This window comes from Novosphingobium sp. Sphag1I (assembly GCF_056279125.1).
The window spans coordinates 169,671-220,171 of sequence record NZ_JBWBQS010000009.1 but is presented as its reverse complement, the minus strand read 5'-3'; the positions used below and the strand labels follow the sequence as shown (position 1 = coordinate 220,171).

General features: G+C 62.1%; 45 protein-coding genes and 1 tRNA gene (1 of these 46 only partly in view). 24 read left to right on the top strand and 22 right to left on the bottom strand.

Annotation, left to right across the window (positions count from 1 at the left end; all coding sequences use genetic code 11):
* The 3 genes from ACZ9HU_RS12735 to ACZ9HU_RS12725 form a co-directional block, all read left to right on the top strand.
* The coding region (locus ACZ9HU_RS12735; RefSeq protein ID WP_476105431.1) for an electron transfer flavoprotein subunit alpha/FixB family protein at positions 1-736 on the top strand (736 nt) is incomplete at its 5' end.
* 3 nt (positions 737-739) lie between these two features.
* Entirely contained in the window at positions 740-2,386 is a 1,647-nt protein-coding gene (locus tag ACZ9HU_RS12730; RefSeq protein ID WP_476105430.1) for an electron transfer flavoprotein-ubiquinone oxidoreductase, read from the top strand.
* A gap of 267 nt (positions 2,387-2,653) precedes the next feature.
* Entirely contained in the window at positions 2,654-3,625 is a 972-nt protein-coding gene (locus tag ACZ9HU_RS12725) for an NAD(P)H-dependent flavin oxidoreductase (protein WP_476105428.1), read from the top strand.
* A gap of 63 nt (positions 3,626-3,688) precedes the next feature.
* On the opposite strand, the gene ACZ9HU_RS12720 is transcribed toward ACZ9HU_RS12725, so the two are convergent.
* The 5 genes from ACZ9HU_RS12720 to ACZ9HU_RS12700 all read right to left on the bottom strand — a co-directional run bounded on the left by ACZ9HU_RS12720 (position 3,689) and on the right by ACZ9HU_RS12700 (position 12,899).
* A complete protein-coding gene (locus ACZ9HU_RS12720; protein ID WP_476105427.1) occupies positions 3,689-5,170 on the bottom strand; it encodes a glycoside hydrolase family 30 protein in 1,482 nt (493 codons plus the stop codon).
* On the bottom strand, positions 5,163-6,626 hold the full coding sequence (locus ACZ9HU_RS12715) for a DUF1593 domain-containing protein (protein ID WP_476105425.1): 1,464 nt from the start codon (positions 6,624-6,626) through the stop codon (positions 5,163-5,165). The genes ACZ9HU_RS12720 and ACZ9HU_RS12715 overlap by 8 nt, the downstream gene beginning before the upstream one ends.
* A 92-nt stretch (positions 6,627-6,718) precedes the next feature.
* Entirely contained in the window at positions 6,719-8,293 is a 1,575-nt protein-coding gene (locus ACZ9HU_RS12710) for an alpha-N-arabinofuranosidase (protein WP_476105424.1), read from the bottom strand.
* Between the two features lie 5 nt (positions 8,294-8,298).
* Positions 8,299-10,524 (bottom strand): beta-glucosidase, encoded by a 2,226-nt coding sequence (locus ACZ9HU_RS12705; RefSeq protein ID WP_476105422.1) that lies wholly within the window; start codon positions 10,522-10,524, stop codon positions 8,299-8,301.
* Between the two features lie 101 nt (positions 10,525-10,625).
* Positions 10,626-12,899 (bottom strand): TonB-dependent receptor, encoded by a 2,274-nt coding sequence (locus ACZ9HU_RS12700; RefSeq protein ID WP_476105421.1) that lies wholly within the window; start codon positions 12,897-12,899, stop codon positions 10,626-10,628.
* Positions 12,900-13,221: 322 nt separating this feature from the next.
* On the opposite strand from ACZ9HU_RS12700, the gene ACZ9HU_RS12695 reads away from it, so the two are divergent.
* Positions 13,222-15,357: a beta-galactosidase gene (locus tag ACZ9HU_RS12695; protein ID WP_476105420.1), complete on the top strand. Its 2,136-nt coding sequence runs from the start codon at positions 13,222-13,224 to the stop codon at positions 15,355-15,357.
* An 87-nt stretch (positions 15,358-15,444) separates the two neighbouring features.
* Positions 15,445-16,212, top strand: a complete 768-nt coding sequence (locus ACZ9HU_RS12690) for a FadR/GntR family transcriptional regulator (RefSeq protein ID WP_476105418.1) — start codon at positions 15,445-15,447, stop codon at positions 16,210-16,212.
* Here ACZ9HU_RS12690 and ACZ9HU_RS12685 read toward each other — a convergent pair.
* From ACZ9HU_RS12685 to ACZ9HU_RS12675, 3 genes are read right to left on the bottom strand one after another with little or no spacing between them, the layout of a single operon-like run.
* Positions 16,188-17,054: an SMP-30/gluconolactonase/LRE family protein gene (locus ACZ9HU_RS12685; RefSeq protein ID WP_476105417.1), complete on the bottom strand. Its 867-nt coding sequence runs from the start codon at positions 17,052-17,054 to the stop codon at positions 16,188-16,190. The genes ACZ9HU_RS12690 and ACZ9HU_RS12685 overlap by 25 nt on opposite strands.
* 11 nt (positions 17,055-17,065) lie before the next feature.
* Positions 17,066-18,856: an IlvD/Edd family dehydratase gene (locus tag ACZ9HU_RS12680; RefSeq protein WP_476105415.1), complete on the bottom strand. Its 1,791-nt coding sequence runs from the start codon at positions 18,854-18,856 to the stop codon at positions 17,066-17,068.
* A gap of 11 nt (positions 18,857-18,867) precedes the next feature.
* Positions 18,868-20,007, bottom strand: coding sequence for an aldose epimerase family protein (locus tag ACZ9HU_RS12675; RefSeq protein ID WP_476105413.1), 1,140 nt, complete (start codon positions 20,005-20,007; stop codon positions 18,868-18,870).
* Between the two features lie 127 nt (positions 20,008-20,134).
* Between ACZ9HU_RS12675 and ACZ9HU_RS12670 the strand changes: the two genes are divergently transcribed.
* From ACZ9HU_RS12670 to ACZ9HU_RS12655, 4 genes are read left to right on the top strand one after another with little or no spacing between them, the layout of a single operon-like run.
* Entirely contained in the window at positions 20,135-21,469 is a 1,335-nt protein-coding gene (locus ACZ9HU_RS12670) for a sugar MFS transporter (protein ID WP_476105412.1), read from the top strand.
* Between the two features lie 56 nt (positions 21,470-21,525).
* Entirely contained in the window at positions 21,526-23,052 is a 1,527-nt protein-coding gene (locus ACZ9HU_RS12665) for an aldehyde dehydrogenase (NADP(+)) (RefSeq protein ID WP_476105411.1), read from the top strand.
* 51 nt (positions 23,053-23,103) lie between these two features.
* A complete protein-coding gene (gene araD1 / locus ACZ9HU_RS12660; protein ID WP_476105409.1) occupies positions 23,104-24,096 on the top strand; it encodes an AraD1 family protein in 993 nt (330 codons plus the stop codon).
* 3 nt (positions 24,097-24,099) lie between these two features.
* Positions 24,100-25,020, top strand: coding sequence for a Gfo/Idh/MocA family protein (locus ACZ9HU_RS12655; RefSeq protein WP_476105407.1), 921 nt, complete (start codon positions 24,100-24,102; stop codon positions 25,018-25,020).
* Between the two features lie 99 nt (positions 25,021-25,119).
* Here the strand turns inward: ACZ9HU_RS12655 and ACZ9HU_RS12650 are convergent, their stop codons facing one another.
* Positions 25,120-26,094, bottom strand: a complete 975-nt coding sequence (locus tag ACZ9HU_RS12650; RefSeq protein ID WP_476105406.1) for an MBL fold metallo-hydrolase — start codon at positions 26,092-26,094, stop codon at positions 25,120-25,122.
* 43 nt (positions 26,095-26,137) lie between these two features.
* Positions 26,138-27,031, bottom strand: a complete 894-nt coding sequence (locus ACZ9HU_RS12645) for an MBL fold metallo-hydrolase (RefSeq protein ID WP_476105404.1) — start codon at positions 27,029-27,031, stop codon at positions 26,138-26,140.
* 136 nt (positions 27,032-27,167) lie between these two features.
* On the opposite strand from ACZ9HU_RS12645, the gene ACZ9HU_RS12640 reads away from it, so the two are divergent.
* From ACZ9HU_RS12640 to ACZ9HU_RS12630, 3 genes are all read left to right on the top strand, one after another.
* A complete protein-coding gene (locus ACZ9HU_RS12640) occupies positions 27,168-27,809 on the top strand; it encodes a TetR/AcrR family transcriptional regulator (RefSeq protein ID WP_476105403.1) in 642 nt (213 codons plus the stop codon).
* A gap of 76 nt (positions 27,810-27,885) precedes the next feature.
* Positions 27,886-28,224: a hypothetical protein gene (locus tag ACZ9HU_RS12635; protein ID WP_476105401.1), complete on the top strand. Its 339-nt coding sequence runs from the start codon at positions 27,886-27,888 to the stop codon at positions 28,222-28,224.
* Position 28,225: 1 nt separating this feature from the next.
* The gene (locus ACZ9HU_RS12630; protein WP_476105399.1) at positions 28,226-29,539 is read left to right on the top strand and encodes an Hsp70 family protein; all 1,314 of its coding nucleotides are present in this window, start codon (positions 28,226-28,228) and stop codon (positions 29,537-29,539) included.
* Between the two features lie 101 nt (positions 29,540-29,640).
* Here ACZ9HU_RS12630 and ACZ9HU_RS12625 read toward each other — a convergent pair.
* From ACZ9HU_RS12625 to ACZ9HU_RS12610, 4 genes are all read right to left on the bottom strand, one after another.
* Positions 29,641-29,716, bottom strand: a tRNA-Val gene (locus ACZ9HU_RS12625).
* A 90-nt stretch (positions 29,717-29,806) separates the two neighbouring features.
* A complete protein-coding gene (locus tag ACZ9HU_RS12620; protein WP_476105397.1) occupies positions 29,807-32,083 on the bottom strand; it encodes a putative bifunctional diguanylate cyclase/phosphodiesterase in 2,277 nt (758 codons plus the stop codon).
* A gap of 107 nt (positions 32,084-32,190) precedes the next feature.
* Positions 32,191-33,672: a methyl-accepting chemotaxis protein gene (locus ACZ9HU_RS12615; protein WP_476105396.1), complete on the bottom strand. Its 1,482-nt coding sequence runs from the start codon at positions 33,670-33,672 to the stop codon at positions 32,191-32,193.
* A gap of 129 nt (positions 33,673-33,801) precedes the next feature.
* Positions 33,802-34,386, bottom strand: coding sequence for a TlpA family protein disulfide reductase (locus tag ACZ9HU_RS12610; protein WP_476105394.1), 585 nt, complete (start codon positions 34,384-34,386; stop codon positions 33,802-33,804).
* Between the two features lie 19 nt (positions 34,387-34,405).
* On the opposite strand from ACZ9HU_RS12610, the gene argH reads away from it, so the two are divergent.
* From argH to ACZ9HU_RS12575, 7 genes are all read left to right on the top strand, one after another.
* Positions 34,406-35,779: an argininosuccinate lyase gene (gene argH, locus ACZ9HU_RS12605; protein ID WP_476105439.1), complete on the top strand. Its 1,374-nt coding sequence runs from the start codon at positions 34,406-34,408 to the stop codon at positions 35,777-35,779.
* A gap of 7 nt (positions 35,780-35,786) precedes the next feature.
* A complete protein-coding gene (locus tag ACZ9HU_RS12600; RefSeq protein ID WP_476105393.1) occupies positions 35,787-36,029 on the top strand; it encodes a hypothetical protein in 243 nt (80 codons plus the stop codon).
* Positions 36,030-36,067: 38 nt separating this feature from the next.
* The gene (gene lysA, locus ACZ9HU_RS12595; protein WP_476105391.1) at positions 36,068-37,327 is read left to right on the top strand and encodes a diaminopimelate decarboxylase; all 1,260 of its coding nucleotides are present in this window, start codon (positions 36,068-36,070) and stop codon (positions 37,325-37,327) included.
* Between the two features lie 249 nt (positions 37,328-37,576).
* Positions 37,577-38,365, top strand: a complete 789-nt coding sequence (locus ACZ9HU_RS12590; RefSeq protein WP_476105389.1) for a precorrin-2 dehydrogenase/sirohydrochlorin ferrochelatase family protein — start codon at positions 37,577-37,579, stop codon at positions 38,363-38,365.
* A 99-nt stretch (positions 38,366-38,464) separates the two neighbouring features.
* Positions 38,465-38,611 carry a hypothetical protein gene (locus tag ACZ9HU_RS12585; protein ID WP_476105388.1) on the top strand — a complete coding sequence of 49 codons (147 nt, stop codon included), beginning with the start codon at positions 38,465-38,467 and terminating at the stop codon, positions 38,609-38,611.
* Positions 38,612-38,628: 17 nt separating this feature from the next.
* Positions 38,629-39,594, top strand: a complete 966-nt coding sequence (locus ACZ9HU_RS12580; protein ID WP_476105387.1) for a hypothetical protein — start codon at positions 38,629-38,631, stop codon at positions 39,592-39,594.
* A complete protein-coding gene (locus ACZ9HU_RS12575) occupies positions 39,594-40,496 on the top strand; it encodes a transposase (RefSeq protein ID WP_476105385.1) in 903 nt (300 codons plus the stop codon). The genes ACZ9HU_RS12580 and ACZ9HU_RS12575 overlap by 1 nt, the downstream gene beginning before the upstream one ends.
* A 249-nt stretch (positions 40,497-40,745) precedes the next feature.
* Here the strand turns inward: ACZ9HU_RS12575 and ACZ9HU_RS12570 are convergent, their stop codons facing one another.
* The 8 genes from ACZ9HU_RS12570 to pyrE are packed head-to-tail and all read right to left on the bottom strand — an operon-like array spanning position 40,746 to position 46,341.
* A complete protein-coding gene (locus ACZ9HU_RS12570; protein ID WP_476105384.1) occupies positions 40,746-40,901 on the bottom strand; it encodes a hypothetical protein in 156 nt (51 codons plus the stop codon).
* Positions 40,895-41,374, bottom strand: a complete 480-nt coding sequence (gene ruvX, locus ACZ9HU_RS12565; RefSeq protein WP_476105383.1) for a Holliday junction resolvase RuvX — start codon at positions 41,372-41,374, stop codon at positions 40,895-40,897. Before ruvX ends, ACZ9HU_RS12570 begins: the two co-directional genes overlap by 7 nt.
* Entirely contained in the window at positions 41,362-42,552 is a 1,191-nt protein-coding gene (locus ACZ9HU_RS12560) for a DUF3089 domain-containing protein (protein WP_476105382.1), read from the bottom strand. The genes ruvX and ACZ9HU_RS12560 overlap by 13 nt, the downstream gene beginning before the upstream one ends.
* A gap of 7 nt (positions 42,553-42,559) precedes the next feature.
* Positions 42,560-43,687 (bottom strand): AI-2E family transporter, encoded by a 1,128-nt coding sequence (locus ACZ9HU_RS12555; RefSeq protein ID WP_476105381.1) that lies wholly within the window; start codon positions 43,685-43,687, stop codon positions 42,560-42,562.
* Positions 43,688-43,689: 2 nt separating this feature from the next.
* Positions 43,690-44,568 (bottom strand): signal peptidase I, encoded by an 879-nt coding sequence (gene lepB / locus ACZ9HU_RS12550; RefSeq protein WP_476105438.1) that lies wholly within the window; start codon positions 44,566-44,568, stop codon positions 43,690-43,692.
* 40 nt (positions 44,569-44,608) lie between these two features.
* Complete coding sequence (gene acpS, locus ACZ9HU_RS12545) at positions 44,609-45,010, bottom strand: holo-ACP synthase (protein WP_476105380.1); 402 nt, start codon at positions 45,008-45,010, stop codon at positions 44,609-44,611.
* A 3-nt stretch (positions 45,011-45,013) separates the two neighbouring features.
* Positions 45,014-45,757 (bottom strand): pyridoxine 5'-phosphate synthase, encoded by a 744-nt coding sequence (locus ACZ9HU_RS12540; protein WP_476105378.1) that lies wholly within the window; start codon positions 45,755-45,757, stop codon positions 45,014-45,016.
* The gene (gene pyrE / locus ACZ9HU_RS12535; protein ID WP_476105376.1) at positions 45,757-46,341 is read right to left on the bottom strand and encodes an orotate phosphoribosyltransferase; all 585 of its coding nucleotides are present in this window, start codon (positions 46,339-46,341) and stop codon (positions 45,757-45,759) included. Before pyrE ends, ACZ9HU_RS12540 begins: the two co-directional genes overlap by 1 nt.
* 207 nt (positions 46,342-46,548) lie before the next feature.
* On the opposite strand from pyrE, the gene coxB reads away from it, so the two are divergent.
* The 5 genes from coxB to ACZ9HU_RS12510 form a co-directional block, all read left to right on the top strand.
* A complete protein-coding gene (gene coxB / locus ACZ9HU_RS12530; RefSeq protein ID WP_476105375.1) occupies positions 46,549-47,535 on the top strand; it encodes a cytochrome c oxidase subunit II in 987 nt (328 codons plus the stop codon).
* Positions 47,536-47,559: 24 nt separating this feature from the next.
* Positions 47,560-49,254, top strand: coding sequence for a cytochrome c oxidase subunit I (ctaD, locus tag ACZ9HU_RS12525; protein WP_476105374.1), 1,695 nt, complete (start codon positions 47,560-47,562; stop codon positions 49,252-49,254).
* A 124-nt stretch (positions 49,255-49,378) separates the two neighbouring features.
* Entirely contained in the window at positions 49,379-50,320 is a 942-nt protein-coding gene (locus ACZ9HU_RS12520) for a heme o synthase (protein ID WP_476105372.1), read from the top strand.
* Positions 50,317-50,445 carry a hypothetical protein gene (locus ACZ9HU_RS12515; RefSeq protein ID WP_476105371.1) on the top strand — a complete coding sequence of 43 codons (129 nt, stop codon included), beginning with the start codon at positions 50,317-50,319 and terminating at the stop codon, positions 50,443-50,445. Before ACZ9HU_RS12520 ends, ACZ9HU_RS12515 begins: the two co-directional genes overlap by 4 nt.
* 4 nt (positions 50,446-50,449) lie before the next feature.
* On the top strand, positions 50,450-50,501 hold the beginning of the coding sequence (locus tag ACZ9HU_RS12510) for a cytochrome c oxidase assembly protein (RefSeq protein ID WP_476105370.1). 512 nt of this gene lie beyond the right edge of the window; 52 of the gene's 564 nt are visible here — the first part of the coding sequence; it begins with the start codon at positions 50,450-50,452; the stop codon falls past the right edge of the window.

The following is a 50,501-nucleotide window of genomic DNA, read 5'->3' as shown; positions in this document are numbered from 1 at the left end:
ACACGGGCTGGCCGAGAATGTTGCGCCGCTGGTGGTGGGGCTGATGGGCGGCTATGACGCCTTTGTCGCGCCCGCCACGACCACGGGCAAGAACATCGCCCCGCGGGTGGCGGCGTTGCTCGATGTGGCGCAGATCTCGGACATCCTGAGCGTCGAAGGCCCCAAGACCTTCACCCGCCCGATCTATGCGGGCAATGCGATTGCCACGGTCGAGAGCAGCGACGCCAAGCTGGTGATCACCGCGCGCGGCACGGCCTTTGCCAAGGCCGAGGCCACCGGCGGCAGCGCGGTAATCGAAACCGTCGCCACCACCGGCGATGCTGGCCTCTCCAGCTTTGTGGGCGCGGAACTGGCCAAGAGCGAACGCCCCGAACTGACCAGCGCCAAGGTGATCGTTTCGGGCGGGCGCGCCTTGAAGGACGCCGAGACTTTTGCCGCCACCATCTTCCCGCTGGCCGACAAGCTGGGCGCGGCGGTGGGCGCATCGCGCGCGGCGGTCGATGCCGGATACGTGCCCAACGATTATCAGGTGGGCCAGACCGGCAAGATCGTCGCCCCCGAAGTCTATGTCGCGGTCGGCATCAGCGGCGCGATCCAGCACTTGGCCGGCATGAAGGACAGCAAGACCATCATCGCCATCAACAAGGACGAAGACGCGCCGATCTTTCAGGTGGCCGACATCGGGCTGGTCGCGGACCTGTTCAACGCCGTGCCCGAACTGACGGAGAAGCTGTAAGCCATGGACGACATCCAGCGCGACACGATGCCCTATGATGTGGTGGTGGTGGGCGGAGGGCCTGCGGGCCTTGGCGCGGCCATCCGGATCAAGCAGTTGAATGCGGATCTGAGCGTCTGCGTGCTGGAGAAAGGGTCCGAGATCGGGGCGCATATTCTGTCGGGCGCGGTGGTTGATCCGCGCGCGATGGATGAATTGCTGCCCGATTGGCGGACCGATGGTTGCCCGCTGGCGGAAGTGCCGGTGACGGACAATTGGCATTGGGTGCTGACCAAAGGTGGCAAGTACTCAGTGCCCCACGCGCTGATGCCGCCGTTCATGAGCAACGACGGCAATTACACCGTCAGCCTTGGCAATCTGTGCCGCTGGCTGGGGGGCAAGGCCGAGGAACTGGGGGTGGAGATCTTCCCCGGCTTCCCGGCGGCGGAACTGCTCTATGACGGCGACCGGCTCATCGGCGTGCAGACCGGCGACATGGGCGTCGACCACGAGGGCCAGCCCAAGGGCGATTATCAGCCGGGCATGAACCTGACGGCGAAATATACCATTCTGGCCGAGGGTGCGCGCGGGCATCTGACCAAAAGGGTCAAGGCGAAGTTTGATCTGGAGCGCGATTGTCAGCCGCAGGTCTATGGTCTGGGCATCAAGGAATTGTGGGACATTGACCCCGCCAAACATGTGCCGGGGCGCGTGCTGCATACGCAGGGCTGGCCGCTCTCGGAGAGCGAGAGCTGGGGCGGCGGCTTCCTCTATCATCAGGCGGGCGGACAGGTCGCGCTGGGGTTTGTCACGGCGCTGGATTACAAAAACCCGCATGTGTCTCCCTATGAGGAATTCCAGCGCTGGAAACAGCACCCGGACATTCGCGCGATCCTCGAAGGGGGTAAGCGCGTCAGTTACGGCGCGCGGGTGATCAACGAGGGCGGGTGGCAATCGGTGCCGCATCTGGCCTTTCCGGGCGGTGTGCTGGCCGGGTGCAGCGCGGGCTTTGTCAACGTGCCGCGCATCAAGGGCAGCCATACCGCCATGAAGAGCGGCATGCTGGCCGCCGAGGCGATTGTCACCGCCATCGCCGGGGGCGAGGAAGGCACGCAGCTTGACAGCTATGAAGCTGCCTTGCGCGAAAGCTGGATCGCCGATGAGTTGAAACTTGTGCAGAATGCCCAGCCCTTGGTGGCCAAGTTCGGCGGGGCGCTGGGCACGGTGCTGGCGGGCGCGGAGATGTGGGCGCGATACCTGCGGGTGAACCCGTTCGGTGCCATGGCTCACCACACCGACGCTGAGGCCACGGGCCGCGCGGACCTGTACCAGCCCATCGCCTATCCCAAGGCGGACGGGGTCATCTCGTTTGACCGGCTGACCAATGTCTCCTTCTCCTTCACCAACCATGAGGAGGACCAGCCGTGCCATTTGCGCCTGGCCGACCCGACCGTGCCGGTGGCGGTCAACCTGCGCCAGTTCGCAGGACCGGAAGCGCGCTATTGCCCCGCAGGCGTGTATGAGTTCGTGGGGGATGGCGCGGACAAGCGACTCCAGATCAACGCCCAGAACTGCGTCCATTGCAAGACCTGCGACATCAAGGACCCGACGCAGAACATCACATGGGTTGCGCCCGAAGGCGGTGGCGGGCCCAATTATCCGAACATGTGAAGAAGGATAGGTGCGAGGGTCTGGACCCTCGCGCTCCCGTTACTGTCTGCGTTGTGCATTACCTCGGCCAAGGTTCACGGTACGCAGTTTTGACCATTAAAAAGCCTGCGGCGCGGCGAACTTATACCTATCCGCGCCGCAGGCCTTCAAACCATAACCATAACGCCGGCCAACCTCCCACCACCCCAAAACGGGATTGCAAAGGGCCCCCGCCCTTTGCCCGCCGGAGGCAAAACCCAAAAAACCACAACAACGAGAGGACCACCCATGCAAACCCGCATCACGCAAATGCTAGGCATCGAGCACCCCATCGTTCAGGGCGGCATGATGTGGGTGGGCACGGCCGATATGGCCAGCGCTGTGTCGAACGCGGGCGGGCTGGGGATCATCACCGCGCTGACCTGTCCCACGCCCGATGCGTTGCGGGCCGAGATCGAGCGGTGCCGCAGCCTGACCGACAGGCCGTTCGGGGTGAACCTGACGCTGCTGCCCTCGCTCAACCCGCCGCCCTATGCCGATTATCGCCGCGCGATTATCGAGAGCGGGATCAAGATCGTTGAAACCGCCGGCCACAACCCGCGTGAGCATGTCGAGGACTTCAAGAGCCACGGCATCACCGTTCTGCACAAATGCACCGCCGTGCGCCACGCGCTGTCCGCCGAACGGATGGGGGCCGACATCATCAGCATCGACGGCTTTGAATGCGCGGGGCATCCGGGCGAGGATGACATCCCCGGCCTGATCCTGATCCCGGCGGCGGCGGACAAGGTGCGTGTGCCCTTGCTGGCCAGCGGCGGCTTTGGCGACGGGCGCGGGCTGGTGGCGGCCCTTGCGCTGGGGGCCGAGGGCATCAACATGGGCACGCGTTTCTGCGCTACGGTCGAGGCGCCGATCCACCCGGACATCAAGCGCATGCTGGTCGAGGGAGATGAGCGGGCGACCCAGCTTATCTTTCGCAGTTTTCGCAACACCGCCCGCGTGGCGAAAAACGCCATCTCGCAGGCCGTGGTTGAGGCAGAAGCCCGCGGCGAACCCTTTGAAACCATCGCCCCGCTGGTCAAAGGCGCGCGTGGCCGCGAAGGGTTGAACACCGGCGACATGAACCATGGCGTTGTCACCGCTGGGCAGGTCATGGGGCTGATCCACGACATCCCGACATGCCAGCAATTGATCCAGCGTATCGTCACCGAGGCCGAGGGGATCATCAAGGGGCGGCTTGGCTCTTGCCTGTCCGTATAATGTCTGGCCATGCCTGCGCGGTTGGATCACCCGGCGCGGGCATGGCCAATATCAATCCGGTTCTCAGGCCAAAGCGCTGGCGGGCAGAACAATCGTGTTGAGCGAATCCGCCGCCAGTTCCAGCGTCAGCGCCTTTGCGCCCAGCGCATAACGCACCTTCTGCTTTTGCCCCATCGCATTGTTGGCGATCAGCACCACGCTGCCATCGGGATTACGGAAGGCGATATTGTCGTCAAAGCCAAGGAAGCTGTCGACCGGCAGGACCTTGGCCCCCGGTTTCACATAGGAGGACAGGTGACGCATCAGCCAGTAATCGGGCGTCAGGCGCCATGATTTGGTGGCCGGATCAACCACGATCAGGCTGTTCTGCGGCCAACCCCAGGGCGAGAGGCCCCCGGTCGGCAGGACCGCGTTCCAGTAATCCCACGCGCCCGCGCCAAATTCGATGTAACGGCGCAGGTTGGCCCAGCCATAACGGGCATAGTGCCAGTCATTGGTCGAGGTGCCGCATTCCCATTCGGTGCCCCAGATTTCCATATTCGGATATTGCCGTGCAATCTGGGGCAGGGCGCGTTTGCCGTCCCATTGCACGCCCACGCCCTTGATGACGGCGGCGGCTTTCGGGTCGGACATTACGGCGTCCAGCATCTCGACCTTGCTGCGCTCCAGCGTGCCGAAGAACACGCGTGTGCCCACCTTGTCCATCTCGCGGCCAAGGAAGGGCAGGAAACGCGCCAGACCCGCCGGCGTCCATGTGCAGGAGGAATAGGGCTGGGCCGAGTTGAATTCATTTTGCGGCATCACCGTGCCGATGGTGATGCCCGCCTTGGCGTAATCTTCGACATAGCGGCGGAAATAGCGCGCATAGGCGTCGAAATAGCGGTCTTCCTGAATGAAGGCGTCCTCGCCCTCCTTGCCCGTCTGATCGTCGCGGATGCCGGTTTCGGGCGTGCCGGGCCAAGGTTTGGCCATGGCGTAAAAACCATTCTTTTTCATCCAACTGGGCGGGCTCCACGGGCTGGCCCAGAGTTTGAGGTCGGGGTTAAAGCCCTGCGCCGCCTTGATATAGGGGATCAGCGTTTGTCGGTCATTGGCGGTCGAAAAGCTCTTGAGATCGAAATCACCCGGCGTTTCGTCATAGGAATACCACCGCCGCGCAAAGTCATTGGCCCCCACCGGCGTGCGGCACAGGGTAAAGGCGGCCTGATCGGGGGCAAACATTGCGGCCATGGCCGATTGGCGATCGGCAGGCGACAGATGCGACAGCGCGACCCAGCCCAGTTCGTTGAAACAGGCGCCAAAGCCCGCCACCGTCTGGCGCGGATTGGCCAGATTGACCGTGGCGTCGGTGCCGAACAGGCTGGCCCTGCTGACCTCGCTCAGTGCCGGGACGGTCTGTTTTTGCCATGGGGCGTCGGCCTGCGTCGCAAACCACAGGGCGCCGGGCAGGGCGGAGGTTTCGGCCGCGCGGGCGGCGACAGGCGCGACAGCCCCGGCCCCGATCAGACCCAGCGCGGCGCGGCGGGAAACGGAAAGATCAGTCATTATCGGACACCTCGATCAGAATGCGGCGATAGCGGGTCAGCGCGGGCGTGCCATTGTCGGTGACGGCCAGAATTACGTGGGCGGTGCGCACCGCCGGACATTTCAATTGCGGCAGGTCCAGCCAGCTTTTGGCGCAGCGTGCGGCAATTTTGACCGTGGCGCGCGCGGCGTCGCCGTGGGTGATTTCAAGGGCGGGGTTGGGGCCTTTGCCGTCAAATCCGGCCTCGTCATAGGCAAACCAGCGATAGGTCAGCTTGTTGCCATCGGGATCACGGCCGGCCGAGGCGTCCAGCGTCAGGCTTTGCCCGGTCTTCGCCTTGATGGCGATGGGGGCCAGTCCGGCCTGTCCATTGACGATGGGTTGGGGGGCATGATTGGCCTTGGCATAGGGCTGGATGGTCCAGTCCATACGGGCGGCAAAATCATTCTGGAATGCCTCACGCCAGCGCCAGATGGTCGCCTGATCGCTGGTATGGCCATCGACCGTGTCGGCGCTGGTGGTGCGCATGAAGGCGTCGCCGCCCTGCGTCCAGATCTTGCGGCTCTCGCCCACCGACTGGCGCAGCAGATAGCGCCCGCCCCAGCCGCCCCAGTCGGGCTTGTCCTGAGCATTCAGGCCATTGGGAATAAGGCCGAGGAACGAGGGCGTGTCGCCTTCCATGATGAACATGTGGTGCGGATAGGCCGCGCCCAGCGGGCCTTTCGAACGGATGTTTTTATCCAGCCATGCGTTGGAAACGGGCGTGAAATTCGCGCCCGCGCCATTGCGATAATATTGGTCGCCCGAAATGCCGGTCCATGTGGCACCGGCATATTCCGCGCCATCCTGTGACGAAGGCGTGCCGATCCAGAACAGGCCGGGATAGGTGCGGCGCATCGGCGCGCCCGCATCGTCCTGATCGCTGATCGCATAGACGCGCAGGCGGGCGATCAACGCGTCAAATTCCACCGCCGCCATGGTCTTTTTCGCATGGCCAAGCGCTTCGGCCAGAGTGTTGCCGCCGCCCCACAGACCCACCCAGAGCGGGCGCGGGTCGGGCCGCTGCGCCGCCGCGATCAAGGCCAAGGCGGCGGGCGAGGGGTGGTCCACATCAACCGCCGCCATACCATATCCGGCGCGGCCCGCATAAACTTTTGCGGCCATCGCCTCGCCCGTGGGATAGGCCGGGTCGTGCAGGCGCAGATTGCCCGCCACCTTGCCATAGGCGTCGATGACCTTGTGCATGATTTCGGGGCTGACCTTCTCGCGCTGCCACACCGATGTGGTGGCACCAAGCCCCTCGATATCGATCTCGTTGGCATAGAGCAGCAGGCGGACCAGCGACATCTGATCGTCCGGCTCGTTGCCAATGTCGGACAGGACGAAAAGGCGCTGATGGGGCGTATCCGGCGCAGCCTGAACCAGCGGGGCGGCACCCAGCAACAGGGCTGCGTAAAGCAGAGGCTTAACGGGCATCACTCTGTCCTTTGTTATGGACCCCGCTTTGGATCGTTCCACAGCGGGGCCTAGGCTCTATGGCCCATTGATAGCGTTATCAATTGCAGGGATTAGCCGTCAATTTTGACCACGACAACCGATTTTGCCGGAATATCCAGCCACAATTTGCCGCCGCTGATCCGCCCGCCATTAAAGGGTGCCGGGGCAATCTCTTCCTTCTGTCCCGGCGTATTATGCGCGTCCAGCTTGGCCGCCGTCAGCACTTGTCCCGAAACCTTCGTACCCTTCAACGTGCCAAGGTCGAGCGAGAGTTTATAGCCCTTGTCCTTGTCGGCATTGGCGACAGCGACATAGGTTTTGCCGTCCTTTGCCCGCGCCGCGCTGACGGTAAAGGCGGGGAAGGATCCGCTTTCAGCCTTTAACATGGGGGCGGGGGCGTTGACCGGGATCAAGGTCGCGTCCTGAAACGGCATATACATGGCAAAGGTGTAATAGGTCGGCGTCTTGGCCAATTTATCGCCATCGGTCAGCAGCATGGCCTGAAGCACATTCACCGCCTGGGCAATGTTGGCCATCCGCACCCGGTCGGCATGGGCGTGGAAGATGTTGAGCGTGATCCCCGCCACCAGCGCGTCGCGCAATGTGTTCTGCTGATACAGGTGCCCCGGTTCCGTGCCCGGTTCGGGGCGATACCACGTGCCCCATTCGTCAACGAACAGGCCGATCCGCTTTTTCGGGTCCACCTTGTCCATCACCGCCTCATGCCCGCGCAACACTTCGTCCATGCGCGAGGCCTGATAGAGGATCTCGTTCCAATGCGAGGTGGGGAAACCGGTGGCCATGGCGCTGTCGCGTTGCGCCCAGTCGCCATGCCACACGGTGTAGTAATGCAGCGAGATGGCGTCCATCTGCTGACCTGCATTGTTCAGGACGACTTCCATCCATTTGGTGTCGTCATTGTTCGGACCCGATGCGACCCGGAGAGCCGAATTGTCATTATGCATATGGAAAGTTGAGCCGTTCTTGTGAAAGAAGGTTGCAAATTTCCGATATTCATTTGCGAAATATTCCGGAGTCTGCGCACCGCCACAGCCCCAAGCCTCGTTGCCGATGCCGACGAAATCCACCTTGAAAGGGGCGGCATGGCCATTGGCGCGGCGTTCCTGCGCCAGCGTGTCCTCGCCCTTGGACGTCAGATAATCCATCCAGTCGCGCATGACGGCGGGCGTGGCCGTGGCCATGTTGATCGCGACATAGGTGTCGGTGCCCAACTGCTCGGCAAAGTCGAAAAACTCGTGCGTGCCAAAGGCGTTGGTTTCCAATCCGCCCCACCAGTCATTCTTGCGCACCGGACGCCGCGCCGCCGGACCAATGCCGTCGCGCCAGTTGTAGATGTCGGCAAAGCATCCGCCCGGCCAGCGCACCACCGGCACCTTGATGGCTTTCAAGGCATCGACCACATCGCGGCGGATGCCGCGCGTGTTTGGGATCGCGCTGTCCGGCCCGACCCAGATACCGTCATAAATATCGCGGCCCAGATGTTCGGCAAATTGCCCCTGAATGTGGCGCGAGATGATGGGGCCGGGCTGGTCGGCCCGGATCGCCCCATTGATCGTGTCCTGCGCGGTGGCAGGCGTTGCAAGGGCCACCGCCGCGGTGGCCATCAGCGAAGCGATCCGGCGCATTCCCCTTACTCCTTCCAGCTCTTGGCGGGCAGGCTGATGCTCACCTTCTCGCCCAGATTTTCCGCATTGCGGCCCAGCGCAAAGCCGTAGGTGCCCTTGGGGGTGGTCCACAGGCCGTCCTTCCAATCGGCCAGCAGGCGCGGGTCGATGGTCAGCGTGACGGGCTTGGATTCCCCGGCTTTCAACGAGACGCGGGCAAAGCCGACAAGGCGCTGCTTTACTTCACCATTGCGGGTGGTCAGGTAAAGCTGGGCCACTTCGTCGCCATCACGCGCGCCGGTGTTCTTGACCGTAAAGGTCGCGGTCAGGCCCTTGAGCGACAGGCCGGTGGTCTGGAACGTGGTATAGGACAGGCCATAGCCGAAGGGGAACAGGGCCTTTTGACCCTTGCGTGCGAACCAGCGATAGCCAACGTCCGAGCCTTCGATGTCATAATCGGCATGAAGCTGGTCGCTGCCCGAGGTGGGGTCACCGGCAAAGTTGGGCTCAACCCAATCGCTGCCGTCCAGCTTGGGACGGGGCAGCTGCTCGGTGCTGGCCGGGAAGGTGAGAGGCAGGCGGCCGCCGGGGTTGGTTTCGCCGAACAGCACGCTGGCGATGGCTTCGCCGCCGCGCGCGCCGGGATACCATGCCTCGATCACGGCCTTGACCTTGGACAGCCAGGGCATGACCACCGGCCCGCCGGTTTCCAGCACGACAATGGTGTTGGGGTTGGCCGCCGCCACCGCGGCGATCAGCTCATCCTGACCGTTGGGCAGGTGCAGGTCGGGCACGTCCAGACCTTCGGTCGTGTATTGCGTGGCAAAGATCACCGCGACTTCTGATTGCTTGGCTTTTTCCACCGCGTCGGTGATGTAACGGCCATCGCGGAACGTCACATTGGCCTGCGGGGCCTGCGCCTTGATCGCCTTCAACGGGCTGGACCGGTGATAGTTCTGACCAATCAGGCCAGCCCAGACGCCGTCGCCCATCAGGGGGATGGTCACGGCCGCGCCGCCTTCGCCTTGTACCTGCGACGAACCGCCGCCCGACAGCACGCCGCCGTCGGCATAGCCGCCGATGACCGCAATCGACTTGGCCGTCTTCATCAAAGGCAGCAAACCGCCTTCGTTCTTGAGCAGCACGATGCCCTGCTTGGCCGCGTCTTCGGCCACCTTGGCATTGGTGGCGAAATCGATCTTGCCGCCGGGGTTGGCGGGGAATTTGTCCACGCCCGCCGCATAGATTGCGGTCAGAACGCGCCGGTTCATGTCATCGACGCGCGCGGCCCACTTGGGATCGGCCTTGGCCTTGGCGGCCAGTTGGTCGGTGAAGAACACGCCCTTGTCGAGCTGTTCGCCCGATTGCTGGTCAAGGCCGTTGATCGCCGCTTCGACGCCCGGCACCGCGCCCCAGTCGGACATGACAAAGCCCTTCCAGCCCCAGTCCTTCTTCAGCACCTTGTTCAACAGGAAATCGTTCGAGCAGGCATTGTGCCCGCCCACGCGGTTATAGGCGCACATCACCGAGAGGGGCTGGCCCTGTTCGATGCCGATCTTGAAGGCCAGCAGGTCGGATTCCTTGGCAGCGGCTTCGCTGATCTTGATGTCGATATATTTGCGGCCGGTTTCCTGACCGTTCAGAGCAAAATGCTTGATCGTCGAAATGATGTGGTTCGACTGGATGCCGCGGATCGCCGCGCCCACCAGCACGCCCGAAAGCAGCGGATCTTCGGACAGATATTCAAACGTGCGCCCGTTGCGCGGATCGCGCATCAGATTGACGCCGCCTGCCAGCAGGACGTTGAAACCCTTGGCGCGGGCCTCGCCGCCGATCATCGCGCCGCCCTTGTACAGGATGTCCGGGTTCCACGTCGCGGCCTGAAGCACGCCCGAGGGAAGCGCCGTCGCACCATCCTTGCGCAGGCCCATCACATAGGACACGCCCAGCGAGGCGTCGGTTTCCTTGAGCGCAGGCACGCCAAGGCGTTCAATGCCCGCCACATAACCAGCACCCGGCACCGCATCGGCCGGAATCTTCGTCGTGCCAATGCCCAGATCCATCGGCATGATGCCATGGGTCAGGATGGTCTTTTCTTCCGTCTTCATCGCCTGGACGGTGGCGGCGGCGCGCGCATCAGCCTTGGCCACATCCTGCGCCGTGGGCGCTTGGGCAAAAGCGGGCTGGGCCGAAATGGCCAGAGCCATCACGCTGAGCGAAGTCCAGAGCTTGGGGGTGCTGATCACTGTCATCCTCGTTTCGTCGGTAGGCAAATTTTTTAGGGGCAGACATGACAAAGGCGGGTGTGGCCTAAAACCACACCCGCCCTCCCTCATGACTTTTGAAGTCTCACTTAGAACTTCACACCAGCGCGAACGCCATAGGTGCGCGGTTCTTCCATGGTCACGCTGGGCGTGTTGCCGGCGACGGCATTGGCCACGGTGATCACGTTTTCCAGATTCTTGGCATAGCCCTGAATGTACCAGCGATCATGCGGCGCCTTGTAGGTCAGCGTGATGTCGGTCTTGGTATAGCTGGGCATACGGAACTGATACAGCATGTTCAGGTCGGAGATGTAATATTCCGAGGACAGCTGGGTACGGACACCGGCTTCGACATGGGCGTCATTGGCCAGATCAAAGTTGCGGGTATAACCCACCGTCGCCGTCCACTTGGGGGCGTGGTCCAACTGCTTGCCGGCGAAATTCACGCTCTGGCCCGACGAGTTCGTGGGCGAGAAGCTGGAATAACGCGCGTTGGTATAGTTGCCCGCGATCGTGAACGTATCGTCCGGCGTCGGCTTCAACGTGGTTTCGGTTTCGATACCGTCGATTTTGGCGGTGCCTGCGTTCTGGATCAACGTCTGGAGCACGCGGGCGCCCGTCGTCGGATCGGTCAGAGTGGCCGCCTGCGACAGCTGCAGGTTGCTGTAATCATAGTGGAAGGCCGAAGCGTTGAAGCGGACCTTGCCGTCGGCGAACTTGAACTTCACGCCGCCTTCATAGGCGGTGAGCTGTTCAGGACGATAGTACAGCGTGCTGGCCGACAGGGCGCAACCCAGACCCGACCCGGTGACGCAGCCATCGTTGAAACCACCGGCCTTGTAACCGGTCGAAACGTTGAAATAGGCCAGACCCAGACCCGGAACGTCATAGTCCAGACCAACCTTCCACGTCACCTTTTCAAAGGTGGCCGAGGCGATGTTCTGGTTGAGCGTGCAGGTGGTGCCGACGCATTGCGAACCGAACGAAGAAGGCACCGAAGCCTGATTGGGGAAGTACAGCACCGTCGAACCGTTACGCGACTTGAAGTCATTCGTGTAACGCACGCCGCCGGTAAGGTGCAGGTTCGACTGGATGTCATAGGTCAACTGGGCAAAGCCGGCCTTCGAACGCGACACCGTGGGGCCTTGCGGGAAGGCATAGCCCGAAGCGCCGGGGTAAACCATCGAGGAAAGCGGGTTGCCCAGCGTGTAGTTCAGATAAGACTTTTCTTCAAAGTAATAGCCGCCAGCCTGACCGTGCAGCTTGTTGCCCTTGCCAAAGGCAATGCGCAGTTCCTGCGAATTCTGGTGATAGCGGCCCCAGAAAGTGGCCGGGTTTTCCAGAACGCCAAGGAACAGCAGATCCTGCGTGAAGTCCTGCTTGGATTCGCGGTACGAACCCAGATAGGTCACATCGATCGTGTCGGTCAGAGCATAGGTGAAGTCACCCATCACGCCCTTGGTCGTGTTCCACTTATAGCTCGAATACTGCTGAGCATAGCCCAGAGCGCGATAGGCATTGGCGCTCTTGCCGGCGATGAACAGGGGGTTCACGCCCACGGTGCCGGTGTTGGTGTAGAAATTGCTGAGCGGCACAACGTTGGTCATCGAACCGCGCTGGCTCGACCAGTCACCGCGCACGACGAACTTCAGGCGGCCGATATCGCCACCAAACGACAGGCGCGTCGAGAAGATCTTGCGATAGGGGTTGATCGGATAATTCGTGTTGTTGGCCGTTTCCAGAACGTTGCTGTCCTGACGGTCATAGTTGGCGGCCAGACGGATGCCCAGCGAGTCGCCGATCGGCGCGTTGATCATGCCGGTATAGTTCTGGCTGTTCAGATTGCCGACCTTGGCGTCGAACGAACCTTCCCACTTGGCCTTGGGGCGGGCCGACTGAACGTTGACAACGCCCGCGGTCGTGTTGCGGCCATAAAGCGTGCCCTGCGGACCGCGCAGCACTTCGACCTGCGCCACGTCAAAGAAGGCGCCCTTTTGATCCTGCGGACGGGCGATATAGATGCCGTCCAGCAGGAACGCAGCCGAGGGGTCACCCTTTTCGGTGCCGTCGGTGCTGGTCACGCCGCGGATGGCGATGCGCACGCCGTCACCGCTTTCGGTAATGGCAAGGTTGGGGGCGACCTGGGCCAGCGAACGCGGGTCGGTGACACCGGCCGAACGCAGGCTGTCGCCGGTCACGGCGGTCATCGCGACGGGGGTCTTGGAGAGCAGCGTGCTCTGGCGGGTTGCAGTCACGACGATGTCGCCCGAATTGGCGGCGGGGGCATCGGCGGTCTGTGCGAAGGCGGTCGTTGCGGACAGGGCAAGGGCAACGGCAGCGCCGCCCATCAGATACGACTTCATGAAATTCCTCTCTTTCAATCCGGCAAAAGATTTGTGGGGCAACGCTCGTTGGGTTGCCGTCGTCTTTGGCTGGGTGTCGGTTGGCGTGCTATGTCAGCGCTGTCAACAAGTGGGCTATAAAGTCCTACCAAACAACACGCATTTTTTGCGCATTTGCGCAGGGATGTTGCGTAAATGGCACAGGCTATCCTGTCATTCCGTTCAGAAATGGCGGATTTTGGCCGTTCATTGATCCGGCTCAACGATCGATACGAGTCTCTGGCCAAGCAGGCGTTCACACGCTAGGTTTGTATTAGTTGATCAAAATATCGGGGGAGCCGAAATGGCGCGCTTTGGAAAGTCCACTCTGGCATCGCTGTGTGTCGGAGCGATTGCGCTGATATTGCAAGGAAACGCCGTGGCGCAAACCGCGCCAAAGAGCAAGGATCATGCGGTTTTGCCCGATCGTATCCTGTTTGGTGCGGCCTATTATGATGAATATGCTCCGACTGATCGACTCGCCGAAGATGTCGCCTTGATGAAGGCGGCCAATATCAGCGTGGTGCGAATTGCCGAATCGACATGGGGCACGATGGAAACCGCGCCCGGCGTGTTCGACTTTCACCATATCGACCGCACTTTGGCCGCGATGCACAAGGCCGGGATCAAGGTGATCATCGGCACGCCCACCTATGCCGTACCGACATGGCTGGCGCGTCAGCATCCCGATGTCCTGGCCATTACGGCGCAGGGGCCTTACACCTATGGCCGCCGTCAGAACATGGACATCACCAACCCCGAATTCCGCAAGGCGGCAGAGCGCGCGATTGTCGCGCTGATCGACCATGTAAAGGATAATCCCGCCGTCATCGGTTATCAGCTCGACAATGAAACCAAGGCCTATGGCACCAGCGGCCCCAATGTGCAGGCCGCCTTTGTCGAGCATATGAAGCAGAAGTTTGGCGGCAATCTCGATGCGCTGAACAAGGCTTACGGTCTCAACTACTGGTCGAATCGCATCAACCGCTGGGAGGATTTCCCCTCGGTCAACGGCTCGATCAACGCCAGCCTCAACGCCGCCTTTGCCGAATTCCAGCGCTCGCTGGTCAATGAATATCTTGGCTGGCAGGCAGGATTGGTCCGCGCCCATGCTCGGCCCGATCAGTTCCTGACCCAGAATTTCGACTATGAATGGCGCGGCTATTCCTATGGCATCCAGCCGGACGTGAACCACTGGCAGGCGGCGCGGGCCCTCGATGTGGCGGGTGTCGACATTTATCACCCCGGACAGGACAAGCTGACCGGCACGGAAATTGCGCTGGGTGGCGATCTGGCGCGATCGATCAAGAATGGCCAGAATTACCTCGTGCTGGAAACCACCGCGCAGGGGTTTCCCGAATGGACGCCCTATCCGGGGCAATTGCGGCTTCAGGCCTTCAGCCATCTGGCATCGGGCGCCAATATGCTGGAATATTGGCATTGGGGCACGACGGCCAACGCAATCGAAACCTATTGGCGCGGACTTCTGTCTCAGGATTTCAAACCCAACGCCACCTATCGCGAGGCCGCCACGATTGGCGCGGATCTGGCGCGGCTTGGCCCCAAACTGGTCAATATGACCAAGGCGAACAAGGTGGCGATCTATGTCAGCAACCGGGCGCTGACGGGGTTTGAATCGTTCAAGCCCAAGGGTGAAAACGGCGCTGTCGGCTATAACGATGTGGTGCGCGGCTATTACGATGCGCTCTATCGCATGAATGTCGAGGTGGATTTCATCACCCCCGATTCCACCACGCCTTTGTCCAATTACAAATTCGTCGTCGTCCCCACGCTTTATTCAGCCAGCGATGCCGAGATCGACAAGCTGAATGATTACGCCAAGGCGGGCGGCCATTTGCTCTATACGTTCAAAAGCGGCTTTTCCGACGAGAACGTGACCGTGCGCTATGCCGACCAACCCGGCCGCATCGCGCAGGCCGCCGGTATCCGTTATCAGCAATTTGCCGCGCCGGTTGGCGTTACGCTGGACGGCGACCCGTTCCATGTGGGCGAGGCGGCCAACAAGGTGCGCTGGTGGATGGAATTCGTCGAACCCACAACCGCGCAGGTAGTGGCGCGTTACAAACATCCCTCATGGCCCAACTATGCCGCGATCACGCGCAACAATTGGGGCAAGGGGCAGGTGACCTATGTCGGCTTCATGCCCAGCGACGAGACGCTTTCGGCGCTGCTCAAGCAGGAAGTGGCGCAGGTCGGCGCGCAAAATCCCGAAGGGCTTGAATATCCGCTGGTCCTGCGTCAGGGCGTGCTGAACAACGGGCACAAGGTTCGCTATGTGTTGAATTATTCACCCAACAGCGTGTCCTATACCGTCCCTGTCGCATCGGGCGAATTGCTGTCCCAGCGGAAACTGGCTGCGGGTCAGAAGCTTGATCTGGGCGCATGGGGCGTGGGCATTCTGGAGGAGGATGCGCGTTGAACTTGACGGATGGGCGCGCGTACTCTCGTATGCGCGCCGGGGGGCGATTATGTTGAATGCAAAACCAGTCATGTCGGGGGTGACGCGTTGACCGAGCCGGAAGAAGGCAGCGAAAAGAAGGCCAAGCGCGGTACTGGGCGCCGGTTGCAGGGCGCCATTGCGCATCGTTTGGGCACGGATATCGTATCGGGCGTCTATCCGCCCGGCACGGTGCTGTCGAGCGAGGTCGAATTTGCCGAAGCGCTGGACGTATCACGCGGCGCCCTGCGCGAGGCGATGCAGGTTCTGGCCGCCAAGGGATTGGTGGAAAGCCGTCCCAAGGCGGGCACCAAGGTCTTGCCGCGCACGCGCTGGAATCTGCTTGATCCCGATGTTCTGGCCTGGGCCTTTTCGGGCGAACCGGACCCGGTTCTGGTGCGCGGCATCTTTGAATTGCGCGCAGTGGTCGAACCGGCGGCGGCGCGTTTCGCCGCGCAAAGGCGCGACCGTGAGGATCTGCGCGCGATGAAGGATGCGCTGGCGACCATGCGCCGCCACACGCTGGCCACGGACGCGGGCAAGGCGGCGGATCGTGATTTCCACGATGCTATCCTGCGCGCGACGCGCAACCCCGCGCTGGTGGTCCTTTCGGCCAGTATTGGTGCGGCGGTGCATTGGACGACACAGTACAAGCAGCGCTCTCGCGCCCTGCCGCGCAATCCGATTCCCGATCACGCCAAGGTTTATGAAGCGATTGCCGCAGGCGATGGTGATGCCGCCGCCGCCGCCATGGGCGTGCTGGTGGATCTGGCGATGAAGGATACGGCCAAGGAAATGGGGCTTTCCTCGCTTCAGCCCGAAATCGATCCCGCATAAGCATAGGCCGGGTTGCCGCGCAGCCCGGTCTCCACTTCAAAGATCGCGCCATCATCATCCGAAGGCGCAAGGCCGATGGCCGCCGATGTCACGAACATCCGGTCCAGCCCCTCGCCGCAAAAGGCCATATTGGTGATGCGCCGCGCGGGCAGGGCAATGGTGCGATCCAGCGAACCGTCGGGGGCAAAGCGGCTGATCCGTCCGCCATCCCAATGGGCGACCCATAAATAGCAATCGGCATCGCAATTCATGCCGTCGGGATAGCCGTCCTCTTCGGAAAAACGGACAAAGACCTCGCGTTGGGCGACGCCGTCATCGGTCCGTTCAAAACGATAGATGGTCCGCAACCCGCTGTCCGCATGATAGAGCCAGCGCCCGCAGGGTGAGAGGCCCGGCCCATTGGGCACATTGTATCCGGTGTCGATCTGTGCCCATTCTCCGCCGGGCGATAGGCGATAGAGCGATCCGCTGGCCATTTCTTCGGCCATGTCCATTGTTCCGCACCAGATGGCGCCGCTGGCGTCGGCCTTGCCGTCATTCATCCGGTTTCCCGGCAAATGGGGCTCTGGCCCATGGCGAAGGCCGACGGTGAGAGGATCCAGCGTGATGCGCGCCACCCCGCTGCGGAAACCACCGACAAATCCGCCGTCGACGTGTTCGACCACCCAACCCAGCGGTTCCGGCATGTCCCAGCGGCGGATCTCGCCCGTGTCCAGCACAAGGCGGTTAAGCGCAGGGGCAAGGATGTCCACCCAATAGAACGCCCCGTCACGCGCGCACCACAGGGCGCCTTCGCCCAGAGTGTCGCGGATCGGCCGGTCAATGCGTGTTACCTTGCCCATGCATTCTTTCCTTAGTGATTGTCGCGCGGAAGGCCCATGGTCTGGGCGATGCGCTGATATTTTTCCGCGCCTTCCAGAATGGCGCCGGTGTTCATTTGGCCCACCAAGGCGCGCTGGATTTCCTGCCACGGGGTCTGGCTGGCCGGATAGGCATAGCCGCCCGCCTCGATCAGAGCCTTGCGGCGGGTGTCGAGTTCCTCATCGGAAATCAGCACATTGACGCTGCCCTTGCGCAGATCGATCCGCACCCGGTCGCCGGTTTGCAGCAAGGCCAGCCCGCCATTGGCCGCCGCTTCGGGCGAGGCGTTGAGGATGGAAGGGCTGCCGCTGGTGCCCGACTGACGCCCATCGCCGATGCAGGGCAGGGCCGATACGCCTTCGGTGATGAGATAGGCGGGCGGACGCATGTTGACGACTTCGGCCGCGCCCGGATAGCCGATGGGGCCGGCCCCGCGCATGAACAACAGCGTTTCGGGCGTGATGCCCACGGCGGGGTCGTCGATGCGGTGGTGGTAATCTTCGGGGCCGTCAAACACGACCGCGGGGCCTTCAAAGGCTTCGGGATCATCGGGGTTGGACAGATAGCGGGCGCGGAATTCTTCCGAAATCACGCTGGTCTTCATGATCGCCGCATCAAACAGATTGCCGGTCAGGACGAGGAAGCCTGCCTCTTCCTTGATCGGTTGGTTGAACGGGCGGATGACCTTTTCATCCTCGATCGTGGCATTTCGGCAGTTTTCACCCATGGTCTTGCCATTGACGGTCATCGCGCCTTCTCGGATCAGGCCCTGACCCATCAATTGCGCGACCACGGCAGGCACGCCCCCCGCGCGATAGTAATCCTCGCCCAGATATTCGCCCGCCGGTTGCAGGTTGACCAGCAGCGGGATCTTGTGGCCGATCTCCTGCCAGTCCGACAGGGGCAATTCGACGCCGACATGACGCGCAATCGCGGCCAGATGGATCGGCGCATTGGTCGATCCGCCGATGGCCGAATTGACCGCAATGGCATTGTGGAACGCGTCCAGCGTCAGAATGTCGGAGGGCTTGAGATCCTCATGCACCATCTGCACGATGCGCTTGCCGGTGTGATAGGCGCATTCCTGACGGTCGCGATAGGGGGCGGGGATTGCCGCGCTGCCGGGCAGCATCATGCCCAAAGCCTCGGCAAGGCTGTTCATCGTCGTGGCCGTGCCCATCGTGTTGCAATAGCCGGTCGAAGGGGCCGAGGAGGCCACCAGCTTGATGAACCCTTCATCGTCGATTTCACCGGCGGCCAGCATCTGGCGGCCCTTCCACACGATGGTGCCGCTGCCCGTGCGTTCGCCCTTGTGCCAGCCATTGAGCATCGGCCCGACCGAGAGCGCAATCGCAGGGATATTGACCGTGGCCGCTGCCATCAACAGCGCTGGCGTCGTCTTGTCGCAACCCGTGGTCAGCACCACGCCGTCCAGAGGATAGCCATAGATCGCCTCGACCAGACCCAGATAGGCCAGATTGCGGTCAAGGCCAGCGGTCGGGCGCTTGCCGGTTTCCTGAATCGGGTGGACCGGAAATTCCAGCGCGATCCCGCCCATTTCGCGGATGCCTTCGCGGATGCGTTCGGCCAGCACGAGGTGATGACGGTTGCAGGGCGACAGGTCGCTGCCGGTCTGGGCAATGCCGATGATCGGGCGGCCAGAGCGTAATTCCTCAAGGCTGATCCCGAAGTTGAGATAGCGCTCAAGATAGAGCGAAGTCATGTCGATATTGTCGGGATTGTCGAACCAGGCGCGGCTGCGCAATTTGCGTGTTTCGGTCATAAAGCCTTCAATCAATGCGAAATGGTGAGGCGATAGATCATGGCATGGCGATAGGGCTTGCCGGGATCGACGCGGGCGGAAATGAAATTGCTGTGGTTGGGCGCATCGGGAAACTTCTGCGGTTCCAGCGCGATGCCGTCGCCCATGCGGTACAGGTGCCCATGTTTGCCGATCAGCGTGCCGTCGAGGAAATTGCCCGAATAGAATTGCAGGCCCGGTTCGGTGGACAGCACCTCCAGCGTGCGGCCCGAGGCCGGATCGACAAGGCGCGCGGCCAGTTGCGGCGTGGCGGTCACGCCTTTGTCCAGCGCGAAATTATGGTCATAACCGCGCCCGGCGACAATCTGATCATCACGGCCATCGCGCAGGGCATCGTTCAACCGGCGCGGGGCGCGGAAATCGAACGCGCCGCCTGCCACCTTGCGCAACTCGCCCGTGGGGATGAGGGTGGCCGACACCGGCGTATAGGCGCTGGCCGGAATGGTCAGGCGATTGTCCATCGCGCCGCCGCTGCTGCCTTCGCCTGCCATGTTGAACAGCGCGTGGTTGGTCATATTGACGATGGTGGGCTTGTCACTTTCCGCCTCGAACAGGATGCCAAGGTTGCCCTTTTCATCAAGGCTGTAGGTGACACGGGCCTTCAATGTGCCGGGATAACCGGAATCGCCATCGGGGCTGGTGTGGGTCAGAACCAGTTTCGCCACCGGGCCGGAGGTGACGGACTCGACCTTCCACAGCACCTTATCAAACCCGCGCCCGCCGCCGTGCAGCGTCTGGCCATGGTCGTTTTGCGGCAATTGATAGGTCTTGCCGTCCAGCGCAAACCGCCCATCGGCAATGCGATTGGCAAAGCGGCCAATGGTGGCCCCGAAATAGTTGGGGTGATTTACATAGGAATCGAGGTCGTCATAGCCCAATGCGACATCGGCTTTGCGCCCTTTGGCATCGGGCGCGATCAAGGATTGCAATGTCGCGCCATAGGCCAAAATGCGCGCCGAAACCCCGTTGGCGGCCTGTAATGTTACCGCCTCCACCACCGCGCCATCGGCCAGTTTTCCGGCATTTTCGCGGTTGACGGTCACGGCCATCGCGTCACCCGCCATCATTGCCGCACATAGGGCGATGGCGGATGTCAGGGCGTAAAATTTCATGCCTTCGCTCTCCCGGCAATCTTGGGCCATTGACGAGGCCTTGCGCTCTCTATAGTCCGACAAATATGATGAGCGCAAGTCGCTATGCCATATCAATGGCAAGCGCGTGGCTTTTGAGAGGATCGTGATGGCTCCCCCTGTTGGTTCAAGTGTGAATGCTCCTGTCGCGGATGTCGGGCATGGGGCGGTTCGGTATGGTCCGGCGCTGTCTTTGCTGGCCACGCTGTTTTTCATGTGGGGCTTTATCACGGTCATCAACGGCACATTGTTGCCGCACCTGCGGTCGGTCTTTGAACTGAGCTATTTTCAGGCCGCGCTGATCGAATCGGTCTGGTTCATCGCCTATTTCTTCGCCTCTATCCCTGCGGCTAAATTGATCGAGCGGATCGGCTATCAGAGGTCGCTGGTCACCGGCTTGCTGATCATGGCGGGCGGTGCGGTCGGCATGATGGTGGCGGCCTCGATCCCTTCCTATGGCATCACGCTGGCCATGCTTTTCGTGATCGCCAGCGGGATCACCCTGCTGCAGGTTGCCGCCAATCCCTATGTGGCGGTCATTGGCCCGGCTGAAACCGCATCCTCGCGCCTCAATCTGGTGCAGGCGATGAATTCGGCCGGAACGATGCTGGCGCCGATGTTTGGCGCATGGCTGATCCTTGGCCGGTCCAAGGGCGGCACGGCGGCGGCGGGCACGGTGCTGACGCCCGCGGAACGTCTGGCGGACGCGCATTCGGTGATCCTGCCCTATGGCATTGTTGCGGTGGTGCTGACGGTTCTGGCCATTGTGATCGCGCGCTTTCCTCTGCCCGCGATTGGTGCGGCATCGCGCCGGGTCAAAGCCGCCGTGGTCGAGGGTAGCGCTTGGAGCCGGTTCTGGAGCCATCCCCTGTGGCAACATCGCAATCTGGTGCTGGGGGTTCCGGCGATTTTCATCTACCTGATCGCGGAAATCGGCGTCGGCAATCTCTTCATTAATTTCATCAGCCGCCCCGACATCGGCGGCATGACCACCGAACAGGCCGGGCGTTATCTGACGCTGCTGTGGGGCGGGATGATGGTCGGGCGGTTCATCGGTTCGGCCATCATGCAGAAGGTCGATGCGGGCATCGTGCTGGCGGTGTTCTCGATCGGCGCATTTGTCGTGATGAGCATAACGGTCGTGTCCTCTGGCCCGGTGGCCATGTGGTCGCTGATCCTGGTCGGCCTGTTCCATTCGATCATGTTCCCCACGATCTTTACCCTCGGCATTCGCGGCCTTGGCCCGCTGACCGAGGAGGGTTCGGGCCTGCTGATCATGGCGATTGCGGGCGGCGCGCTGGTGGCGGTGCAGGGCTGGTTGGCCGACCATTACGGCTTGCAGACCTCCTTCATCCTGACCGCCGTCTGCGAGCTTTACACGCTGTTCTACGCGGTCTGGGGATCGCGCCCGACCCATGCTCTTCCGGATCTTGAGGTAGAGTGATTTTACTCTGACTAAACGCGCGCCCGTTTCGATGGCCGTGTTCCATGGAGTTTTCGATGACTGAATTTCGTTCGATGGATGCTGCGACCGGCCAACCGGTAGGCCCTGCCTTTGCGGTTGATGGTCTGGCACAGGTGGATACGGCATGCGCCGCCGCCGATGCGGCTTTTGACGCCTATCGCGCCACGGACCGCGAAACCCGCGCCAAATTCCTTGAAACCATCGCCGATGAAATCCTTGCCCTTGGCGACGATTTGATTGTGGCGGCTTGCCGCGAAAGCGGGCTGCCCCGCGCCCGCCTTGAGGGCGAACGTGGCCGCACCATGGGCCAGCTTCGCCTGTTCGCAGGCGTGGTGCGCGCCGGGGCATGGCAGCAATTGCGCATCGATCCGGCTCTGCCCGAACGCGCGCCTTTGCCGCGTCCCGATCTGCGTTTGCGCATGATCCCGGTGGGGCCGGTGGCGGTGTTTGGCGCGTCCAATTTCCCGCTGGCTTTCTCCACCGCTGGCGGCGACACGGCCTCGGCGCTGGCGGCGGGTTGCCCGGTGGTGGTCAAAGGCCATCCTGCGCATCCGGAAACCGGCGCGCTGGTGGCTTCGGCCATTGCGCGGGCGGTGGCGGCCTGCGGTCTGCCCAGTGGTGTGTTCGGCCACTTGGTCGGTCCTTCGAATGAACTGGGCGCGGCGCTGGTCAAGGATCCGCGCATTGCGGCGGTGGGCTTTACCGGGTCGCGCGCTGGCGGTCTGGCGCTGGCCAATCTGGCGGCATCGCGCCCTGTGCCGATCCCGGTCTATGCGGAAATGAGCAGCATCAACCCCGTCCTGCTGATGCCCGAAGCGTTGAAAGCGCGCGGCGCGGCGCTGGGCACGGCTTTCGTCGGTTCGCTGACCATGGGCGCGGGGCAATTCTGCACCAATCCCGGCCTGCTGCTGGCCATTGAGGGCGAAGGTCTCGACGCATTCATCGCCACCGCCACGGGCGCCGTGGCGCAGGCACCGGCGCAGGTCATGCTGACCAAGGGCATTGGCGCGGCCTTTCGCGATGGCACGGCCGCTCTGGCGGGCGCCGATGGTGTCGAACAACTGGCCGCGGGCGAACCGGGCGAGGGCACCGCTTGCGGCGCGATCCTGTTCCAGACCACGGCGGGGGCATTCCTTGCCAATCCGGCACTGGCGCATGAAGTGTTTGGCGCGTCTTCTATCCTCGTACGCTGCGCCGATGAGGCGGAATTGACCTCCGTGCTCAAGGGGTTGGAAGGGCAATTGACCGCGACCCTGCATATGGACGATGGCGATGCCGATCTGGCGGGCCGCGTCCTGCCGGTGCTGGAACGCAAGGTGGGGCGTATCCTCGCCAATGGATGGCCCACGGGCGTCGAGGTCTGCCACGCGATGGTGCATGGTGGCCCGTTCCCCGCGACCAGCGATCCGCGCACGACTTCGGTGGGCAGCCTTGCCATCGACCGTTTCCTGCGTCCGGTCAGCTATCAGAATATCGCGCCGGCGCTTCTGCCCGCCGAATTGCGCGATGATGCACGCGGCGATGGCGCGCCGCGTTTGATCGATGGCGTTCTGACGCTCTGATTTTTGTTGTTTATCCCGCCGGTGCGTTCGGCGGGGCAAGGAGTTTTGACCATGGCCCAGCGCCTTTTGCAGCACCGCGCCGATGATGGCGCACGTTCGGTTATCTTTGCCGATGGGGATCAGGCTTGGTTCCTGAACGGCGTGTCCTCCACCCGCGAGTTGGCGCATCGCGCGATTGCTGCCGGTCGCTCGCTGGTCGATGAAGCGGCCGTGGCGGGCATGGGCGCGGGCGTTGATATTGCCGCTGAACTGGCCGCCGGGCATTTGTTGGCTCCGATCGATCACGAAGACCCCGCGCATCTGTGGATGACGGGCACGGGCCTGACGCATCTGGGTTCGGCGGAAGGCCGCAACAAGATGCATGCAGCCGCCGCTTCGGGCGAAAAGCTGACCGATTCCATGCGCATGTTCCTTGAAGGCGTCGAAGGCGGCAAGCCCGCAGCCGGACAGGTCGGCCAGCAGCCCGAATGGTTTTACAAGGGCGATGGTTCGCAATTGGTCGGCCCCGGCGATGCTCTGCTCAGCCCCGCTTTTGCGCAGGATGGCGGCGAGGAGCCCGAACTGGCGGGCATCTATATCATCGGCCCCGATGGCACGCCTTTCCGCCTCGGCCTGGCTCTCGCCAATGAATTTTCCGATCATGTGACCGAGCGGCACAATTACCTGTGGCTGGCTCATTCCAAGCTGCGGGCGGCGGCGCTGGGCGCCGAATTGCTGATCGGTGACGTGCCCGATGACATTCGCGGCGCCAGCCGGATCTATCGTGACGGAGCGCTGCTTTGGGAAAAGCCCTTCCTGTCGGGCGAGGCCAACATGTCGCACAGCCTGAGTAATTTGGAACATCACCATTTCAAATATGGCCTGTTCCGCCGCGCGGGCGATGTGCATGTGCATTTCTTCGGCACGGCCACTTTGTCCTTCTCGGACGATGTGCGCACGGCCCCCGGCGACGAGTTCGAAATCAGCGCCGCGCCCTTTGCCCTGCCTTTGCGCAACCGCCTTGCCATCGCCGATGCGCAGGCCGTTTCGGTCAAGGTGCTCTAAGCCATGGCCATTCGCATCGCTCTTGTCGGCGTGGGCAAGATCGCCCGCGATCAGCATATTCCCTCTATCGCGGGCAATGCCGATTACGAACTGGTGGCCACGGTCAGCCGTCATGACCCGCAGATGGATGTGCCGTGGTTTGCCGATCTGGACGCCTTGCTGGCATCGGGTATCGCGGTCGATGCGGTGGCGCTCTGCACCCCGCCACAGGTGCGATACGAATTGGCGGTCAAGGCGTTGCAGCACAAGCTGCACGTCTTCCTCGAAAAGCCGCCGGGCGCGACTTTGGCCGAAGTTGAATCCCTGCGCGCCATTGCGGACGAGGCCGGGGTGACGTTATTCGCCTCATGGCATTCGCGCTATGCGGCGGGGGTTGAACCGGCCCGGGCATGGCTGGACGCGCGGCGGATTGATGACGTAACGATCATCTGGCGCGAGGACGTGCGCGTTTGGCATCCGGGGCAGGCATGGATCTGGCAGGCGGGCGGTTTGGGCGTGTTCGATCCGGGCATCAATGCTCTGTCCATTGTCACGCATATCCTGCCGCGTCCCTTCTTTCTGACCGAGGCCACGCTGGAGGTGCCGTCCAATTGTCAGGCGCCGATTGCGGCGGATCTGACCTTTACCGACAGCCTTGGCACGCCGATCCACATGGATCTGGATTTCCGCCAGACCGGCCCGCAAAGCTGGGACATCATCGTCCAGACCGATGCGGGCGAATTGAAGCTGGAAAAGGGCGGCTCGGTCCTGACTCTGCCCGAAGGCGTGCGGGAGGCGGAGGATCGCGAATATCCCGAACTCTATGCCCGTTTCGCCGGTTTGGTAAAGGGTGGGGTAAGCGACGTCGATATCGCGCCCTTGCGCCATGTCGCGGATGCTTTCCTGCGCGGGCATATGCGTGCGGTGGAACCCTTCATCGAATGATCCCTCTGACCCGCGCCGTCACACTGGGGTGGGGCGCGGGTCATCTTTGAAAAGGGCGCCTTTCCGCAGCAGAGGGGCGCCCTTTTCTTTGTCCGGGTTTCAGAAGCGGTCCATGTCGTGGGCGATCACCACCGGGCCACGGAATTGTTTGCCGATTTCATCGCGATAATGGGCATCGGCTTCGCCCTGACGCGATCCGCCCCCGGCGATATGGGTGACGATCACCTTGCCCACGCCCGCCTTGGTGGCCATGTCGCCAATCGCGGCGGTGGACAGGTGGTGGCGCGCCAGATGGGCGGCCATATTGGCCCTTTCCGTATCGGAAATATGGCGCACCCGGTTGTTCATCTGGGCCAGCGTATCATCCAGATCGATCATTTCCGTCACCAGCACATCCGCCCCTTTGGCCAGAGCGGTCACTTTCTCGCTGGGGCCGGTATCGCCGGTATAGATGATCGAGCGGCCCGGCAGGTCGAACCGATAGGAAAGCGAGCGGAAGGTCTTTTCCTCCGCGCTGCCGGGGGTAAAGCTGTAATGGGTGTTGCTGGCCACGCGGACGTTGAAATGGTCCAGTTTCACCACGGCGCCATCGTCCAGTTCCACGACCTGAATATTGGTGGCCGGGTCAATCGGCACCTCGCCCGGAATGCCAAAGCCCGAGCGGGCGCTGGGGCGCATGGCGGCGATCAGGCCGGATACGATGTCCTTCATTCCCGGCGGGCCGTAAATGGTCAGCGGCGTCACCGTCCTTGTCTGAAGCCGCAGGCCCAGCACCGCGAACAGGCCGCCCAGATGGTCGAAATGGATATGGCTGATCCAGATGCTGCGCAATTCGGGGTAATCCGCCCCCGCATCGGCAAGCCCGGTCATGGCGCCATCGCCGGTGTCGATCAAATGCGCCTCGCCCTTGCGCCAGAGCAGGTTGGCCGGTTCATGGCGTCCGGGGCGCGGCATCGGCCCGCCCATCGTGCCCAGCGGGATCCAGCTATAGGCGTTTTGCGCCTCTTGCGCGGCGGCGGGCGTGGACAATAAGAGACCGGCCAAGAGCGCGGTCAGAAGCGGCGTTTTCGACATGGTATTCTCCCCCATGGGCGCGGATATGGACGCGCCGCTTTTGTTAAAACTCGATGCTTTGCAGGTCTTGGCCCAGCACGACGGGGCCGGAATAATGCGCGCGGACCTGCGCCAGATCCTCCTCGCTCACCTTGCCGACATGGCTGAGGACCAGTTTGCGTACCCCCGCCTTGGTTGCCAGATCGCCCACCTGTGCGGGCGAAAGGTGTTCGACATCCATGTGCCGCTGAACCGGGGGAGGGACCATGGCGCGGTCGGCGGCGGTCGCCATTTCGGCCACCAGAATATCGGCCCCGCGCGCAAATTCGGCCAGACCCGCCGCCATGCCGGTGTCGCCGGTAAACACCACCGATTTGCCGCCCATGTTAAACCGATAGGACAAGGATTGCGCATCGGGATTTTGCGCCCGGTCGATCAGCGAATAATGACTGTTGGCCATGGCGTGGACCGTCACGGTCTTGTCGTCAAAGGCCCGGCCCGGCGGCAGATCGCGCGCGGTCAGAAAACCTGAGATCGGACGGGCACGACCCGATTCTGCGTTTCGGATATGCGCGTTGATCTCCATCACCCCGCCCAGCGCCTTGGCCAGATCCTGCGTCCCCTTGGGGCCAAGTATCTGCAATCCCGTCCCCCGCGTGGACCAGGCAAAGCTGGCCAGGCTGAGCAGGCCCGCATAGTGATCGTCATGCAAATGGGTGAGGAAGACGAGCGGCACATCCTTTTCCGCCACCCCTGCCATCGCCAGTTGGCGCGAAACCCCGCCGCCCGCGTCGATCAGATAGCGATGGCCGTCGACCTCCAGCAACGTGGCGATGCCCGAACGGTCCACCCGCCCGCCGGGGCCGCCCCCGGTGCCCAGCAGAACAAGGCGATCACCCGCCAGACCTGCGGTCGCCTGAAACAGGGCCAGCGCCGCCAAACCCCATCCGATCCTCATGTCTTCACTCTCCAATGATGTGGGCGGGCAAGGTGTGCCGCCGATTCCTCTTATGACTTCTACATTTGTAGAATACATCTGTCCTTGTCAACCAAGGCGCGGCGGGGCAGAGTCGGACATGAATGAGAGAGCAAAGATGAGCGTTCAGCCCGGCAACAAGCCCCAGCCCAACCGCCGGGACAAAAGCAACCGGCGCGAGGAACTGGCGCAGGGCGCGCTCGAAGTGCTGGGCGAACATGGCAGCAGGGGCTTTACCCATCGCGCGCTGGACCGCCATCTGGGCCTGCCCGAAGGCACGACATCGGCCTATTTCCGGCGGCGAGAGGATCTGGTCGCCATGGCCATCCGCACCGTCTTTGCCCGCGATGCACAGCAGATGGATGGAATTGTCGACCGCATCGAAAGCCTTTGCGGCGATCGGCCCAGCGTCGAGGTCGTGGCGCAATGCTGTTTCGACATGTGGCAATTCGTTTCGGCGCAGGCGCGCGGCACACTGGTATTGGCGCGTTATGAATGTTTTCTGATGGCGCGACGTGATCCCGAACTGATGCAACTGGTCGAAAATGTCATGTTGGCGCGCCAGACACGGTGGGAGCCGATCTTTGCCCGGCTGGGTTCACGCGATCCGGCGGCATCGGCGCGTCAGATCGGCCTTTTGCTGCGCAGTCTGTTTTTCTCGGAAATCTTCTTTCCTTCTGCGCTGCGCACGACGCCCACGCCCATCGACCTCGACTTCTTTTGCCGCGAGGTAAAGAGCGCCGCCTTCTCTATCGCGTGATCGACATGTCCCGGTGGCAATAGCCGATGCGCCCGCTATAGGGGGCATAACAGACACAGGCATTTCAGGCGACAACATGGCCCGCAAACATTCCAAGCGTGATCCCTATGGCGATCTTCACAATGAAGAAGAGGCGCCCGTCGAAGCCGTGCCCTGCTGGCTGTGCGGGCGGCCCACGGGTTCGACGATCGTGTGGCATCACCCCATCCCCAAAAGCCGGGGCGGGCGCGACGTCGTGCCCATGCATGGCATTTGCCAGCAGACGTTGATCGTCAATTTCACCAATTCCGAATTGCAGCGTTACGGCATGGATGTCGAAGGGCTTCTGGCCAATCCGGCGGTGCGCAAATTCGTCGATTGGGTGGCCAACAAAGACCCCGATTTCACCGCGACCATCGCCAAAAAGCAGCGTTGATATGACCGCCACGCGCGCCATCGGCATCGATTTCGGCACGACCAATTCGGTCATGGCCCTTGCATCGGATACGCATGATGCACGGATGATCGACTATGCCGCCCCCAATGGCGCGACCTCGGTGTTCCGCTCGGCCCTGTGTTTTTGGCAGGACGAGGCCTTTCGCGGCGGATTGGCGCATGAGGCGGGGCCTTGGGCGATTGCCGAATATCTCGATTTTCCGCAGGGTAGCCGTTTCCTGCAATCGTTCAAATCCGTGGCGGCCAGCGCGACGTTCGAACATGCCAACCTGTTTGAAAAGCGTTTGCGGTTTGAGGAATTGGGCCAGATTTTCCTGACCCATCTGATGAACCATGGCGGCAATCCGATGAAGGATGCGCCCGATTGCGTCGTGGTGGGTCGTCCGGTGCGCTATGTGGGGTCGCGCCCAGATGTGGCGCTGGCGCGTCGGCGTTATGATGCGATGTTTTCGATGCTGGGGCGTCCGGTTCATTATGTCTATGAACCTTTGGGCGCGGCCTACAGCTTTGCCTCGCGGTTGAGTGATCCGGCCACGTTGCTGGTGGCGGATTTCGGCGGCGGCACCAGCGACTTTTCCATTGTGCGGGTCGAGGCGCCCGGTGCGGCGCGGCGCTGCATCCCGCTGGCCTCGGCAGGGATAGGTATTGCCGGGGACCGGTTTGACTATCGCATCATGGATCATCTTGTCCTGCCGTTGCTGGGCAAGGGCGGCACTTATCGTTCCTTTGACAAGGAATTGGAGATTCCCGCCGGCCATTTTGCCGATTTCGGCGACTGGTCGCGATTGGCGCTGATGCGCAACCGGCGCAAGCTGGAGGAGCTGGCCCGCTTGCAACGCAGCGCGACCGATCCGGCCGCCATCGGGCGCATGATCACCATTGTCGAGCAGGAATTGGGCTATGCGCTCTATGATGCCGTGGGCCAACTCAAGCGCACGCTTTCGAGCGAGGCCCATGCTCATTTCAGTTTCGCCGACGCCGATCTGACCATCGAGGCCGAGGTCAGCCGCAGCGAGTTTGAAGCATGGATCGAGCCGGACCTGCATCGCATGGCCGAAACGGTCGATACGGTGCTGGATCGCGCAGGGCTGGGGCCGGAACAGATTGACCATGTGTTCCTGACGGGTGGCTCCTCGCTGATCCCCGCGGTGCGCCGCCTGTTCGAAGGCCGCTTTGGCGAACAGCGTCTGGCGAGCGGGAATGAACTGACCAGCATCGCGCATGGTCTTGCCCTGATCGGCAATGCGCCGGATTTGCAGGACTGGGTCGTGGCGGACGAGGAAGATTTGGTCTGAACCACGCCGATGACGGGCGGTGCGAAAACAGCGCACTGCCTGTTCAAAGTGCTGCGAATTTTCAGGACGGGGCCATCATTGGGCCGGTTTATCCATGGGAATGGTGGGCGATGACGGGCTCGAACCGCCGACCCTCTCGGTGTAAACGAGATGCTCTACCAACTGAGCTAATCGCCCCAATCACGGGAAGCGGGCAACTAGGCGGTTTTTATCGGGGCGTCAACAGGGGCGCGCGGCATTTTTTTGCGCGACCGATGATGCTTCACATCAATGCTTTGCGCGTTGCCCCACCGCGCGCGGCGGGCATTGCAATTCGGGGAAATGGTCGGCGGGCATGGCGCGGGAAAAAAGGAAGCCCTGCGCCTGATCACAGCCTTCTTCGAGCAGGACATGCATTTGATGCTCGTTTTCCACTCCTTCGGCGGTGGTGGTCATGCCCATCGCATGGGCCAGCGCGATAACGGCGCGGACAATCGGCAGCGTCTCGTTGCTTTCGCCCAGTCCTTTAAGGAAGCAGCGGTCGATCTTGATCTTGTCGAAGGGAAACGCGCGCAGGTAATTGAGCGAGGAATAGCCCGTGCCGAAATCATCCAGCGCCACCCGCACCCCCAATGAACGCAGCCGGTGCAACAGGGCGGCATGAACCGCATTATCCTTGAGCAGGACGTTTTCGGTGATTTCCAGTTCCAGCCGGTTGGGCTTGATGCCATTTTCGGCAATCGCCTGCATGACGGTGGAAATCAGGCCCGCGCTGCGCAATTGGGCGGGCGACAGGTTGACCGCGATCCGCAGATGATCGGGCCAATGCGCCATCTGCTGACACGCACGACGGATAACCCAATCGCCCAGCGGGACGACAAGACCCGTCTCTTCGGCAAGCGAAATGAACAGGTCGGGCATGACCATGCCGCGCGTCGGGTGATGCCATCGCACCAACGCCTCATAGGCCACGGTCTGACGCGTGCGGACATCGATCAGGGGTTGGTAATGAAGTTCAAACTGCCCTTCGGTCAAGGCAGTGCGGAGATCCATCTCCAATTCCCGGCGCAGGGTGGCGGCTTCATCCATGCCCGGTTCGAAATGGGAAAACACACCACGCCCGCGCCCCTTGGCGACATAGAGCGCCAGATCGGCCTGTTTCATCAAGGTGGCGGCATCGGTTTCCTCCGCCGTGCTGATCGCAATGCCGATGCTGGTGGAGGTCAGAACCTGTCCGTCGTCGATCAGGCAAGGGTGGCGCACCGTTTCGATGATGCGCTGGGCCGCCTTTTCCGCGATCCTTTCCACGTGGCGCCCGTGCATCAGCACGGCAAATTCATCACCGCCCAATCGCGCCACCAGATCATCCTTGCGCACACAGGATTCGATACGGCGTGCGATTTCGCACAGCAATTTGTCGCCTACCGGATGGCCCAACGTGTCATTGATCGCCTTGAACCGGTCCAGATCGAGATAGAGCACCGCCACCCCGTGATCATGCGACCGGCGGCGCAGCAGCGCCCCGGCCAGCGTTTCATTGAACAGGAAGCGATTGGCCAAATTGGTCAGCCCGTCATAATGGGCCATGTGGCTGACACGCGCTTCGGCGCGTTTTTGGGCGGTGACATCGCGCGCGACGCCGCGCATCCCGTCCTGCCACGGCTGGGCCGAAAGTGTCCACCAATGCGGCGATCCGTCCAGGGTCAATGGCAATGTCAAATCCCGAAACGGCGTCCGCTGGGCCAGATGGATCGATAGTCTTTCGGTTTCCCGGCAAGGTTCGAACAGGCCGGTCAGCGGTTCATTCTCCAGCAATTGCCATGCGCGCCGGGCCGCATCGCCAAAACGCGGGCTGGGGTCGATGATGCGTCCATCGGCGTCGACCTTCCACAACCAGTCGGCCGATTGCGCCTCGAAATCATTGAGCAGCAATTGCACCGTGGCGCCCGCCTCGCGCAATTCCTCGCGCGCGTAATAGGCCTTGGCAAATTCGCGCTGGCTTTGAAACGCGCCGCGCGAAAGGATCAGCAGATAGGAGGTGCAGAACAAAGCCCCGATCCACAATTGCGCGCCCGGAAACAGCGCCCATGCGACGACCGTGCCCAGACAGATCGGCGCCATGAACATCATCGCGGCAATCGCCATCGTCGAATAGGTCAGAACCGATGCGCCCACCATCCCGCCCGACAGAATGGCCAGAACGGAAAATTGCTGAATATCGGCGACACTGGCCGCCGCGGCGATGCCCGTGCCCCACAATATACCATTGATCAGCGCAATGGCGTGGATTTGCCAAAGGTCTCGGTCCGGGTCGGCGTCCTGCCACCCTTCGCGGCGGCGTTTGAAAACAAGGGACAGCCTGAACCCCGCCACCACCAGAATGCAGCCCAGCCAGCCCAGCACCAAGCCCGGATAAGGCGAGGACAACATGGTCAGGCAGGCCGCAATGGCATTGAGCGTGCCGCCAACCGCCCCCGTCACCGCGCGCCGCAGATTATCCTCGATCCTTACGATCAAAAGCTGGCGGTCGGTGCCGCCCGTCGGATGGGGCAAGGGGTGAGGCATGGGTGACGTGCCGGATGTATCCTGTGGCTTTGGCCAGGGTTGGTAGGCCCGTTGAAGTGGTTACTCTATCATAGCCTGAATGCCTTGTGCAGGCCGCGTATAAAGGCTCACGCCGCCCTTTCGGCGGCTGGCATACGCCCGCTGCGCGTATCGACCCAGACCTCGCTGTTGCCGTCTCGGATACGGTTGCGGCGTTCAAAGGTGAACTGGCCCACAATAGAGGCCATGCTGGCGGCCTGATCCGACAATCCGCGCGCGGCGGCGTTCGATTCCTCGACCATGGCGGCGTTCTGCTGGGTGTTGAGGTCGATCTGTTGCAATTGGGCGTTCAGCGCCTTCATGCTTTCGGATTGTTGTTCAGAGAAGCTGGCGATGTCGCCCGCCTTGCTGCTGGTATCGTCCAGCCGCCCGATGATCTGGTTCAACGCATCGCGCATCTGTTCGACCAGTTCGGCGCCGTGCTGCACATCTTCATTCGAGGTGACGATAAGGGTCTTGATGTTCTTGGCCGATTCGGTGGTGCGATGGGCAAGGGCGCGCACTTCGCTGGCCACGACCGCAAAGCCTTTGCCGGCCTCGCCCGCGCGGGCGGCCTCGACCCCGGCGTTAAGGGCAAGGAGGTTGGTCTGAAACGCTATCGAATCGATCACATCGACGATCTGGGCGATTTCGGTGGCCGAATTCTTGATCTTTTCCATGGCGATGACGGTCGAATCCATGATCCGTCCGCCCTTGCTGGCATGGCCCGATACTTCGGCCACCGATCCATCAACATCGCGCGCATTGCCCGCGGTGGTGGTGATGTTGACGGTCACCTCGCGCATGACTTCGGAAATATGCGCGACCGATGCGGCCTGCTGTTCGGTGCGGTTGGCAAGGTCATTGGCCGCGCAGCTGATTTCATGCGCGCCCGATTTCACGCCATGGGCCGCATCGGTCATCTGGATGACCAGATTGCTGATCTGATGGCGCATATTGTGGAAATCGGCAGCCAGTTGTTTGTAGGCGGGCGGCACCTCTCCCAATTGGGCGCGCAGATTGCCTCCGGCCACTTCGCCCATCGCCTTGCTCATGGCGGCGATGATGTCATTGCGCTGGGCCGCTTCGGCGTCGAAATAGGCGCTGAGCGCCGCTTCCATATCGAACAGCGCGGTTTTGACCAGAGTGGCCACCGCCTTGGCCCGGCTGCGTTTTTGCCAGGGAAAGCTGAAACCCTTGAGCGAATCCTCGATGATGGTTTCCAGAACCAGCGCATAACCGCTGATGTAAAGATCCGGCTCCAGTCCGACGCGGGCGTGGATATTGCCGATCTTTGTCGCGCGGGCGACGGCCGCTTCGTCAAAGGATGAACCGAAAAGCGAGAGCCAGTGCTGAAGCTGGGCGCTGGCGGCGCGTTCGCGTTGTTCGGTGGATGAGAGGATTTTCGAGGCCACCGGATGGCTGGCAATCGCGGCATAGAGCCGGTCTAGCGCACGCGGGGCATATCGGGCAACCATCGCGCGGATGGCGGGGAACACGCTCAAATTTGACGAATCAATTGTCGCGACTGTCTCCCGGCGCGCGCGCGTCGGTGTAGAGTTACCCTGCATGGATCCGATCCCCTCTGTCGGAGTGGAATTATGATTTGGTCTCCTCTGATACGCTTGGGTGGTTAAATCAGGGGCAAGTGGCCTACAGGGGATTCACCTGATGCCATTTGCCCCTGTTCAATCGGCCGATTATTCGGCCAGAAGTTTGGCGGCTTCCGCGCCGGCCCAATCCTTGCCGCCATTGATGCGCCATACTTCGCGCCCCTGTGCATCGTAATAGATCGATGCGGGCAGGGTGGTTACCTGCCACTGGGTCGCGGCGGTGCCTTCGGGGTCGAGCCATGGTTCGAGCGCATCCCCGCCCTTTGCTTTCAGGAAGGCGGCGACCTTGTCCTTGGCCGCCTCGCTGTCCTGCGACACGGTCAGAACGCGGATCTTTCCGCCCGAGGCCAGTTTGTTGAGCGCGGGCAATTCGGCAATGCACGGCCCGCACCATGTCGCCCACAGGTTGATCAGCACCGGCTTGCCTTTCAGGCTCTGCGTGCTGATCTCCTTGCCCGCCGCGTCCTTGAACGTCAGGCTGGGCAATTGCGATCCCTTGTGGCTGCGATCCAGCGCGGCGCCTTCGGCGTCCGGGGCGGTCGAACTGGCCGATGCGCTTGCTTCTGGCGGTTGCTTATCGCCGCCGCTTTGCCTATCGCAAGCCGCGATTCCGGCCACGATCAGGCCACAACCAGCGACTTTGAGGATTTTGCGCGTGAGCGAAGGTGACAACAAGGCAGGCTCCAATCAGATGTGGGGGGGGCGCTTTGCCGAAGGGCCCAGCGCCATCATGCGCGAGATTAACGCCTCGATCCCCTTCGACAAGGCCCTTTGGCGTCAGGACATCCGCGCCTCCAAGGCCCATGTCGCCATGCTGGGCGCGCAGGGGATCGTGAGCGCCGAGGATGCCGCGACCATCAGCGCGGGCCTCGACACCGTGGCGGGCGAATATGAAGTCAATGGCGTTCCGGAAAACTGGGACCTTGAAGACATTCATATGACGACCGAAAGCCGCCTTGCCGAACTGGTCGGCCCGGCGGCGGGGCGCCTGCACACCGCGCGCAGCCGCAACGATCAGGTGGCCACCGATTTCCGCCTCTGGGTGCGCGATGCGGTGGACGAGGCGCTGGCCGGCCTGAACGCCTTGCAAAAGGCGCTGGTGGCGCGTGCGGGCGAGCATGTGAATTCGATCATGCCCGGCTTTACGCACCTTCAGACCGCGCAGCCGGTGACGCTGGGCCATCACCTGATGGCCTATTACGAAATGGCCGCGCGCGATGTGTCGCGCTTTGCCGACGCTCGCGCACGCATGAACCAGTCGCCTTTGGGCAGCGCCGCGCTGGCGGGCACCGGTTTTCCCATCGACCGTTTTGCCACGGCCAAGGCGCTGGATTTTGACCGCCCGACCGATAACAGCCTCGATTCGGTGTCGGACCGCGATTTCGCGCTCGATTACCTGATGGCGGCGGCGCAATGCTCGCTGCACCTCTCGCGTCTGGCCGAGGAATTCATCATCTGGGCTTCGCAGCCCTTCGGCTTTGTCCGCCTGCCCGACAGTCTTTCGACCGGCAGCAGCATCATGCCGCAAAAGAAGAACCCCGACGCCGCCGAACTGGTGCGCGGTCATGCCGGGCGCATCATCGGTTCTCTGACCAGCCTGATGATTACGATGAAGGGCCTGCCTCTGGCCTATTCGAAGGATATGCAGGACGACAAGCCGCCGGTGTTTGAGGCTGCGGGCCTGCTGACGCTGTGCCTTGCCGCGATGACGGGCATGGTGGAAAGCACCACCTTCCGCACCGACCGCATGCGTCAGGCCGCCGAACTGGGCTATGCCACAGCGACCGATCTGGCCGACTGGCTGGTGCGTCAGGCGAATATCCCCTTCCGCGAGGCGCACCACATCACCGGCGCTGCGGTCAAGCTGGCCGAAAGCAAGGGGATTGCGCTGGATCAGCTTAGCCTTGATGAATTGCAGGCGATCGACCCGCGCATCACCGATGCCGTCTATCCCGCACTTTCGGTCGAAGCATCCGTGGCAAGCCGCGCCAGCCATGGCGGCACGGCGCCTTCTCAGGTAGAACAGCGTGTGGCGCAGGCGCGCAACGCGCTTGGTATGGAGTAACGCCCTTATGCGTGTTGCACTTTTCCCGATGGTTGCGCTTTTGGCGCTGGCGGGCTGCGGCACGCAGGGCGAACTTAAACCGGCGCCGGGGCATCAATTGCCCCAGCCTCCCATCGGTCGCAAGGACCGGCCCGGCGCCAATGAGCTGCTCGGCCAGTCCACGCAGGCCCGTCCCAGCCGCAATGTGGAGCTGCACACGCGCTCTGAACCGCGCACGGACGATGCTTTCGACCTGCCGCCACAAGATTGAGCCAGGGGGCAAAAGGCCCCTTCAGGATTTGAGAAAACATGGATCATTTTCATTACGTTGACGGCGTTCTTCATGCCGAAGACACCGCCATTCCCGCTATTGCCCGCGCTGTGGGCACGCCGGTTTACATCTATTCGGCCGCCACGCTGACCCGCCACGCCCGCGTGTTTCGCGAGGCTCTGTCGATCCTGCCGTCCACCCATATTGCCTTTGCGGTCAAGTCGAACCCCAATCTGGCGGTTTTGAAGCTGCTGGCGCGCGAAGGTTACGGCGCGGATGTGGTGTCGGCGGGCGAGATGGATCGCGCTCTGGCCGCCGGCATTCCGGCGGAGGGCGTCGTGTTTTCCGGCGTTGGCAAGACGGCCGATGAACTGACCCGCGGGGTCAAGGCCGGGATTGGCCAGTTTAACATCGAGAGCGAAGAGGAAGGCGTCGAACTGGCAGCCATCGCCGCTTCGCTCGGCCTGACGGCGCAGGCGGCTTTGCGCGTCAATCCCGATGTCGACGCGGGCACTCATGCCAAGATTTCCACCGGCATGGCGGAAAACAAGTTCGGCGTGGCTTATGACCGCGCTGCCGGGATCTATGCGCGCCTTTCGGCGCTGCCGGGCATTCAGATGCGCGGCCTTGCCGTCCATATCGGCAGCCAGTTGTCGAAGCTTCAACCGCTCGAAGACGCCTTTACCAAGATGGGCGAATTGATGCGCTCCATCCGCGCACAGGGGCTGAGCATCACCCATATGGATCTGGGTGGCGGCATTGGCGTGCCCTACAAGGCCGATGAAGTGTTCCCCGCTCCGGCCGAATATGCCGCCATGGTGGCGCGAGTCACCGCCGATTGGGGCGTGACGCTGATGTTCGAGCCGGGCCGCGTGATTGCGGGCAATTCGGGCGTGCTGGTCACCGAAGTGGTGCGCGTGAAGGAAGGCGTCAACACGCCCTTCGTCATCGTCGATGCGGCGATGAATGACCTTGCCCGCCCGGCGCTTTATGGTTCGTGGCATGATTTTCTGGCCGTCGAACCCAATGGTGAAAAGTTCACGGCCAATATCGTTGGCCCGATCTGCGAATCTTCCGACACTTTTGCCATGGGCCGCGAAATCGACGTGGTGAAGGCGGGCGACCTTTGCGTGTTCCGTACGGCCGGCGCGTATGGCGCGACCATGGCCAACACCTATAACAGCCGCGCGCTGGTGCCCGAAGTGATGGTCAATGGCGATCAGTGGGCGATCGTGGCGAATCGGATCGATCCGGCCGCTATTCTGGCGGCGGAGCAGGTGCCGGACTGGTTGAAGTAAAAGGTTTTGCCTCCGGCGGGCAAAGGGCGGGGGCCCTTTGCAAACCCATTTTGGGGTGGCGTTTGGTTGGCCGGGGTGTTGATCTGATTATATAAAGCCTGCGGCGCTGGTAAAGGGCGCCGCAGGCTTTCATATTTCTAACGCCGCGTCCGACACTTAAACGCCGAACCCGTGGCGCAACGCCGACAGTAACGGAAGCGCGAGGGTCTAGACCCTCGCATAAATTCCCTATCCTTCTATAATTGCGCCATGATCGACGCTCTCCCCCTGTTTCACCGTATCAAGGATCAACCTGTCATCGTTCTGGGCGATGGTGATGCGGCGGATGCCAAAAGCCGTCTTGTCCTTCGCGCAGGGGGCCGGGTGATCACCACTGTTGAGGAAGGATTGGGACAGGGCGCGAGGCTTGCTTTTGTGGCCTATGAAGACCGCGCCGCCGCGCAGGAGCAGGCCGACGCTCTGCGCAGGGCGGGCTTGTTGGTCAATGTCGTGGACCAGCCGGATCTTTGCGATTTCACGACGCCTTCGATTCTGGATCGATCGCCTGTTTTGATTGCCGTGGGGACGGGCGGCGTATCGGCGGGTCTGGCCAAGCAATTGCGGTTGCGGCTTGAAGGATTGTTGCCCGAAGGGCTGGGCGCTTTGGCGCGTGCATTGGGGGCGGCGCGCGGTGCCTTGCGTTCGCGATGGCCCGATGCGGGTGATCGGCGTCGCGCGCTGGACACCGCTTTGGTTCAGGGCGGCATGCTCGACCCGCTTGATGACGGCAGCGCCGGGCGCGTGGAGGCATTCCTTGAGGGAACCAATATTGAGAATTTTCGCACTTGCCAGATCGTCCTGACATCGCCCGATCCCGATGATCTGACGCTTCGTCAGGCCCGCTGGCTGGGGGCGGCCGATGGGGTTGCCTATGAAATCGGCGTTCCCGATGCCATCCTGTCACGCGCCCGTGCCGACGCCGTGAAGGTGTCTATTGAGCAAGGCGGGCACTTTTGTCCAAGAGAAGGCGTGTGGGTACACGTCCAAATGGTGAAGTGATAAGATACAACAATTACGGCATTTTAATTTACGCTTTCGCAATTTGCAAAGCACCCTCTGATTATATTAGGCAACGCACTAATCAGAGGAGGCCAAGTCATGGAACTACCCAAGATCGATGCGCTCGATTTGCCCGATCTTCCCGAAGCGGTTGGCGTGTTCGGCAGCCAGCATCAAAGTCATGGTGTCGGTTCTGATGATACTTTGATTGTGCTGATGGTATTTCTCTACGACATTTACGCCTAACCGAATTGGATGGTTTGATGCGGGTGCATCCCGAAATTGATGCGCTGCGGATTGACGACACGCCGCAGCGCGATGCGCAAAACCGGTTGTTTCAGGCCCACGAGGAATGGGCGCAAAACAGCGACAGCACCGCCATCTTTGTCGATTTGGCACGTTTTGCCCAAGGCGCTGAATTGGCACAATGTCCTGAACTGGCCGGCTTGTTTACATCGGGCGGCAACCGCGGCGTTATCTGGGTTCATGATTTGATCAGGGCAATGGCGCAGACTTTGTCCCATCACCCGCTTGGTCAGGTGCCATTGCGGCATTTCACCAACGGCATCACGTCAAGCCTTCTGCTCGGCCGGTCCGGCGAAACGACCTTGGCGCTTGTCAGCGTTGATGGCACCGGATTGGCCGCACAAAGCCCGAGCCCGGCGGTCAACTTTGCCCCTTTGGAAACGCATGAACATATTTTGGCCGGTTATGCGCAGGCTGAACTGGTAGGTTGCGATCAGGCCGGCCTGCCGCAGGTTGAACTGAAGTGCGAAAATCTGTCCCTTTCGCCCGGTTCGGTCATGATACGGGATGGGGCAAAGCAGGCCTTGCGGCTTTGCCGTATTGATGGAACATTGGTGTCGCTGCGATTACAGCGACGCCCGCGCCGGGGCGGCGTCAGCCACGCCTATTGCCTGTCCAGCGGCCGCCTGCTGCACCGGGCGGCGGGTGTGATGCGGGAAAGCCGCCATGCCTTGATGATCAACCTGCTGGGCCGGATGGGACGCCGCGACGCGTTGCCGGTTCTGACCGAAATGGCGTGTGAACAGGCGGGCGACGACCTGCGCTGGCAAGCGGTCCGTGAGGGTCTGGGGCTGGACACGGCGCAGGGATTTCAAACCCTTTGCGCGATTGCGGACCGGCAAGGGGACAGTTTGAGCCATTCGGCCCGTACTCTGCGCGATCATTTGGTCAGGCAGTATCCCATGTTGGCGGATATGGCCTGATGCCGCTGGTTGTTGACGTCGGAAATGAAGGCGCGATCTGTTTGGACGAGGCGCGAGAGCGGCTGGCCAGCGCCATTTTTTCTCCGTGTGATCGGGAAAGTGTGCAAGCAACGGCGCTTGTGCTGCGCCAACTTGGCAATAATCGCGAATTTCTGGGCGATTTGATATTGGATGAACTGTCCCGGCGCCATTGTGAGGATGCCGATGACAACGCCTATGGTCCCCAGGCGATCATGCTGGGGCGGGCGGGTGAGAGTTGCCTGTTGCGCGCCAGCATCTGGCCATCACATAACGAACCCGTGATGCGCAACAGCGGCGCGTCGGCCTTTGTCTATGGCTTGCCGCATGACCATAATTTTGACTTTCTGACGCTTGGCTATTTCGGTCCGGGGTATCAAAGCGATTGCTATGAAGCAGATTATGGCGACATCGACGGCTATCTGTGCGAACCAATTGGTCTGACCCCAACGGGCCGTTTCACGTTGGGTGAAGGCGACATCCATTTCTATCGCGCCCATGTCGATGTCCACGCGCAAATGCCTGCCGATGCCCTCTCGGTCTCGCTCAACATCCTGCGTACCGGCGGGGCGCAGGGCTGGCTCGATCAATACCGCTTTGATCTGAGCAAGGGTGAGATTGCAGGCCAATTGGCCCATGGCGCCAGCGAGGCCTTCATCCACATCGCCGTCGGACTGGGCGGTGAGGAGGCGCTCGATCTGGCGGAACGCTTTGCCACGCATCACCCCAGCGGGCGGATGCGCCTTCACGCGCTTGACGCCTTGGCCAGCGTGGCGGGCGATGATACCGCGCGCGATGCCCTGTGGGCGCGGGCTGAAACCGGCGGCAATCGAATGGTGGCGATGGAGGCTTTGGCCCGGCGGAGGGGCTTGAGCGGGAGTTGAAGGATAATGGACGTTTTGCCTCCGGCGGGCAAAGGGCGGGGGCCCTTTGCAATCCCGTTATGGGGTGGCGTTTGGTTGGCGGTGATGTGGGTGGGACAATGGATTGAAGGCCTGCGGCGCGGGACCGTTTCGTGGGTTGGCGCCGCAGGCTTTGATCCTGAAACATGGTGTCCGACACAAAACGCCGAACCCCAAACACAACGCGGACAGTAAAGGGAGCGCGAGGGTCTGGACCCTCGCATTCTCATTTCACCTCAAAACCAAAATCCAAAGCATCAACCCGGCAATCATCATGCCAAGAATGGTGAGACAACCAAGCCTGACCGGCTTCGGCAGCTTTTTGAAAATCCATCCCATAAGCTCGGCGACAAAATCACTGATGATGTCGCCGATGAAATTTACCACCGCATCCCGCCGGCCATGGCGTCACAGGCGGCCTGAAGGATGACCGCCGCTGCGGCGCTGTCGATGCGGGTCTTGCGCTTGGCGCGGCTCATGTCCTGATCGATCAGGCCGCGTTCGGCGCTGGCGGTGGACCAGCGTTCGTCCCACATCAGGATGGGCAGGCCCAGTACGGACAGGTTTTTCGCATAGGCGCGCGAGGATTGGGCGCGCGGCCCCGATGTGCCGTCCATGTTCAGCGGCAGGCCGATGATGATGCCCTTGATGCCGCGTTCCTTGATCAATGCCTCGATGGCCACCTTGTCCACGCTGAATTTGCCGCGCGCGATGGTTTTGCCCGGAGACGCGATGCGCCATTCCGGGTCGGCAAAGGCCGTGCCAATCGTCTGCGTGCCAAGGTCAAGGCCAAGCAGGCCGCCCCCATTGGGCAACGCGTCGCGCATATCCAGCGCGGAAAGGGTAATCAACTCAGCCATTGGCGCCACCAGCCTGCGGTCTTGTGGGTTTCGGGGGCGGGCGCTTGCGGTGCGCCCTTTGCGGGAGGCGCCCCATGCCATGCTTTGACGCGCCGCGCTACGTCTGCGCGCAAGGCGCTCCAAAACAGCGGGATGTCATAGACGTGATAATTGTTGCCTGGCGCAACAAAGGGGCCAAGTTGCGGCGCAGGCCCTATCATCAGAAACCCGTCGGGCGCGCATCGCGCCGGGACAAGGCCGGGGATCAGGCTGGCCCCGGTCAAAGCCGTATCGGGAACCAGCGTGCCGGGGTTGGCGATGGCGGGCGTTTCATCCCCCGGTCGTCCGGAAACGGGATTGACGCAAAGGAACGGGCTGTTGCCCCGCGCCCGTCCGTCAAGGCCGGGGAAACGGGCATAGGCTTCGCGTACCATGTCGGTTTCGGCCGGTTCGGCAAAGCTCTGCCACGAAATGATGCATCCGGCCTGATCGGGGCCATCGCAGGCGGGCAGGCCCATTTCGGGCAAATCATGGTCAAGGCTGACCGGCCAGCCCACCACGTAGGCCGCCGCCACGCGGGCGGCCAAGGGCTTGCCCGCAACGCGGTCCTGCATCAGATGCATCAGGTGAAACGCGCCCTGACTGTGCCCGGCAATGACGATGGGCAGGCGCGGATCGACGCTGGCCACGAAAGTGTCAAACGCGGCCAGAACATCGCCATAGGCCACATCCAGCGCCTTTCGCCCCGAAGGCCGATCGGTCAGAAACGCGCCCAGCGTCGCCTGCCGATAACGCGGTGCCCATAGTTCGGCGGCGGCGCTGAAAGGCGTGGCCAGACCGCGCAGCAGCGTTTCCGTCCGCCCCGCAATCAGCGTTTCATCAATGGAGGAGTTCCAGTGCAGCCGATCAAAATGGCTGGTCGGATGGATAAAGAACACCGCAACCGGCAGGGTCGCCTCATCCACCGGCGCGCCATTGGGGCGCCATCGCGACGGATCGCCCGGACCACCGGCCCCGCGCGAATACCACAAGCCCGGATCGTCATAGGCATTTTCGGGCAATTGTGCCGGCGCCGAAAACGGCACCACCGGCACAAAGGTGAATTGCGTTAATTCCTTGGCCCAATAGCGCAAAGCACCCAGCGCACCGATCACAAGCACCACCAGAATTGCAACGCCATAGAGAAACTTTCGCGCCAAGGGGGACCTACACCTGCTCTGTCAATTCGTCCCCATCATGCGCGATAGCGTCGCGCGCCGCCAGCCTTTCCAGCAAGACCTTGAGCATGGCCAACATCGGGTCCGCCAAGGCAAGCCCCAGAATTCCAAACAGCGCCCCCATCATCAACTGCATCGCCAGCACAAGCGCCGGGGCCAGATCGGCGGTCTTTTTGGCCACCAGAGGCACGACGATATTACCGTCGATCCCCTGAACCACGATATAAACGCCGATGCAGTATAGTCCCATGCTGGTGCCGCCCGAAAACCCGACCAGAACCATCAACAGGCCCGAAATCGGCGCGCCAATATTGGGCAGAAACGCCAAGGCCCCGGTAATCAGCCCCAACAACGTCGCCATCGGCACGCCATAGGCCGATAACGCAAGGCCGATTGTCACCCCTTCAATCGTCATGCCGACCAGACGCCCGAACAACAGGCGCCGCATCGTATGGCCCATCTGGGTGAACATCTGTTCGAAAAAGGGGCGACTTTCGCGCGGCAGCATCCATGCAAGGCCGCGCTGATAGGGCTGGGGATCAACCGCGAAATAGATGCCCAGCACAAGGACCAGAAACAGCGTCGCCATGCCGCCGAACACGCCGCTGATCACGCTGGGCAATTGGGCCACGCCCGCGATGGCCTGTTCGGTAAAGGTCTGGATCGTGCTGCGGTTGAGCGTGATCAACCGGTGGCGTTCGGCCCAATGCAGGGCTTTACCCGCCTGTGCCATCAGGATTTCGGGCAAAGCGGCGGCCTGAAGCGCGATTTGCGACCCGGCATAGGTGGCAAACCAGATGGCGAAACCCGTTGCCGCCGCCAGTACAATCGCCACGCGCCAGATGCGCGGGATCGGCAAGACCCGCCCCAGCAACCGCGCCCCGCCATCTAGCAGCGCGCCAAACACCATGCCCCCGAACACCACCATCAACGGTTCGGCCAGCACCACCAGCAAGACCATCAACCCGGCAATGCCCAGCCAGATCAGCGCCTTCTTCGCCTCATTGCGCACCATCGGGTCGCGAATGTCGGTCGGGCCGGCGCGGCGTTGACGCACCGAAAGGTGGTGGTGTGCCGGGGCGTCCGGCGGAGGCGCTTTGTGCTGGGCTTCGGGCATATCTATTTGGGTTTACCCACCAATGGCGGGCGCAGCGATGTGCCCGCGCGGCCAGACCGCAGGCCGGAAAACCACGTCAACGGGTTCCATCCGGCCGATCCGTTGAACGAATGGGTGATGAATTCCGCGCGCCCGCCCACGTCCGACAGAGGGACCGGCCCGCCAAGGCCGCGCTCTTCCAAAGGTACGCGGCTGTCGGCGGAATGGTCGCGATTGTCGCCCATGACAAAGACATGGCCTTCGGGCACGCGAATCTCTGTCATGTCGTCAAAGGGCTGCTCCATATGATCAAGGATCGTATAGGTTGCGCCATTGGGCAAGGTCTCACGCCATGCCGGGATCGAACAGACTTCCTGACCCGAAGGTTTACGTTCTTTCAGGCCGATAAAACCCGGTCCTTCGCAGGGGTAGGGGTCTTCATCGCCCCGGATCGCGTCCAGCGGGATTTCGGCGGGAGGCTCGACCGCCTGCGGCACGGGGTGACCGTTCAGGATGATCTGGCCATGGCGCAGCGCGATGCGGTCGCCGGGGCGGGCCACCACGCGTTTGATGTAATCATCGCCCGGATGGCCGCGCGGCACCACGATCACGATATCGCCATAATCGGGCGTGCCCGGCCAAATACGCCAATCCCCGCGCGGCAGGATGTGAAAGCTGGGCGAGGCCCAGTTCCAGCCATAGGGGTATTTCGACACCACCAGATGATCGCCCACCCACAGGCCCGGCAACATTGAGGCCGAGGGGATATAGAAAGGCTTGGCGATGAAAGAATGAAACGCCAGCACCGCCAGCAACATCCCGCCAAGCCCGCGCACCTCGGCCCACCAGTCGATGGGTTGTTTGGTGACGTCACTGGGTTTGGTATCGCTGGGGGCGGACATCACAAAATCGTCTTTCACAAATTCGGTTATAAAGGGGCCACTAAACCGGCAAGGCTTCGATAATCACCGTGGCGCTGGCCCAGGGCAGATCGTCGGACAACGAAAGGTGGAGGCTGGAGCGGTGCCCCGTCGGCGTGATCTGCGCCAGACGATCCACCGCGCCGCCATGCAGCAACAGCGATGGCGCGCCCAGATCATCGCGCACCACCTCTATATCGGTCATGGAAAACCCGCGCCCGATGCCTGTGCCCAGTGCCTTGGCGCAGGCCTCCTTGGCGGCCCAGCGTTTGGCCAGCGTGGCCGCGCGCATGGCGGGACGCGAATCGGCCAGAGCGATTTCGTCGGGCGTAAAGCTGCGCGCCAGAAAGCGTGCCTCGTGGCGTTCGAGCGCCGCTTCGATGCGCTCGATATTCACCAGATCATGCCCCAGCCCGACGATCATGCACTAGCCCCGCGCAGCGTCCATCAGATCACGCATCCGGCGCACCGCGTTTTCAAGGCCCACGAACACCGCCTCGCCAATCAGATAATGGCCGATGTTCAACTCGGCGATCTGGGGGATGGCGGCAACGGGTTGCACATTGTCATAGGTCAGACCGTGGCCCGCATGCGGCTCGATCCCGTTGCGCGCGGCAAGAGCGGCCATGTCGGCAAGGCGCTTTAGTTCCACCTCACGCGCGTCCCCTTCGGCATGGGCATATTCGCCGGTGTGGAATTCCACCACCGGCGCGCCAAGGCGGATCGCGGCGTCAAGCTGGCGAATTTCCGGCGCGATGAAGAGCGAAACGCGGATGCCCGCATCGGTCAAACGCTGAACGATGGGGGCAAGCCGGTTGTGCTGTCCCGCCGCGTCCAGCCCGCCCTCGGTCGTGCGTTCCTCGCGCCGCTCGGGCACGATGCAGGCGGCATGCGGCTTGTGGCGCAGCGCGATGTCAAGCATCTCGTCCGTGGCGGCCATTTCCAGGTTCAGCGGCAGCGTGGTCGCCGCCTGAATCCGCATCAGATCCTCGTCACGGATATGGCGGCGATCCTCGCGCAGATGGGCGGTGATGCCATCGCCCCCCACGGCCGCGACGATTTGCGCCGCGCGCACCGGATCAGGATGCGCGCCGCCCCGCGCGTTGCGGATCGTGGCCACATGGTCGATGTTCACACCAAGGCGCAACCGCGCAGGGGACAGCGCGTTCATTACGGCTTGGCCCGGCTGCCCGGCTTGACCGCGGGCGTTGCGGCAAGGGCGGCGGGAAGTTCGTCCGGCGCATAGGTCGGGAAATTGAGCGCGATCAGCGGATAGAAGGGCACGCCCAGATCCACCGTGCCCGCGCTGCGATCGATCAGCGAAGCCGCCGCGATCACCTTGCCGCCGGCTTCCTCGATCGCCTTGATGGCTTCGCGGCTCGACAGGCCGGTGGTCACCACGTCCTCGACCATCAGCACCTTGTCGCCCGGTTCGATGGAAAAGCCGCGGCGCAATTCGAACGTGCCGGTGGGGCGTTCGACAAACATCGCGTCCACGCCCAGCGCGCGGCCCACTTCATGGCCGATGATCAATCCGCCCATCGCGGGGCTGATGACCTTCTGGATTTCCTTGCGCAGGTCGCGCGGCAATTTCTGCGCGATGGCAATGGCCAGTCGGCTGGCGCGTTCCGGGTTCATCAACACGCGGGCGCATTGCAGATAATGCGCGCTGTGGCGCCCAGAGGAGAGCAGGAAATGCCCTTCGAGCAGGGCATGGCTGGCGCGGAATTCGGCCAGCACCTCTTCTTCGGTCATGCTTTGTCTTGCCTTCGTTCAAAAAACTGCGTGGTTTCCCGCAGGTGCGTCGCGCGCCCTGCTTCAAAATTACCCCTAGAGGCGCTTGTGGGCTGGGGCAAGCACTGGTACACCCTGTTCCTAAGGGACAAAAGTCCCGGAGCCTGTGGGACGCCGGACGAGGAGGGGGCTTTTCTTCCGAGCGGCGAAGAAGAAAGAACGTAGGCCATGATTTTGGGAGAAGTATCCGGGGCCTTCGGGCGCCGATTGTTGCGTATTGCCCTGATGGCGCTGCCGGTGCTGGCGCCGATTGCTGCCCGCGCTGGCGAGGCGGCAGACCGCTTTGCCGTGGCGCCGGGCGGTTACACCCCGATGAAGCCCACACCCGGCAAAGGTATGCCGGTCGATGGCGGGCTGACTTTCCAGACCCAATATTCACCCACGGGCCTCGAAGCCTTGTGGATGCACGATAATATCGTGATGACGGTGCTGATCGCGACCACGCTTTTCGTGCTGGCGCTGTTGATCTGGGTGGTGGTGCGTTACAACGCCCGCGCCAATCCGGTGCCCAGCAAGACGAGCCACAACACGCTGCTCGAAGTGGTGTGGACCGGGATTCCGGTGTTGATCCTGCTGGTGGTCTTCGTGCCCTCGATGAAGCTGCTGGCCCATCAGTTCAAGACCGCGCCCAAGGAAGCGCTGACCATCAAGGCGATCGGCAACCAGTGGTACTGGACCTATGCCTATCCCGATAATGGCGAGTTTGAAGTCACCAGCAACATGCTGAGCAAGGAAGAGGCCGACAAGCGGGGTGAGCCCGAACAATTGGCCGCCGACTATCGCATGGTGGTGCCGGCGGGCGAACCGATTCGCCTGCAGACCACGGGGGCGGATGTGATCCACTCCTTTGCGGTGCCCTCGCTGTGGTTCAAGCTGGACGCGGTGCCGGGGCGGATCAATGAAAAGGTGCTCTTCGTCAAAGAACCGGGCGTCTATTATGGTCAGTGCAGCGAGCTTTGCGGTGCGCGCCATGGCTATATGCCGATTGTGGTCGAGGCATTGCCCCGTCCGCAATATAATGCCTGGGTCATGACCCACGCCGGCGCCAAGATCGACGGCGCACCGGAAGCACCGGCTGCCGCCGCTGCTGCTGCGCCTGCGGCTGATGCCGCTTCGGGGACCGAGGTGGCCGCTGCCGCCTCGTCCGGCGAATAACTTTTACGCGAGGGCTTGATAGACATGGCTACCATCGCAGACGAATTTCACGCGCATTCCGATGGGCATGTGCATGACCACGACCATGATCACAAGCCGGGCTTTTTCGCTCGCTGGTTCATGTCGACCAACCACAAGGATATTGGCACGCTCTATTTGATCTTTGCCATCACGGCGGGGATCATCGGGGGCGCGATTTCGGGCATCATGCGCGCCGAACTGGCGCATCCGGGCATTCAGTATCTGGGCTTTTTCGCAGAACTGCTGGGCACGAAAAATCCCAGCTTTGACCAGCAACTCCACCTGTGGAACGTGCTGATCACCGCGCATGGCCTGATCATGGTGTTCTTCATGGTCATGCCCGCTATCATCGGCGGCTTTGGCAACTGGTTTGTGCCGATCATGATCGGTGCGCCGGACATGGCCTTTCCGCGCATGAACAACATCTCGTTCTGGCTGACGGTGGCGGGTTTTTGCTCGCTGCTGTGCTCGGCCTTTGTGCCGGGCGGCACGGGGCAGGGCGCAGGGATCGGCTGGACCGCCTATGCGCCGCTCTCGACCTCGGGGTCGCAGGGGCCGGCGGTCGATTTCGCGATCTTCTCGCTGCACCTGTCGGGGGCGGGGTCGATCATGGGGGCGATCAATTTCATCACCACCATTTTCAACATGCGCGCGCCGGGCATGACCCTGCATAAAATGCCGCTGTTCGTGTGGTCGGTGTTGGTCACGGCCTTCCTGTTGCTGTTGGCTCTGCCGGTGCTGGCGGCCGCCATCACGATGCTGCTGACCGACCGCAATTTCCATACCACTTTCTTTGATGCGGCGGGCGGCGGCGATCCCGTGCTGTTCCAGCATCTGTTCTGGTTCTTCGGCCATCCCGAAGTGTACATTATGATCCTGCCCGGTTTCGGCATGATCAGCCAGATCATCTCGACCTTCAGCCGCAAGCCGGTGTTCGGCTATCTGGGCATGGCCTATGCGATGGTGGCGATTGGCGTGGTCGGCTTTGTCGTGTGGGCGCACCATATGTACACCACCGGCCTGTCCGAAGATGTGAAGATGTATTTCACCACCGCCACGATGGTGATCGCGGTGCCCACCGGCATCAAGATTTTCTCGTGGATCGCGACGATGTGGGGCGGTTCGATCCGTTTCACATCGCCCATGGTCTGGGCCATCGGCTTCATCTTCCTGTTCACGGTGGGCGGCGTTACGGGCGTTGAGCTGGCCAATGGCGGCTTGGACGACAATCTTCAGGACACCTATTACGTGGTGGGTCACTTCCACTATGTGCTCTCGCTGGGTGCCGTCACCTCGCTGTTTGCGGGCTTCTATTACTGGTTCCCCAAGATGAGCGGGCGCTGGCATTCGGAAGCTTTGTCCTACCTCCACTTTGCCGTGTTCTTTGTCGGCGTGAACATGATTTTCTTCCCCATGCACTTCCTGGGGATGCAGGGCATGCCGCGCCGCTATCCGGACTTTACGCCTGCCTATGCCTATTGGAACCATATTGCCACGATCGGCTATATGGTGATGGCGGCCTCGATCGGCATCTGGCTGATCAACATCATCTATGCTTTTACCATGGGTAAAAAGGCGGAAGGCAATTACTGGGAGATCGACAATTCGATCGCGACGCTGGAATGGACCTTGTCCAGCCCGCCGCCGTTCCACCAGTTTGAAACCTTGCCGGTGATCAAGGACGAAGGTCACCACTAAAGTCGATCAGGGCGCCCGGGCCGTCCGGGCGCCTGTTTTCCGGCCGCATCCGTCACTTCAGGGGACAGCCATGTCGCTCGTGCTCCCTTTACATCGCGGCGCAATGGGGCAAGGGGGAATGCCCATGAGCACCCCCGCCACACACAACGCCGCCCGACGCCCCGCTGATTGGCGCGATTTCTTTGCGCTGACCAAGCCGCGCGTGATGACTTTGGTGATTTTTACCGGGCTTTGCGGACTGCTGGCCGCGCCGGGGCATATCAATCCGGTGCTTGGTTTTGCGACGATTCTTTGCATCGCGGTGGGCGCGGGCGGGGCGGCGGCGCTGAACCAGTGGTGGGAGGCCGACATTGACGCAGGGATGAAGCGCACCGCCAAACGCCCCCTGCCATCGGGCCGGATGGAGCGCGAATCGGCGCGCGATTTCGGCATGGCGCTTTCGGGCCTGTCGGTGCTGACCATGGGTTTGGCGGCGGGATGGCTTTGTGCGCTCATTCTGGCGGTGTCGATTGTCTATTATTCGCTGGTCTATACGGTGTGGCTGAAACCGCGCACGCCCCAGAACATCGTGATCGGTGGCGGAGCGGGGGCTTTCCCGCCGATGATCGGGTGGGTGGCGGTGACCGGGCATATCACATGGATGCCGGTTCTGTTGTTCATGATCATCTTCATGTGGACGCCGCCGCATTTCTGGGCGCTGGCGCTGTTTGTGAAGACCGATTACGCCAAGGTCGGCATTCCCATGATGCCGGTGGTGGCGGGTGAAAAATCCACGCGGCGCCAGATCTTTGCCTATTCGGTGCTGTTGTTGCCGCTGACGCTTTTGCCGGTGTTCCTGCCCAAGGCGGATGGCGGGCCGGGGTGGATCTATGGCGTGTCGGCAGGGGTGCTTTCCACGCTGTTCCTGTTGCTGGCCATTCGCGTCGGTTTCCGGGAACGCAGCGATGATGACGACCGCATGAAGCCGGAAAAGCAATTGTTCGCTTATTCGGTGCTTTATCTCTTTGCCCTGTTCGCCGCGCTGGTGGCGGATCGTTGGGTGCCGATTATCGGAGGATATTTGTGAGCGAACCCATCGATATGCAGGAGCGCAAGCGGATCATCGCCGGGCGGAACAAGGCTTTGGGGCTGGTGCTGGTCGGGATGGTGGTGCTGTTTTTCGCGATCACCATCGTGAAAATGGGGCACTGATCCGATGTCCGGCCTGACGCAGAGCGATCCGCAGGCCCGCAACCGTCGCGTGGCGA

Coding starts and splice junctions, on each gene's coding strand:
- ACZ9HU_RS12730 (WP_476105430.1), top strand. CDS start 740: ATGGACGACATCCAGCGCGACACGATGCCCTATGATGTGGTGGTGGTG.
- ACZ9HU_RS12725 (WP_476105428.1), top strand. CDS start 2,654: ATGCAAACCCGCATCACGCAAATGCTAGGCATCGAGCACCCCATCGTT.
- ACZ9HU_RS12720 (WP_476105427.1), bottom strand. CDS start 5,170: ATGACTGATCTTTCCGTTTCCCGCCGCGCCGCGCTGGGTCTGATCGGG.
- ACZ9HU_RS12715 (WP_476105425.1), bottom strand. CDS start 6,626: ATGCCCGTTAAGCCTCTGCTTTACGCAGCCCTGTTGCTGGGTGCCGCC.
- ACZ9HU_RS12710 (WP_476105424.1), bottom strand. CDS start 8,293: ATGCGCCGGATCGCTTCGCTGATGGCCACCGCGGCGGTGGCCCTTGCA.
- ACZ9HU_RS12705 (WP_476105422.1), bottom strand. CDS start 10,524: ATGACAGTGATCAGCACCCCCAAGCTCTGGACTTCGCTCAGCGTGATG.
- ACZ9HU_RS12700 (WP_476105421.1), bottom strand. CDS start 12,899: ATGAAGTCGTATCTGATGGGCGGCGCTGCCGTTGCCCTTGCCCTGTCC.
- ACZ9HU_RS12695 (WP_476105420.1), top strand. CDS start 13,222: ATGGCGCGCTTTGGAAAGTCCACTCTGGCATCGCTGTGTGTCGGAGCG.
- ACZ9HU_RS12685 (WP_476105417.1), bottom strand. CDS start 17,054: ATGGGCAAGGTAACACGCATTGACCGGCCGATCCGCGACACTCTGGGC.
- ACZ9HU_RS12680 (WP_476105415.1), bottom strand. CDS start 18,856: ATGACCGAAACACGCAAATTGCGCAGCCGCGCCTGGTTCGACAATCCC.
- ACZ9HU_RS12675 (WP_476105413.1), bottom strand. CDS start 20,007: ATGAAATTTTACGCCCTGACATCCGCCATCGCCCTATGTGCGGCAATG.
- ACZ9HU_RS12670 (WP_476105412.1), top strand. CDS start 20,135: ATGGCTCCCCCTGTTGGTTCAAGTGTGAATGCTCCTGTCGCGGATGTC.
- ACZ9HU_RS12665 (WP_476105411.1), top strand. CDS start 21,526: ATGACTGAATTTCGTTCGATGGATGCTGCGACCGGCCAACCGGTAGGC.
- araD1 (WP_476105409.1), top strand. CDS start 23,104: ATGGCCCAGCGCCTTTTGCAGCACCGCGCCGATGATGGCGCACGTTCG.
- ACZ9HU_RS12655 (WP_476105407.1), top strand. CDS start 24,100: ATGGCCATTCGCATCGCTCTTGTCGGCGTGGGCAAGATCGCCCGCGAT.
- ACZ9HU_RS12650 (WP_476105406.1), bottom strand. CDS start 26,094: ATGTCGAAAACGCCGCTTCTGACCGCGCTCTTGGCCGGTCTCTTATTG.
- ACZ9HU_RS12645 (WP_476105404.1), bottom strand. CDS start 27,031: ATGAGGATCGGATGGGGTTTGGCGGCGCTGGCCCTGTTTCAGGCGACC.
- ACZ9HU_RS12640 (WP_476105403.1), top strand. CDS start 27,168: ATGAGCGTTCAGCCCGGCAACAAGCCCCAGCCCAACCGCCGGGACAAA.
- ACZ9HU_RS12635 (WP_476105401.1), top strand. CDS start 27,886: ATGGCCCGCAAACATTCCAAGCGTGATCCCTATGGCGATCTTCACAAT.
- ACZ9HU_RS12630 (WP_476105399.1), top strand. CDS start 28,226: ATGACCGCCACGCGCGCCATCGGCATCGATTTCGGCACGACCAATTCG.
- ACZ9HU_RS12620 (WP_476105397.1), bottom strand. CDS start 32,083: ATGCCTCACCCCTTGCCCCATCCGACGGGCGGCACCGACCGCCAGCTT.
- ACZ9HU_RS12615 (WP_476105396.1), bottom strand. CDS start 33,672: ATGCAGGGTAACTCTACACCGACGCGCGCGCGCCGGGAGACAGTCGCG.
- argH (WP_476105439.1), top strand. CDS start 34,406: ATGTGGGGGGGGCGCTTTGCCGAAGGGCCCAGCGCCATCATGCGCGAG.
- ACZ9HU_RS12600 (WP_476105393.1), top strand. CDS start 35,787: ATGCGTGTTGCACTTTTCCCGATGGTTGCGCTTTTGGCGCTGGCGGGC.
- lysA (WP_476105391.1), top strand. CDS start 36,068: ATGGATCATTTTCATTACGTTGACGGCGTTCTTCATGCCGAAGACACC.
- ACZ9HU_RS12590 (WP_476105389.1), top strand. CDS start 37,577: ATGATCGACGCTCTCCCCCTGTTTCACCGTATCAAGGATCAACCTGTC.
- ACZ9HU_RS12585 (WP_476105388.1), top strand. CDS start 38,465: ATGGAACTACCCAAGATCGATGCGCTCGATTTGCCCGATCTTCCCGAA.
- ACZ9HU_RS12580 (WP_476105387.1), top strand. CDS start 38,629: ATGCGGGTGCATCCCGAAATTGATGCGCTGCGGATTGACGACACGCCG.
- ACZ9HU_RS12575 (WP_476105385.1), top strand. CDS start 39,594: ATGCCGCTGGTTGTTGACGTCGGAAATGAAGGCGCGATCTGTTTGGAC.
- ruvX (WP_476105383.1), bottom strand. CDS start 41,374: ATGGCTGAGTTGATTACCCTTTCCGCGCTGGATATGCGCGACGCGTTG.
- ACZ9HU_RS12555 (WP_476105381.1), bottom strand. CDS start 43,687: ATGCCCGAAGCCCAGCACAAAGCGCCTCCGCCGGACGCCCCGGCACAC.
- lepB (WP_476105438.1), bottom strand. CDS start 44,568: ATGTCCGCCCCCAGCGATACCAAACCCAGTGACGTCACCAAACAACCC.
- acpS (WP_476105380.1), bottom strand. CDS start 45,010: ATGATCGTCGGGCTGGGGCATGATCTGGTGAATATCGAGCGCATCGAA.
- ACZ9HU_RS12540 (WP_476105378.1), bottom strand. CDS start 45,757: ATGAACGCGCTGTCCCCTGCGCGGTTGCGCCTTGGTGTGAACATCGAC.
- pyrE (WP_476105376.1), bottom strand. CDS start 46,341: ATGACCGAAGAAGAGGTGCTGGCCGAATTCCGCGCCAGCCATGCCCTG.
- coxB (WP_476105375.1), top strand. CDS start 46,549: ATGATTTTGGGAGAAGTATCCGGGGCCTTCGGGCGCCGATTGTTGCGT.
- ctaD (WP_476105374.1), top strand. CDS start 47,560: ATGGCTACCATCGCAGACGAATTTCACGCGCATTCCGATGGGCATGTG.
- ACZ9HU_RS12520 (WP_476105372.1), top strand. CDS start 49,379: ATGAGCACCCCCGCCACACACAACGCCGCCCGACGCCCCGCTGATTGG.